We start from the raw sequence: 53101 nt of genomic DNA on the forward strand, positions 1-53101 counted from the left end.
TACGGCCGCGGGTCAGGTCGTAGGGGCTGAGCTCCACGACCACACGGTCCTCGGGGATGATGCGGATGTAGTTCTGTCGCATCTTGCCGGAGATCGTTGCAAGGACCTTGTGTCCGTTGCTGAGCTCAACGCGGAACATCGCGTTGGGCAGAGCCTCGGAGATCACGCCCTCGATCTCGATGACACCGTCTTTCTTAGCCATAGCCTCGCTGACGCTTCTGCAGATCGGTCGATCTGCGGTGGGTGATTGGTTTGTGGTGCTGCGCCGACGGACACGCCGAATCAAGGCACAAAGCACCAAAGATCTATGTTAGACGCTCAGGCGGCATCCGGCAACTTGACCGCCCGCGGCGAGAGAGCCGTCGGATCAACCGATCAGCTTCTCCATCTCGGTGATCTCGCCGGCCTGCAGGTCGAGGCGCTTGCCGTTGACCTCGATGGTCGGCGTGCCCCCGATGTCGTGCGCCTTCGCCTGGGCCGCTCCGAATTTGCGGTACGTCTCGTCCGTGATGCACGAGACCGCGTCGTCGGCGCCGACCTGCGATGCGAACTCGGCGAGCTGGTCGGTGGTGAGACCGGCGGAATTCTCTGCCGGCTGGTTCTCGAAGAGCGTCTTGGAGTAATCGAGGTAGAGGTCCGGGTTCGACTCCGCAACGCAGAATGCCGCGCCGGCGGAGCGAGACGAGTACTCGGTGCCCTGCGAGAAGCGGTCCAGAATCGCGATGGGGTGGTACTCGAGGGTGATACGACCATCGGCGGCAGCCGCTTCCAGCTGCTCCCCGTACTGCTCTTCGAAGCTGGCGCAGATCGGGCACTGGAAGTCGACGAACACCGCGACCGTGTCCTCGCCGTCGCCGAACGAGATCGCACCGGTCTCGGAATTGAACGTGTCGTTGGCCTTGGGTGCCGCACCGGGCGAAGTCGCCTGCTGGTTGAGGAACACCACGAGTCCACCGATCGCCACCAGCACCACGACCACGGCGATGGAGACGCCGATCGCGAACCAGTTGGTGTTGCTCTTCGCCGCTGCCATTACTTTCCGATCTCTCGAGGCTCGACTCCGAAGGGAGCGAGTCCGGCTCTTCCGCCATCGGGCGCAGTCAGCACCCAGATACCCCCATCATGCAGGGCGACGCTATGTTCCCAATGGGAGCCGTCTGTGCCGTCCACCGTCGTGACGGTCCAGTCGTCGTCCTCGATGAACGTCGAATCCCCACCCGCCGTGACCATGGGCTCGATCGCGATCACCAGGCCCGGCTTGACCTCTTCGCCGCGGTCCGGCGTGCGGTAGTTGAAGACGCTCGGGGCTTCGTGCATCTTGCGCCCGATGCCGTGCCCGACGTACTCGCGGAGGATGCCGTACGGCTCCCCCGACACCGCCGACGGCCCCTGGGCCTCGATGTACTCCTGGATGGCCGCGCCGATCTCGTCGATCGACGACACGGATGCCATGGCCGCGATCCCGGCCCACATGGATCCCTCGGTCACACGGGAGAGCTCTTCGCGCTGTGCGACCAGCTCGGGCCGCTCCGGGTCGGGGACGACGACCGTGATCGCGCTGTCGCCGTTCCAACCCTTGAACTGCGCACCGCAGTCGACCGAGACGATGTCCCCGGGCTGCAGCACCCGCTCACCCGGGATCCCGTGCACGACCTGCTCGTTCACCGAGATGCACGTCGTGTGGTGGTAGCCGCGCACCAGCTGGAAGTTCGACTCCGCGCCCCGGGCCAGGATGGTGCGGTTGGCCACCGCGTCCAGTTCGAGCGTCGTGACGCCGGCCTTGATCAGCGGGTGGACGGCTTCCAGGGCCGCGGCGGTGATGCGCCCCGGCTCGACCATGGCGCTCAGCTGAGCGGGGGTCTTGTAGATCGACCGGCGGAACATCTCAGGAGGCGGAGGCCGCGAGGCGGAGTCCGCGAGCGGCCAGAGCCGCCGTGATCCGCTCGGTGACGTCGTCGAGAGCGCCGGTGCCGTCGATGCGGTCGACGATGCCCTTGGCGCCGTACACCTCGATGATCGGCGCGGTCTCGCGCTCGTAGATGTCGAGACGGTGGCCGATGGCCTCAGGCGTGTCGTCCGAACGGCCCTGCTCGGTGGCACGGAGCGTGAGACGCTCGAGGCTCTCCTCGCGCGGGACGTCGAGGAGGATGACCGCGTCGAGCGACTCCCCCCGCTCCGCGAGGAACGACTCCAGATGTGCGACCTGAGCGGTGTTGCGCGGGTACCCGTCGAGCAGGAATCCGTGCGCCGCGTCTTCCTGCGACAGCCGATCGCGCACGATCTCGCTCGTCAGCTCATCCGGGACGAGGTCACCCTTGTCGAGGATCGCCGTGACCTGCTGGCCCAGCGGCGTCCCCTCCTTGATGTTCGCGCGGAAGATGTCACCGGTCGACACGACCGGGATGCCGTAGGACTCGGCGATGCGCACGCCCTGCGTGCCCTTGCCGGAACCCTGCGGGCCGACGATGAGAAGACGTGCGGATGCTGTCATCGGAGGAGCCCTTCATAGTGTCGCTGCTGCAGCTGCGCGTCGATCTGCTTGACCGTCTCGAGACCCACACCGACGATGATGAGGATCGAGGCGCCGCCGAACGGGAAGTTCTGGTTCGCGCCGACCGTGGCCAGTGCGATCAGCGGGATCAGCGCGATCAGACCGAGGTACAGCGAGCCCGGGAGCGTGATGCGGGTGAGCACGTAGTCGAGGTACTCGGCAGTCGGACGCCCCGCACGGATGCCGGGGATGAACCCGCCGTACTTCTTCATGTTGTCCGCGACCTCGACTGGGTTGAACGTGATCGCCACGTAGAAGTAGGTGAAGCCGATGATCAGCAGGAAGTACGCGGCCATGTAGACCGGGCTGTTGCCCGTCGTGAAGTTCGCGGTGATCCAGCTGACCCACTCGGGCGGCGTCGATCCGTCCTGCGGAGTGTTGAACTGCGCGATCAGGGCCGGGATGTACAGCAGCGACGACGCGAAGATCACGGGGATCACACCCGCCATGTTCACCTTGATCGGGATGTACGTGTTGGTGCCGCCGTACGTGCGGCGGCCGACCATGCGCTTGGCGTACTGCACCGGGATCCGCCGCTGGGATTGCTCGACGAAGACGACGAGACCCATGACGACGATTCCGACCAGCAGTACGAGCAGGAAGACCTCGAAGCCCTTGGTCTGCCAGATGAGGCCCATGGCGCCGGGGAACGTCGCGGCGATGGACGTGAAGATGAGCAGCGACATGCCGTTGCCGATGCCGCGCTCGGTGACGAGTTCGGCGAACCACATGATGAGTCCGGTGCCGGCCGTCATCGTCATGATGATGAGCAGCTGTGCCCACCAGACATCGTTCGTCAGGAGCTGTTGGCAGGCGGCGAGTTCGGTCGAGCCGAAGAGCTGCCCGCTGCGCGCCACCGTCACGAGCGTCGTCGACTGGAGCAGCGCGAGAGCGATGGTGAGGTAGCGGGTGTACTGCGTCAGACGGGCCTGACCGGCCTGTCCTTCCTTGTGCAGCGCCTCGAAGTGCGGGATGACCACGCGGAGCAGCTGCGTGATGATCGTCGCCGTGATGTACGGCATGACGCCGAGGGCGAAGATCGACAGCTGCAGCAGTGCGCCGCCGGAGAAGAGGTTGACCAGTCCGAGCAGGCCGTCGGTGCCCGCGTTCTCCGCGAGGCACTCCTCGACGTTCGGGAAGTTCACGAACGGCGCGGGGACGTTGGAGCCGAGACGGTAGATCGCGATGATGGCGAGGGTGAAACCGATCTTCCGACGCAGGTCCGGGGTGCGGAAGATCCGCGCGATGGCGCTAAACAAGGACGTTCCTCCTGAAAAGTTGCCGATTCCCGAAGGACGGCTGAAAGACCAGGGTAACGCAATCCGGGGTTCCCGGAATTCGTCACCGATACCAGGCCCGCCGGATGCGGCCCCAGAGCGAGGTCTCGGAGTGTGAAACGACGAGAGGGGCCGGAGAATCTCCGGCCCCTCTCATTGTGCGGTTACTTGACGGATCCGCCGGCCGCGACGATCTTCTGCTCGGCAGAACCCGAGACCTTGTCGACCGAAACGGTGAGCTTCACGGCGATGTCGCCGTTTCCGAGAACCTTGACCTTCTCGTTCTTGCGAACGGCCCCCTTGGCGACCAGGTCGCCGATGGTGACATCGCCACCCTTGGGGTACAGCTCCGCGAGCTTCTCCAGGTTCACGACCTGGTACTCGACGCGGAACGGGTTCTTGAACCCGCGCAGCTTCGGGGTGCGCATGTGCAGCGGCATCTGCCCACCCTCGAAGCCGACGCGAACAGTGTTGCGCGCCTTGGTGCCCTTGGTGCCACGACCAGCGGTCTTGCCCTTGGAACCCTCACCACGGCCGACGCGAGTCTTGGCGGTGTTGGATCCGGGGACCGGACGCAGGTGGTGGACCTTCAGCACGCCGGGGCGGGATGCCGGAGCATCCTTCGCGGGCGCAGCCTTCTTGGCAGCCGGCTTCTTGGCCGGAGCGTCAGCCTTGGCGGCGGACGCGGCGGTCTTGGCCGGAGCCTTCTTCGCGGCGGGCTTCTTCTCGGCGGCAGCCTTGGGAGCTGCAGCCTTCTTCGGGGCCTTCTCGGCCTCGACGGCCTCGTTCTTCTCAGCCATTAGTCGATCTCCTCAACCTTGACGAGGTGTGCGACGGTCTTGACGTAACCGCGCGTCTGCGCGTCGTCGGGGCGGACGGTGGTGTCACCGATCCGCTTGAGACCGAGGCTGCGCAGCGTGTCACGCTGGTTCTGCTTCTCGCTCACCTTGGACTTGATCTGCGTGACCTTCAGTCGCGCGGCCATCAGGCACCTACCTTCTGTGCGGCGATGGCCTCGGCCTCTGCACGCACGAGGCGGGCAGGGGCGACCTGGTCGAACTCGAGGCCACGACGCGCGGCGACCGCACGGGGCTCCTCGAGCTGCTTCAGGGCGGCGACCGTCGCGTGCACGATGTTGATCGTGTTCGACGAGCCGAGCGACTTCGACAGCACGTCGTGGATACCGGCGCACTCGAGCACGGCGCGGACCGGACCACCGGCGATGACACCGGTACCGGCAGCGGCCGGGCGGAGCAGGACCACACCAGCGGCGGCCTCACCCTGCACGGGGTGCGGGATGGTGCTGCCGACGCGCGGAACGCGGAAGAAGTTGCGCTTGGCCTCTTCGACACCCTTCGAGATCGCCAGAGGGACCTCTCGGGCCTTGCCGTAGCCGACGCCGACCAGACCGTTGCCGTCACCGACGACCACGAGGGCGGTGAAGCTGAAGCGACGACCACCCTTCACGACCTTCGAGACGCGGTTGATGGTGACGACGCGCTCCAGGAACTGGTTGTCGCCACGGTCACGTGAGTTGCGGTCACGACCGCCGCCCTGGTTGCGATCGCGACCGCCACCGCGGCGGCCTTCGCGAGCAGGCTCAGCCTGGGTCGTGCCGGCGGCCGTCTCAGAGACGACGGCAGCCGCCTCGGGAGCGGCAGCAGCCGTTTCGGTCACTTCGTTCTCCTTGTTGTCACTCACAGTGCCAGACCCCCCTCGCGGGCGCCGTCGGCGATGGCGGCGACACGACCGGCGTAGCGGTTGCCGCCACGGTCGAACACTGCCTCGGAAACGCCGGCAGCCTTCGCACGCTCGGCGAGAAGCTCGCCGACCTTGCGGGCCTTGGCGGTCTTGTCACCCTCGAGCGAGCGCAGGTCGGTCTCGAGCGTCGATGCCGACGCGACGGTGTGACCCTTGCTGTCGTCGACCAGCTGCACGAAGACGTGGCGGGCCGAGCGGTTGACGACGAGGCGCGGACGCACCTCGGTGCCGACGACCTTCTTGCGAAGGCGGGCGTGACGACGCGCGCGGGCGTCAGACTTTGACTTGAGAGCCATGGTTACTTACCACTCTTTCCGGCCTTGCGACGCACGTTCTCGCCGGCGTAGCGCACACCCTTGCCCTTATACGGCTCGGGCTTGCGGATCTTGCGGATGTTGGCAGCTGCCTCGCCGACAGCCTGCTTGTCGATCCCGCTGACGGTGAGCTTCGTGGTGCCCTCGACCGTGAGCGTGATGCCGGCGGGCGGGTCGATCAGGACCGGGTGCGAGAAGCCGAGGGCGAACTCGACCGAGCTCCCCTTCTGCTGCACGCGGTAACCGGTGCCGACGACCTCGAGACCCTTGGTGTAGCCCTGGGTCACGCCGATGATGTTGTTGTTGATGAGCGTGCGGGTCAGGCCGTGAAGCGACCGCGACTCGCGCTCGTCGTCGGGACGGGAGACCAGAACCTGGTTCTCCTCGACCGCGACCTCGATGGGGTTGGCGACCGTCAGGGTGAGCTCACCCTTGGGGCCCTTCACCGAGACCACGCGGTTGTCGACCGAAACGGTCACGCCCGCGGGAACGTCGATGGGAAGTCGTCCAATACGCGACATTTCGAATTACCACACGTAGGCGAGAACTTCTCCGCCCACGCCCTTCTGCTCAGCCTGACGGTCGGTGAGAAGACCGGAGGAGGTGGACAGGATGGCCACGCCGAGACCGCCGAGGACCGTGGGGAGCTCGGTGGACTTCGCGTAGACGCGGAGACCGGGCTTCGAGACGCGCTTGATACCAGCGATCGAGCGCTCACGGTTGGGGCCGTACTTCAGCGTCAGCGTGAGGTTCTGTCCGACGCGTGCGTCAGAGGTCTCCCAGCCGGCGATGTAGCCCTCCTGCTGGAGGATCTGAGCGATGTTCGTCTTGAGCTTGCTCGACGGCAGGGTCACGGAATCGTGGTGCGCCGAGTTCGCGTTACGCAGACGGGTCAGCAGATCTGCGACCGGGTCTGTCATTGTCATTGTTGTTTTCCTTTGTTCATGAGGTTCCGGCTGCCGTTACACGACAGACGGCCTGCGATGACACGCAATCTTCAATTGTACGTGCACATCGACGGGCTCAGTGACACGAGACCACTGAGCCCGTCAGAGGCATTACGCCTGTGCGTCTTCCGAGCGGAACGGGAAGCCGAGGTGACGGAGCAGCGCCCGACCCTCGTCATCCGTCTTCGCGGTGGTGACGACGGTGATGTCGAAACCGCGAACCCGGTCGATCTTGTCCTGATCGATCTCGTGGAACACGCTCTGCTCCTGGAGACCGAAGGTGTAGTTGCCGTTGCCGTCGAACTGCTTGCCCGAGAGGCCGCGGAAGTCGCGGATACGGGGCAGTGCCAGCGAGACGAGACGGTCCACGAACTCCCACGCGCGGTCACCGCGGAGGGTGACGTGCGCGCCGATGGCCTGGCCCTCGCGCAGCTTGAACTGCGCGATGGACTTGCGGGCCTTCGTGACGATCGGCTTCTGGCCGGTGATCTTGGTGAGGTCGTCGACCGCACCATCGATCACCTTGCTGTCGCGAGCTGCCTCGCCGACACCGGTGTTCACGACGACCTTGACCAGTCCGGGGATCTGCATGACGTTCGCGTAACCGAACTCGTCCTGCAGAGCCTTCTTGATCTCGCTGTTGTACTTCTGCTTCAGGCGCGGCTGGATCTTGCCAGCCGGCGCGGCAGTGTCGGTGCTCATCAGAGGTCCTTACCGCTCTTCTTCGCGTACCGCACGCGGACGGTGCGCTTGACGCCGTCCTTGGTCTGCTCCTCGACCCGGTGGCCGACCTTGGTCGGCTTCTTGGTCGAAGGGTCGACGAGTGCGACGTTCGAGATGTGGATGGAGGCTTCGACGGTCTCGAGGCCTCCGGTCTTGGTGCCACGCTGCGTCTGTCCGACGCGGGTGTGCTTGGTGACGTAGTTCACGCCTTCGACGATCACGCGGTTCTTGTCGGCGAGGACGTCGAGGACCTTGCCCTGCTTGCCACGGTCGCCGCCACGCTCCTGCGTCGCACCGGTGATGACCTGAACCAGGTCACCCTTCTTGATCTTCGCCATGATTAGATGACCTCCGGCGCCAGCGAGACGATCTTCATGAACTTCTTGTCGCGAAGCTCACGACCGACCGGCCCGAAGATACGGGTGCCGCGGGGCTCCCCGTCGTTCTTCAGGATCACTGCGGCGTTCTCGTCGAACTTGATGTAGGAGCCGTCCGGACGACGGACCTCCTTCTTGGTGCGGACGATGACCGCCTTGACGACGTCGCCCTTCTTCACGTTGCCACCGGGGATCGCGTCCTTGACGGTCGCGACGATGGTGTCGCCGAGACCGGCGTAACGACGCTTCGAGCCACCGAGGACACGAATCGTGAGGAGCTCCTTGGCGCCGGTGTTGTCGGCGACCTTGAGTCGGGATTCCTGCTGAATCACTTGGCCTTCTCCAGAATCTCCACCAGGCGCCAGCGCTTCGTGGCGCTCAGCGGGCGGGTCTCGTTGATCAGGACCAGGTCGCCGATGCCGGCGGAGTTCGCCTCATCGTGCGCCTTGACCTTCGAGGTGCGGCGGATGACCTTGCCGTAAAGCGGGTGCTTCACGCGGTCCTCGACCTCGACCACGATGGTCTTGTCCATCTTGTCGCTGACGACGTAGCCGCGACGTGCCTTGCGGTAACCGCGGGCAGCGGAGTCGCGGACGTCGTGCTCGGACGACTCGTGTCCTGCGGCCTGCGTCTCCACAGTCGCTTCCTTCTTGGTGGCCATCACTCAGCCTCTTCCTTCACGGCGTCGTCGGCGGAGTCCGCCTTCTTCGCCTTCGACTTGGTCGCCTTCTTGGCCGGAGCCTCGACCGGAGCAGGCGTCGCACGGATGCCCAGCTCGCGTTCGCGGATCACGGTGTAGAGGCGCGCGATGTCGCGCTTGACGGCGCGGATGCGGCCGTGGCTCTCCAGCTGGCCGGTGGCCGACTGGAAACGGAGGTTGAACAGCTCCTCCTTGGCCTTGCGCAGCTCCTCGACGAGGCGCTGGTCTTCGAATGTGTCGAGCTCTGCCGGGGCGAGCTCCTTGGTGCCGATCGCCATTACGCGTCGCCCTCCTCGCGCTTGATGATGCGTGCCTTGAGCGGCAGCTTGTGAATTGCACGGGTCAGAGCTTCGCGTGCGAGCTCCTCGTCGACACCCGCGACCTCGAAGAGGACACGGCCCGGCTTGACGTTCGCGACCCACCACTCGGGGGAACCCTTACCGGAACCCATGCGGGTCTCGGCAGGCTTCTTCGTGAGCGGACGGTCGGGGTAGATGTTGATCCACACCTTTCCACCACGCTTGATGTGACGGGTCATCGCGATACGAGCGGACTCGATCTGACGGTTCGTCACGTAAGCGGGGGTCAGAGCCTGGATACCGTACTCGCCGAAGGAGACCTTCGTGCCGCCGGTGGCCTGGCCCGAGCGACCCGGGTGGTGCTGCTTGCGGAACTTGACCTTACGGGGGATGAGCATTATGCCGACGCTCCTTCTGCGACAGGTGCCTCGTTGCGCGGGGCACGGCGGCGGTCGCCACCACGGTCGTCACGACGAGCCTTGGGTGCGTTGGCCTGCTCGCGAGCGAGCTCCTTGGCGGTCAGGTCGCCCTTGTAGATCCAGACCTTCACGCCGATGCGGCCGAAGGTGGTCTTCGCCTCGTAGAAGCCGTAGTCGATGTTCGCGCGCAGCGTGTGCAGCGGCACACGACCCTCGCGGTAGAACTCCGAACGGCTCATCTCGGCGCCGCCGAGGCGGCCGGAGACCTGGATGCGGATGCCCTTGGCGCCGGCGCGCTGAGCGCCCTGCAGACCCTTGCGCATCGCACGACGGAACGCCACGCGAGCAGAGAGCTGCTCGGCGATGCCCTGTGCGACGAGCTGAGCGTCGGCCTCGGGGTTCTTGACCTCGAGGATGTTCAGCTGGATCTGCTTGCCCGAGAGCTTCTCGAGGTCGCCGCGGATGCGCTCGGCCTCGGCGCCACGACGACCGATCACGATGCCCGGACGGGCGGTGTGGATGTCGACGCGGACGCGGTCACGGGTGCGCTCGATCTCGATGTTCGAGACACCGGCGCGGTCGAGCTGCGTCTTGAGCAGGTTGCGGATCTTGATGTCCTCGGCGACGTAGTCGGCGTAACGCTGACCCGGCTTCGTCGAGTCAGAGAACCAACGCGAGACGTGGTCCGTCGTGATGCCGAGACGGAAGCCGTACGGGTTTACCTTCTGTCCCATTACTTGCTCGCCTTCTTGTTGCTGTCGCCCGCGGCGGCCGGAGCCGCCTCAGGCGTCGAGAGCACGACCGTGATGTGGCTCGTGCGCTTCTTGATCTGGAAAGCGCGACCCTGTGCACGGGGCTGGAAACGCTTGAGCGTGGTGCCCTCGTCGACGTACGCGTTGGACACGTACAGGTCCTTCTCGTCGAGGAACTCGCCGTCGCGATCTGCCTTGACCTGCGCGTTGGCCATGGCCGACGCGACAAGCTTGTAGATCGGCTCGCTGGCGCTCTGCTGTGCGAACTTCAGGATCGCCAGAGCCTCCTGGGCCTGCTTGCCCTTGATGAGCGCGACGACACGACGAGCCTTCTGAGGGGTCACGCGGATGTGTCGCACGCGTGCGATCGATTCGACCATTAGCGGCGCCGCCCCTTCTTGTCGTCCTTCTCGTGGCCGCGGAAGGTGCGGGTGGGCGCGAACTCGCCCAGCTTGTGACCGACCATGGTCTCGGACACGAACACAGGGATGTGCTTGCGTCCGTCGTGGACCGCGATCGTGTGACCCAGCATGGCCGGGATGATCATGGACCGACGGGACCAGGTCTTGATGACGTTCTTGGTGCCGGCTTCGTTCTGCACGACCACCTTGCGAAGCAGGTGATCGTCGACGAAGGGGCCCTTCTTAAGACTGCGAGGCATCTTCTCTTACTCCTACTTACGCTTCTTGCCGGCGTTACGACGACGCACGATGTACTTGTCGCTTTCCTTGTTGGCGTGACGGGTGCGACCCTCAGCCTGGCCCCACGGGGAGACGGGGTGACGACCACCAGAGGTCTTACCCTCACCACCACCGTGCGGGTGGTCGACCGGGTTCATCGCGACACCACGCACGGTCGGGCGGACGCCCTTCCAGCGCATGCGGCCGGCCTTACCCCAGTTGATGTTCGACTGCTCGGCGTTGCCGACCTCGCCGATGGTCGCGCGGCAGCGCGCATCGACGTTGCGGATCTCGCCCGAGGGCAGACGCAGCTGGGCGTAGGGGCCGTCCTTGGCGACGAGACGGACGGATGCACCGGCCGAACGTGCCATCTTCGCGCCGCCGCCGGGGCGGAGCTCGATCGCGTGGATGACCGTACCCGTGGGGATGTTCTTCAGCGGGAGGTTGTTGCCCGGCTTGATGTCAGCCCCGGCACCCGACTCGACGATGTCGCCCTGCTTCAGCTTCGCCGGAGCGAGGATGTAGCGCTTCTCACCGTCGAAGTAGTGCAGCAGCGCGATGCGCGCGGTGCGGTTGGGGTCGTACTCGATGTGAGCGACCTTGGCGTTGACGCCGTCCTTGTCGTTACGACGGAAGTCGATGACGCGGTACTGGCGCTTGTGGCCACCACCGATGTGACGGGTCGTGATGCGGCCCTGGTTGTTGCGACCACCGGTCTTCGAGAGCGGGCGCAGCAGCGACTTCTCCGGCGTCGATCGAGTGATCTCGGCGAAGTCAGCCACCGACGAGCCGCGACGGCCCGGGGTCGTGGGCTTGTACTTGCGAATAGCCATTATTGTCCTTATCCCCCGGATCAGCCGATTGCCGTGAAGATGTCGATGGTGCCCGACTTCAGGGTGACGATGGCGCGCTTGGTGTCCTTGCGCTTGCCGGTGCCGAAGCGGGTGCGGCGAGCCTTGCCGACGCGGTTGAGGGTGTTGACCCCTGCGACCTTGACGCCGAAGATCTTCTCGATGGCGAGCTTGATCTCGGTCTTCGAAGCGCGCGGGTCGACGAGGAAGGTGTACTTACCTTCATCGATGAGCCCGTAGCTCTTCTCGGACACGACCGGCTTCAGGATGATGTCGCGCGGGTCCTTGTTCAGGGCCGTCTGGAGAACAGATGCCTGCTCGCTCATGCGGAGACCTCCTGGTTGGCGCCGGACTTGGAGGCGATGAAGCCCTCGAGCGCGGCCTGGGTGAAGACGATGTCGTCGGAGACGAGCACGTCGTATGCGTTGAGCTGGTCGAACGTCAGCACGTGCAGGTTCGACAGGTTGCGGATGCTCTTCAGCGTCACGTCGTCGTTGCGCTCGATCACGACGAGCACGTTCTTCGACGAGACGACGTTGGTGAGGAAGTTCACCGCGGTCTTGGTCGAGGGCGTGCCGTCGATCCCGAAGGACTCGATGGCGTGGATGCGGTCACCGCGGAAGCGGTCGCTGAGCGCGCCCAGCAGGGCGGCGGCGATCATCTTCTTGGGGGTGCGCTGCGAGTAGTCACGCGGCTTCGGGCCGTGGACGATGCCACCACCGGTCATGTGCGGCGCGCGGATGGAACCCTGACGGGCGTTACCCGTGCCCTTCTGCTTGAAGGGCTTGCGGCCGGCACCGGAGACCTCGCCACGACGCTTGGTCGAGTGCGTGCCCTGGCGAGCCGCCGCGAGCTGCGCGACGACGACCTGGTGGATGAGCGGGATGTTCGTCTTGGCGTCGAACAGCGCGGCGGGAAGCTCGATGGAGCCTGCCTTCTTGCCGTCTGCCTTGAGGACGTCGAGCGCGAGAGTGGAGTCAGCCATGTTCAGGCACCCTTCACTGCGTTGCGGACATAGACGATGCGGCCACGAGCACCGGGGACGGCGCCCTTGACGAGCAGCAGACCCTTCTCGATGTCGATGGCGTGCACCGTGAGGTTGAGGACGGTCACACGCTCGCCACCCATACGGCCGGCCATGCGCATGCCCTTGAAGACGCGGCTCGGGGTCGACGATGCGCCGATCGAGCCGGGCTTGCGGTGGTTGCGGTGCGAACCGTGCGAAGCCGAGACGCCCTTGAAGTTGTGACGCTTCATGACACCGGCGAAGCCCTTGCCCTTGCTCGTGCCGACGACGTCGACGAGCTGGCCGGCCTCGAAGGTGCCGTCGACCGTGAGCTCCTGGCCCAGGCTGTAGTCGCCGGCGTCCGCGGTGCGGATCTCGGTGACGTGACGGCGCGGCGTGACGCCGGCTGCCTCGAAGTGGGCCGTGAGGGGCTTGTTCACCTTGCGGGGGTCGATCTGGCCGTAGGCGATCTGCACGGCGTTGTAGCCGTCCTTCTCGGGCGTACGGATCTGCGTGACCACGTTCGAGGCGAGCTCGATGACGGTGACGGGAACGAGCTTGCCGCTCTCGTTCCAGACCTGGGTCATGCCGAGCTTCGTGCCCAGCATGCCCTTGGAAATCTTGGAGTTGATGTCAACCATGTCCGACCTCAGAGCTTGATCTCGATGTTGACATCGGCAGGCAGGTCGAGACGCATCAGCGAGTCGACGGCCTTCGGCGTCGGGTCGACGATGTCGATCAGACGCTTGTGGGTGCGCATCTCGAAGTGCTCGCGGCTGTCCTTGTACTTGTGCGGCGACCGGATGACGCACACGACGTTCTTCTCGGTCGGAAGGGGCACGGGTCCGACGACGGTCGCGCCCGCGCGGGTCACGGTGTCGACGATCTTGCGTGCGGACGTGTCGATGACCTCGTGGTCATACGACTTCAGGCGAATGCGGATCTTCTGTCCCGCCATTGTCTGCTCTCTCTCTTTAGGCGTCATACCGTCCGGGACCGGGTGGCCCTGGGGCATTGGACGCACGTCGGCGCTGTTCGCGCCTCGGCACGAGAACGGCTCTCACGAGTCGATCTGCTGCACCACTGTTCTTCTGTCAGCCGCACACCATGAGGGGAACGGATGCCCGACCTCCGCCGCGCACGGCGAACCCCTCGGTGAGAAGGGTGTCGGGGTGTGTTCTGCTACCCGCGGCCTAGAACCCTGCAGCTTCCCGGAGGAGCCGCCGTCTATGCACTGCCCTGGCAGTGATCCGTCGCACGCACAGCGGCGACGGAATATCGAACCTGTCTATTCTGCCATGCCCGATTTCACTTCTGCAAACCCGGGCGTGTCGCGCCCCTCGAAGCGGCGGCGACGGATGGCGAAATCCGGTCAGAAGGCTGGAGATAGCGGGGCGAGGCATCCCCATGCCTCGCCCCGCTTGGGGAGGGCGTTCAGTGCGAGGGGGCACACCGAACGCGAGTAGCCCGGCGTGAAGGGACGCCGAACTCCTCGATCGAGGGCGCGGCGGAAGAGCCGCCGCGCAGGCAGGGTGACGCTCAGGCGCACAGAGTGCGCGCGTCGCACGATGATCCCCAAAATCGCTTGTCCCCAGTTTCAACGCGGAATGACCGCGTGCTTCGGGAAACCGAACCCCTTCGGCTTCCCCGACCGCAAGATCCCCAGGCAGTCGAGACGATCCTACTCGATACATCTGCGAATCCGCCACATCTGACGACCAGTAGCTCGGTCGCCGACGGTCTCGGTACGCGAAAGCGGCGACCCACCGGTTGGTGGATCGCCGCTCGAAGAATGCGTCGGCTGTTACTCGTTGCCGACGGCCTTGTCCGCGCTCTCCCGGATCTCGTCGATCTTGTCCGCTGCACCCGGTGCGATCTTCTTCGCGAAGTCCGCGACGCCGTCCAGGACCTTGTCGCTGATGTCCTCCGCCTGGTCGCTCTTGACGGCCTCGGCGATCTTGTCCTTGTTCTGCTCGTAGAGGTCCTTGCCCTTGTTGACCGCGTCGTCGATACCCATGTGAATCCCCTTCTCCGGTGCGCCCTGCCGGCCGGCAGGAACGCTCCTCATTGTGCCGTCCCTCCTCCCCGCAGGGAACCCCCCGCGCCCCCTCTCCGCCCCCTCTCCCCTGGAAGAAGGAACACGCCGGGGCGCATCCCTCGCAGCCCGGCGTTTTCCTTCTTTCAACTGCGGGAGGCGAGGGCGCGACGCAGGCGGGCGATGAACGCGGCACGCCCGGCACCCAGGTCATGCTGCGTCAGACGGATCACCAGCCAGCCCGCTTCCTCCAACTCCCGCTGCCGACGGATGTCCTCGCGCCACTGCGCACGATCGGTGCGGTGGTGGTCGCCTTCATACTCGATCGCGATCCGTTCCGCGACGTACGCGAGGTCGACCCTGGCGAGACGGCGCCCTCGGCTTCGGATGACGTGCTGCACAACGGGCTCCGGCATCCCGGCCCTCACGATCATCAGGCGCGTCTCGGTCTCCTTGGGCGACTCCACTCCTTCTCGAGCGAACCCGAGGGCCGCGCGTATCGTCGCCACACCGGGGAACCGTCCCCAGCGGAGGAGAGCCGCCCGGATCCCCTCGATGTCCGCCGCCGGACGACGAACATCCAACGACGGGTAGCTCACAGACGTCGTGATGATGGCGTCGATGAGCACCACCGCCTCGGTGAGCGTCAGGCTCGCTGCCAGGGTGAACAGCGTCGGCACCGGATCCAGCACCGGGAGCCCCTCGATGAGAGAAGCAGTCCGACGCCGCACACCGAGTCTGCGTCCGCGGACCCCCGCCACCGCGGGCGGCGCACCGTCCGAGGGAACGACGACCTCGACAGGCTCATCCGGATGCCAGCGCCACGGGAGAGGCAGCCCCCACAGTCGCGCCGCCGTTCTGCCGGTGAAGCACTGCTCCGCTCGGAGCCGCGGCGCGTAGCAGTCGACCCGGGCCCGGAAAGTCGCGGGGACGGACGTGGAGCGGATGCCGGGGAAGGGGCGCACGAGGGCGCGGTGATCGCGTCTCCAGCGCCGCACGCCCGTGGCGTCGGCTTGAGCGATGTGGAACGAGTCGCCGAGTTCCGGCGGGAGGGGCTTCGGTCGTCGCATCCGCCCAGGCTGCGCTGCAACCGCGCTTCGAATCCTCCGCCGCCGCTTCCTCCCCCGGCATCCGGGCACAACGCCCTCCCCCGCCCTCCTGTGCAGACCCCTCGACGGAAGAAGGGAAACGCCGCGACTCGGGGCTGAGACGCGGCGTTTCCCTTCTCGCGAGGGAACCACAAAGGGGCCGGACCCGAAGGTCCGGCCCCTTTGTGAGGAAGCAGCTGCTTACTTGACGATCTTCGTGACCGTACCGGCGCCGACGGTGCGTCCACCCTCACGGATGGCGAAGCCGAGGCCCTCCTCCATGGCGATCGGCTGGATCAGCTCGACCGTCATGTCGGTGGTGTCGCCGGGCATGACCATCTCGGTGCCCTCGGGCAGCGAGATGACGCCGGTGACGTCGGTGGTGCGGAAGTAGAACTGCGGGCGGTAGTTCGTGTAGAAGGGGTTGTGACGCCCACCCTCGTCCTTGGACAGGATGTACGCGGTGCCCTCGAAGTCGGTGTGCGGCGTGACCGAACCCGGCTTCACGATGACCTGGCCGCGCTCGACGTCCTCACGCTTCGTGCCACGGAGCAGGAGACCACAGTTCTCGCCGGCCCATGCCTCGTCGAGCTGCTTGTGGAACATCTCGATACCCGTGACCGTGGTCTTGACGGTCGGACGGAGTCCGACGATCTCGACCTCGGAGTTGATGGCCAGCGTGCCACGCTCGGCGCGACCCGTGACGACGGTTCCACGACCGGTGATCGTGAAGACGTCCTCGACGGGCATCAGGAACGGCTTGTCACGGTCACGCTCCGGGTCCGGAACGCTGTCGTCGACAGCCTGCATGAGGTCCAGGATCGCCTGGGTCCACTTCTCGTCGCCCTCGAGAGCCTTGAGAGCCGAGACGCGGACGACAGGAGCGTCCTCGTCGAAGCCCTGGGCTGCGAGCAGCTCGCGGACCTCGAGCTCGACGAGCTCCAGGATCTCCTCGTCGTCGACCATGTCCGACTTGTTCAGCGCGACCAGCAGGTACGGAACGCCGACCTGCTTGGCGAGCAGCACGTGCTCACGCGTCTGAGCCATCGGGCCGTCGGTGGCGGCGACCACGAGGATCGCGCCGTCCATCTGAGCAGCACCGGTGATCATGTTCTTGACGTAGTCGGCGTGGCCGGGAGCGTCGACGTGAGCGTAGTGGCGCTTGGGGGTCTCGTACTCGATGTGCGAGATGTTGATGGTGATTCCACGCTGGCGCTCTTCCGGCGCCGAGTCGATGGAAGCGAAGTCACGCTGCACGTTGGTGTCGGACGGGAACTTGTCAGCAAGCACCTTCGAGATCGCTGCGGAGAGCGTGGTCTTGCCGTGGTCGACGTGACCGATCGTTCCGATGTTGACGTGCGGCTTGGTCCGCTCGAACTTGGCCTTAGCCACTGGGTCCTCCTCAGGACGTCGTTGTAAAGGTGACCGGGCACTGGTTTGCGACCGGTTCTCTACGGGTTAGGTTCTCAGTTTAGTAGAGAGGGAATGTGAAGTTGTAGGTGACCTGGGAACCCCGCGGCGCTTCGCGGTGCTCGGCGCCGCGGGGAACCCAGAAGAGCGATTACTCGCCCTTGGTCTTCTGGACGATCTCGTCGGCCACTGCGCGGGGAACCTCAGCGTAGCTGTGGAACTCCATCGAGTAGACGGCGCGGCCCGAGGTCTTCGAGCGCAGGTCGCCGATGTAGCCGAACATCTCGGACAGCGGGACCTGAGCGCGGACGACCTTGACGCCTGCGGCGTCTTCCATCGACTGGATCTGGCCACGACGCGAGTTCAGGTCGCCGATGACGTCGCCCATGTACTCCTCGGGAGTACGGACCTCGACGGCCATCAGCGGCTCGAGCAGCACGGGGTTGGCGCGGCGAGCGGCCTCCTTGAAGCCCATGGAGCCCGCGATCTTGAACGCCATCTCCGAGGAGTCGACGTCGTGCGCTGCACCATCGACGATGGTCGCCTTGACGCCGACCATCGGGTAGCCCGCAAGCACACCGACGTTCATCGCGTCCTGGAAACCGGCGTCGATCGAGCCGATGTACTCACGAGGGATGCGACCACCGGTGACGGCGTTCACGAACTCGTAGGTCTTCTCGGAGTCCAGGTCCATCGGCTCGATGGTGAACTGGATCTTCGCGAACTGGCCGGAGCCACCGGTCTGCTTCTTGTGCGTGTAGTCGTGCTTCTCGACGGCCTTCTTGATCGTCTCGCGGTACGCCACCTGCGGCTTGCCGACGTTGGCCTCGACGTTGAACTCGCGCTTCATGCGGTCCACGAGGATGTCGAGGTGCAGCTCGCCCATGCCCTTGATGGTCGTCTGACCGGTCTCGGGGTTGAGCTCCGTGCGGAAGGTCGGGTCCTCTTCAGCGAGCTTCTGGATGGCGACACCCAGCTTCTCCTGGTCGGCCTTGGTCTTCGGCTCGATGGCGACCTCGATGACGGGCTCGGGGAACGTCATCGACTCGAGGACGACGGGCGCTGCCGGGTCGGTCAGGGTGTCACCGGTGGTGGTGTCCTTCAGGCCGATGACCGCGTAGATGTTGCCGGCGGTGACCGAGGGGACCGGGATCTCCTTGTTGGCGTGCATCTGGAAGATCTTCCCGATGCGCTCCTTCTTGTTCTTGGTCGAGTTGACGACCGCAGAACCGGAGTCGAGGTGACCCGAGTACACGCGAACGTAGGTCAGACGACCGAAGAACGGGTGCACGGCGACCTTGAACGCGAGGGCCGCGAACGGGTCCTTCGAGTCCGGGTGACGCTCGATGATCGTGTCGTAGTCCTTCGGGTCGTGCGCCTCGATCGAGCCCACGTCGAGCGGGTTCGGGAGGTAGTCGACGACCGCGTCGAGCATCGGCTGGACGCCGCGGTTCTTGAACGCGGAGCCGCAGAGCACCGGGTAGATCTCGCTGGCGACGGTCAGCTTGCGGATCGCGCCCTTGATCTCGGCGACCGTGAGCTCCTCGCCACCGAAGAACTTCTCGAGCAGCGCGTCGTCGGTCTCGGCGACGGTCTCGAGGAGCTGCTGACGGTACTCGGCCGCCTTCTCCTTGAGGTCTTCCGGGATCTCCTGGATCTCGTAGGAGGCGCCCATGGTGACGTCACCCTTGGAGTCTCCGGCCCAGACCAGTGCACGCATCTCGACCAGGTCGACGACGCCGATGAAGTCGTTCTCGGCGCCGATCGGCAGCTGAATCACGAGGGGCTTGGCGCCCAGGCGGTTGATGATGGTGTCGACGGTGAAGTAGAAGTCCGCGCCGAGCTTGTCCATCTTGTTGACGAAGCAGATGCGGGGGACGTTGTACTTGTCGGCCTGACGCCACACGGTCTCGGACTGGGGCTCGACGCCCTCCTTGCCGTCGAAGACGGCGACAGCACCATCGAGCACGCGGAGCGAACGCTCCACCTCGACCGTGAAGTCCACGTGTCCGGGGGTGTCGATGATGTTGATCTGGTTCTTGTTCCAGTAGCAGGTCACGGCGGCAGACGTGATCGTGATGCCGCGCTCCTTCTCCTGCTCCATCCAGTCGGTGGTCGAGGCGCCATCGTGCGTCTCGCCGAGCTTGTGGTTGACGCCCGTGTAGAACAGGATGCGCTCGGTCGTCGTGGTCTTGCCGGCATCGATGTGCGCCATGATGCCGATGTTGCGGACCTTGCTCAGGTCCGTGAGCACGTCTTGTGCCACAGGAGTGTCCTTATCTTTTGGAGCAGGTGTACTGCGAAGAGGGGGTGCCCGCCCCTCGGCGAGTGGCCGGGGGGCGGGCGAAGCTGTTTACCAGCGGTAGTGAGCGAACGCGCGGTTCGACTCGGCCATCTTGTGCGTGTCCTCGCGGCGCTTGACCGCGGCACCCAGGCCGTTCGACGCGTCGAGGATCTCGTTCTGCAGACGCTCGGTCATCGTCTTCTCACGACGACCCTTCGCGTAGCTGACGAGCCAGCGCAGAGCGAGCGTGTTGGCGCGGTGAGGCTTGACCTCGACCGGCACCTGGTAGGTCGAACCACCGACGCGGCGGCTGCGGACCTCGAGAGTCGGGCGCACGTTGTCGAGCGCCTTCTTCAGCGTGGCGACGGCATCCTGACCGTTCTTCGCCTCGACACCGCGGAGGGCGCCGTAGACGATCGACTCGGCCAGCGACTTCTTGCCGTCGACGAGGATCTTGTTCACCAGCGAGGTGACGATCGGTGCGCCGTATACCGGGTCGTTGACGACGGGGCGCTTGGGGGCTGGTCCCTTACGAGGCATCTAACTCAACCCTTCTTCGCGCCGTAGCGGGAACGAGCCTGCTTACGGTTCTTGACTGCCTGGGTGTCCAGGGCGCCACGGACGATCTTGTAACGCACACCGGGGAGGTCCTTGACACGACCGCCACGGACGAGCACCAGCGAGTGCTCCTGGAGGTTGTGACCCTCACCGGGGATGTACGCGGTGACCTCGGTGCCGTTGCGGAGCTTCACACGAGCGACCTTGCGCATCGCCGAGTTCGGCTTCTTGGGCGTGGTGGTGTAGACGCGGGTGCAGACCCCGGCCTGCTGCGGGTTCGACTTGAGCGCCGGCGCCTTGGTCTTGGTGACCTTGGGCGAGCGACCCTTGCGAACCAACTGCTGAATGGTTGGCACGTTCTCTCCTCATAGTGCTGCACGGTGACAGCGTGATGGGTTTCACATCATGACCCACCGGCACGCCGGAATCGACGAGCTTTTGGTGTGGTGGGTATGCCGTGGGGGCAGACCGGCATGGTGCCGACGCCCAGTGCGCACGTCGAGACGTGCACACACCTGGTCAAGTGTAATGCCGCGTAACGTGGCGGTCAAATGAGCGCGGGCCCGTCCGGATGGCGGCGCGGCCCACGGAGGGTCACGGCAGGTCCGGGTCGAACGGGGAGTCCAGTGATTCCGTCAGCTCGGCGAGCAGGGCCTCGATCTGCGGCTCGACGTGCTGCGAGATGGCCGCCTGGATGTAGATACGGTGGCGCAGCAGGATGCCGCAGATCTCCCGCCCGACCATGTTGGCGTACTCGTCGGCGAGGGCGACCTCCTGCCGGAGGGCGATCTTGGCCTCCTCGGTCAGAGGTGGCAGCGCCGGAAGCTCCGCGGCGGAGTCGTCGGCGAGTCCGGCGATGGTGAACAGGAACGGCGCTCCGGGAACCGGCTCGGGGTCGAGCGGGAGACCGTCGAACTCCGGATCGAGGTCTTCGGCGGGGCGGTAGCTGCGGGCCCGGTTGCGGGCGGCCTGCTGATCGAGCTCGCGCTGCAGCATCGGGAGATTCCGTGCCGTGTAGTCCGCGACGGCGTGGTCGACGATGGTCTTGATTCGCGTCGACAGTCCGTGCTGCACGCCGTGCGGGGTGTTCGCGCCGATTCCCGCCGCCGAGAGGATCGGCGAGCCGAGACAGCGGCGGCACGGCGCGACGCGACCGCGGTGGGTTGCCGGCTCCCAGCGCGGCACCCAGCGCAACCAGGCCTCGACGGCCTGGTCCACCTGCGTCTCCAATGAGCGCTCCACCCCACCAGCGTACGGCGCGCCGCGCGTCGTCGCCGCGATTTCGCTCGTCACGGCGGGGCGTACGCAGCCGACCGGACGATCCGCCGAGGAGAGGACGTTCGACCGTCACTTCGCCGCAGGATGGTCGGCGAATCGTCGCCGGGTCGGCGAATCGTCGGCCCGAGGAGCCCGGTCACTCCTCCTCGTCGCGCTCCCAGGGCCAGCGCGGATGCTCGGCACGAGTGCGACGAAGGGCGATGCCGCCCCACGCCGCGATCAGCCCTGCGGCCACGAGCACCGCACTCGCACCGCCGCGGACCAGATCACCCGCGACGGCTGTGGCGATCACGAAGTCGGACGAGTTGATGACCACCGTGATCCACACCGCCACGAGATGAGCGAGGGCGGTCAACAGGGCGATGGCGACCGTCGCCACGTAGGACGGAGCGCCTCGTCGGAGCGTCGACCACAGCACGAGCGCGAACGCGATGACCGCAACGACCATCCCTGCCGCACCGGGCGCCTGCCCCAACCCGGGCACCGCGATGATGTCGGTGTCGGTGGCCACGCTCAGCGCCCCCAGCCCGAACACCGCGAGCGCGAAGAAGCCGATCGTCGCGAGGACCACCGCCAGGACAGCCGAAACCCCCGCGGACTCGGGCCCGCGGGGGTTCGGCATGGTGGAGTGCGTGACTACCTCGACAGCGTCGGACCGGCTTCGAGGGTGCGCTCGTACTCGCGCTGCGCCTCGGCGTTCAACTCGGTCTTGCGCGCACCGCTGCGGGAGACCCATGCGCCGAACCAGATGGTCAGCTCCCGGGCGAACACGAATGCGGCGATGGCGAGCGGGGCGAGCAGCTGCTCACCGACGAGCTCGAGCCCCTGCGACGACGTGAGCTCCCAGAACGGGGCCTCGAACAGCTGCCCGAGGATGTGTCCGGCGTAGGCGATGACGCCGACGATGATGCCGAAGACGACCCAGAGCCCCCAGCGACCGCGGTTGATGATCGCGCCGAGCAGCCAGAAGCCGAGGAAGAAGACGACGACCGGAGTCCAGTAACCCCAGGTCATCAGCGGGGCGAGCGCGGCCTCACCGATGTTCTCGCCGTTGACGTCGCCGGCGATCGCGGCGAGGCCCAGCGCTGTGCCGAGGTAGAGCACGGCGAAGACGAGGGTCGCGAGCAGGCCGATCAGACCGGCGGTGCCGCGGTTGCCGCGGTCACGGGGCGGCTCGGGAGCCTGCACGAAGATCGGCTGGGGCTGCGCCGCGGCGGCCGCAGCGGACGCGGCGATCAGCGGCTCCGACGGCACGATCCGCGTCTCGGCCTCGTCGCCGTACTGGGCGTACGCTGCACCGGCCATGCCGGACTGTTCGTGGCCGAACGGGATGGGCTCGCCCACGATCGGCTCGGGGTAGAACGACTCGCTCTCGGCATCGGCTTCTGCCCTGACGTCGCGCGCGCTCTCACGCGACTCGACGACCGGAGCGGGAACGACGGCAGGAGGCGGGGACGCGAACGTTCCCGGGTGATCACGCTCGGCGGCTTCGAACGCGGCGAGGTCGGGGTCGGCGACCCTTTCGTCGACCGGGGCGGCCTGCGTGTGCTCCGGCGCATCGGTGGAACCGGGGACATCCGCGCCCGCCGCGGCGGCGGCGTCGAGACCGGCGTTCGCGCTGCCGACGACGTCGTCGACGTCAGTCGGCTTCTCGGGCTGGGGAGCGTCGGGGTCACTCATGGTGTGCGCCTCTCATCGGATATGTGCATTGTGAGGGTACCGCCGGGCCGACGGCCGCTGACGCAGGCGTGCCGACGTGTCGGGATACACGCGTGCGCACTCCGACGCGAACCGTCAGGGAAGGGCGTTGCGAAGGGCGGTCCCCGCGAACTCGGCGAGGGCGGGGAGGATCGGGAGGGACAGCCAGACGAGCGCGCCGATGACCCCGGCGCACACGATGCCTGCGAACCAGCTCATCGCCAGATTGCGCCCCGCCACCCGTGCCATGCCTCCACGGTACGGGTCGACCAGGATACTGGCCGGGAGCAACGCCGAGCATGTGGCGCGACTCAGCGTGCGACCCGACCCCGCAATCGCCAGAGCAGCCACAAACCGGATGCCGGGATGAGCAGGAACCCGAGGAGGAGGAGCGCGTGCCACATGCCGAAACTCGGCAGCAGCGGGTTGTTCACGACCTCGTCGGGCGGGGTGCCGGTGCCGGATGAGCTCCCGGTCGAGCTGAACTCCACGAAGCTCATGAACTGCACGAGGATCAGCGACAGCGCACCGAACGCGAACGGCACGACGATGGCCACGACCTTCTCCCACGTCTTCCAGAGTGTGCTGATGCTGACGAGCACAGCCCCCACGAACCAGCCGAGGACGGGGAGCACGAAGCCGCCGAAGCTCAGCGTCAGCGCTGCCGTGATCGCGAACCCGCGCGTCGATGTCGTCGGCAGGCGAGGAGCCGGCGGCGCGACGACCGGAGGCGCGACCACGATGGTCGGGCTCGCCGGCACCTCGTCCTGCGCCTCCCTCGCGATGGCCACCGGATCGCCGAGTCGAGCGATCCGCGCGGCCGTCTCTACGGCGTCGAGGCCCTGGAGCTCTTCGACGATTCCGCCGCGGATGTCGGTCGCGACACCGTGCGGGAGCCCGCGCATCGCCTCGTCGAGCCGCACGAGGTAGTCCTCGCGCAGGGCGTCTGCGGTGGTCTCTGTCATGGTCGTCCCTCTCCGACGAGGCCCGTGACGACACGGGCGAACGGTGTCCACTGCACTCGGAAACGCTCGAGCTGCTCCGTACCCGACTCGGTGAGCCGGTAGTACTTGCGCACCGGCCCGCTCTCCGACGGCAGGTCGAACGTGCTGACCCAGCCGTTGTCCCGCAGCCGTCCCAGCAGCGGGTAGAGCGTGCCGATGCTGGCGATCAGCCCGGCGCCGGTGAGCGCGTCGGCCAGCTGCCAGCCGTACATGGGCTCGCGCGCGAGAAGCCCGAGCACGCAGTACTCGACCACCCCTTTGCGCATCTGCGATCCCACGTCAGCTGTCATGCATGACAAGCTACCATGCGATGCACGTTACCGCTGCTGCCCCCACGGGGCGGGCATCGGGCGATCAGCCCTTCGTCGCACCAGCGGTGAGACCGCCGACGATGTACTTCTGCAGGAAGAGGAACAGGATCATCACCGGGATGGCGGCCATCACGGCGCCCGCGGAGAAGGCGGACCAGTCCGCGTAGCGCGGGTTCGCGACGAGCTTGGTGAGTCCGACGACGAGCGTCTGCTGCTCCACGTCGACCAGCATGACGCTCGCGATCACGTACTCGTTGACCGTGCCGATGAAGGAGAGGAGCCCGACGACCGCGAGGATCGGCGCGACCAGACGCAGGATGATCGTGAAGAAGATGCGCGCGTGACCGGCGCCGTCGATGCGGGCGGCCTCGTCGATCTCCTTCGGGATCGTGTTGAAGAAGCCGTACATCAGGTAGGTGTTCACACCCAGCGCTCCACCGAGGTAGACCAGGATCAGGCCGGTGTGGGTGTTCAGCCCGATGGCGGGGAACCAGTCCCCCAGCGTCGACATGAGCAGGAAGATCGCGACGACGGCCAGCAGCTGCGGGAACATCTGCACGACCACGATCGTGACGAGGCCGACCCGGCGTCCGGCGAACCGCATGCGCGAGAACGCATAGGCCGCGCAGGCGCCGATGAAGACGGTGACCGCGCCGGTGACCACGGCGATCAGGAGCGTGTTGAGGAACCACGTGGCGTACGGATTCTGCGGGTCGCTCAGGATGCGGACGTAGCTGTCGATCCCGATCGCGGAGAACAGCTGGTTCGAGCCGGTCAGCGTCCCCTTCGGATTCAGCGACGCCGAGACGACGTACAGCAACGGGAACAGGGCGAAGGCGCTCACGACGATCGCGACGAGGTGACGCCATCCGGTGTCGGCGAACCAGGCGCCGAAACTGCGGCGACGGGGGGCGAGGCTCTGCGCCTCGGTGGTGGCGCGAGTGGTGGCGGGGCCGGCGGTGCTCATGTCAGTTCAGCTCCTCGAGGGCCTTGGTCTTGCGGAAGCTGATGATCGAGATCGTCGCGACGACGATGAAGATCAGGATCGTGAATGCCGAGGCGAGCCCGTAGTCACGGGTCTGCCCGGTGAAGGCCACCTTGTAGACCATCGAGATCAGGATGTCGGTGTGCCCGACGGGGATGGACACGTCGCTGAAGCGGGGTCCGCCCTTGGTGAGCATGTAGATCAGGTTGAAGTTGTTGAAGTTGAACGCGAACGACGAGATCAGCAACGGCGCGACGGTGACGAGCAGCAGCGGCAGCTTGATTCTGCGGAAGACCTGCCAGGGATTCGCGCCGTCCATGACGGCCGCCTCGTTCACGTCTTCCGGGATGCCCTGAAGGGCGCCCATGCAGACGAGGAACATGTAGGGGAAGCCGAGCCACAGGTTCACCAGCAGCACCGACACCTTGGCCAGCGTCGGATCCGTGAGCCAGGGGATCTCCGCCCCCCCGAAGATGACCTGGTTGATGAAGCCGAAGCTCTCGTTCATCATGCCGGCCCAGACGAGCGCCGACAGGAAGGCGGGGAACGCGTACGGAAGGATCAGGATGATCCGGTATCCGTTGCGGAACCGCATCCGGGTGTTGTTGAAGACCAGGGCGAGCAGAAGCCCGAGGAAGAACGTCGTGGCGACCGAGATCAACGCGAACGCGAAGGTCCACAGCGTCACGGAGATGAGCGGTCCGCGGATCGACGAGTCGGTGACTGCGCGCACGAAGTTGTCGAAGCCGACCGTGGTCTGCCAACCCGGGAGCAGCTGCTCGCCGTCGTCGGCGGTGAAGGCTCCTTCGCCGGTGTCGGAGTACACCGTGCCCGTGGTCGTGTCGGTGATGGTGTCGGCGGCCTCGTCGTAGGCGAGCGTCGAGACGTACAGGTATCCCTTCTGCCCGTCGGGCGCGCGCAGGCTGCCGTCGTTGGGGTCGTCGCTGAAGGGCACCGACAGCTTCTCGAGCTCTTCGGAGAGGGTGAACACCGTGGCCAGCGGGAGCGTCGTCCAGCCCTCGACCGCGACGGCCTGCCCGCCCTCGAACTCGGCATCCACCTCTTCGAGCGGCTGCTCCGCCGTGCCGAGGAGCGCGTCGCCGGACTCCGGGTCGGTCACGAGGAGACCGTAGGTGCCGAACTGTTCGACGACCGTGACCGGATAGGTGGGAGAGTCTTCGACCCGCTCCTGCGCGGAGGCGAGAAGCGAGGAGATCGCCTGATCCTTGGTGCCGTTGTGCCCGGTGCCGTAGTTCGTGAATCCGATGTAGCCGGTGTAGAGCAGCGTGAACACCTGGAACAGGATCAGGAAGATGATCCCCGGCGTGAGGTACTTCGCGGCGATGCGCTTGCGGGAGAAGTAGATGTAGTTGACGAGGACGGCCACCGCGACGACGATGCCGAGGATCAGCCACTCCTCGTTGGCGAAGAGCACGAACGCCGCGTACAGCGCGATCGCGTCGACGACCGCCAGCAGCAGGATCTTCAGCAGCATCCAGCCGATCGGGCCGGATGCCGCCTCGGCGATCTTCGCGGCCTGGCGCTGGCGTCTGGTCGGAGGGGCAGTGCGCTCGTCGATGTCTGTCATCTCGTCCTCGTCATGATCCTGCCGGGGCGGACGAAGAGGTCCGCCCCGGCAGGGCCAGTGGGTGCTGTTACTTGATGGCGGCGGTCACGTCGTCGACGAGCTTCTGCCACGTCGCCGTCGGGTCTGCACCGTTGATGATCGCGGCCTCGGCGACGCCCCAGAATTCCCACACCGCACCCATGGCCGGGATGGCGGGCATCGGGACGGCGTCTTCACCGACAGCCTGGAAGCCGGCGATGATCGGGTCGGACGCGGCGGTGTCCGCAGCGGCGGTGAGCGCGGGCAGGATGTTGCCGGCCTTGAAGAGCTCGAGCTGCACGTCTTCGGTGCCGATGTAGTTGACGAGGAAGTCGTTCGCGGCGACCTTGTTCTTCGACTCGGAGCTGACGAAGAAGCCCTTGACGCCGGCGAACGGCGAAGCGGTCTCGCCGGTCGGGCTCGGGATCGGGTCGATCGCGACGTTGATGCCGGCCTCGGTCGCGGCACCGACGTTCCACGGACCGGTCAGCCAGAAGGCGGCGGTGCCGTCGAGGAACTGCTGCTTGGCGATCTCGCCATCGACGTCGGTGTTCAGCACGCCGGCAGCGCCCTGCACGCCCAGCCAATCGGCGAACGCGAAGCCACCCTCGCTGCCGAGCTGCAGGTCGGCAGGGTCATAGCTGCCGGAGTCATCGGTGCCGAAGACCGGCGCACCGAAGGCCGTCTGGAACGGATACAGGTGGTACGGGTTGCCCTCGGTGCCCTGCTCGACGACGAACGTGCCCTTGGAGACCATGTCGTCGAAGCTGGTGGCCGCGGCCGGGACGAGGTCGGCGTTGCGCAGCACCGCGATGTTCTCGACCGCGTACGGCAGCATGTACACGGTGCCCTCGTAGGTTGCGGCCTGCAGCGCGACCGGCAGGTAGTCCTCGGAGCTGTCACCGAGCTCGATCGGCGCGACGACGCCGTTCGTGGAGAGCTCGCCCAGCCAGTCGTGTGCGCCCATGACGACGTCGGGGCCCTTGCCGGTCGGGACCTGCTGGATGAAGTCGTCCTTCATGTCGTCGACCGACTTGCCGACGAGGTCGACCTTGACGCCGGTCTTGTCCTCGTAGGAGTCGGCTGCGTCCTGCAGCGCATCCACGCGCTCGGCGTCGACCCAGACGACCAGCTTGCCGCCGTCCTTGGAGTCGGAGGTGTCGTCGCCGCTGGTCCCCGTGGAGCAGCCGGCAAGCGTCAGAGTCGAAACGATGGCGATCGCGCCTGCGGCGGCGATGCCCCTCTTGTTCACCTTCATTGGTGTGTGCCTCTCTCGGTGCTGGTGGCCTGCACAGACTGCAAGCGCTTACAGTATGCATCGGATTCGGGGATTTTCGCAATGAAGGGAGGCGTCGATATCAAGCCGTGACCGGGAGGACTGGAGGTGCACGGCCTGGAAACGCTTCCACGGAGCGACCAGGATCTCCGACGATGTGTACGCGCTCAGCCCCTGAGTAGGATGAAACCATGGCTGACAGCTCATTTGACATCGTCTCGAAGGTCGATCATCAGGAGGCCGAGAACGCCCTGAACCAGGCCCGCAAGGAGATCGAGCAGCGCTACGACTTCAAGGGCACCGGCGCGTCGATCGCCTGGAGCGGCGAGAGCATCCTCATCATCGCGAACACCGAGGAGCGGGCGAAGGCCGTGCTCGACGTGTTCCAGTCCAAGCTCATCAAGCGCGGCATCTCGCTGAAGAGCCTCGAGTCGGGCGACCCGTTCGCCAGCGGCAAGGAGTTCCGCATCGTCTCGACGCTCAAGGACGGCATCTCGTCTGAGAACGCGAAGAAGATCAACAAGATCATCCGCGACGAGGGCCCCAAGGGCGTCAAGAGCCAAATCCAGGGCGACGAACTGCGCGTGCAGTCCAAGAGCCGCGATGACCTGCAGTCGGTCATCGCCCTTCTGAAGGGCGCCGACCTCGATCTCGATCTGCAGTTCATCAACTACCGCTAGGCGGGCCTCCCACCTGCACGACGAAAGGCCCCACTCGGCGCACGACCGAGTGGGGCCTTTCGTCTGCCCACGGGCGCGACTTCGGTCTTCCAGGGCGGAGCAGTAGGATCGCATACCGGAATATGGGCCCGAGTGGCCAAGACTGGAAAGGTCGCCGACAGCCGTGTGCCCCCACACGCGACGACAGGCGTAGATCGTGTTGGGAACCGACGCGACTCATGATGTGGTGGCCCACCCGGGGCGAATCATGGGGATGCTCGGGAAATGAAGGGCAACTGGGGGCAGGTCCATGAGCATTATCGGATCGACGAGTGTCGGCGAGAGCAAGCAGCTTCTGGCCGAAGAGGTGTTCCACCACCTGGGCAGACAGATCATCGAGGGCACGCTCGAGGCCGGCGAACGCATCCGCGACGTCGACGTGGCCGAGGAGCTCCACGTGTCGCGAACACCCGTCCGCGAGGCGCTTCAGCGTCTGGAGCGGCTGGGGATGGTGACGATGTATCCGAGCCGGTACACCGAGGTGACCGAGGTGACCTCGGAGACGATCGCGCAGTCCCTCGAGTTCGCCGGGTACCAGGCGGGGATCGCCGCGCGCCTGGCCGTGCCGCGGATCAGCGACGCGCAACGCGATCACGTCGTCCGTCTCGTCGCCGGGATGCACGCATCCCTCGAGAAGGCGGAGACGACTTCAGACGCCCGATGGGCCGTGTTCTCGTATCTCGGGGATCGGAGCGGCAACGCGCAGCATCGCACGCTGATGGAAGACGCGAGCATGGTCCTGTTCCGCAACCTCCGCGACTGGGTGGTCCCCCGGGCCGACCACGCCCGCATGCGCGATGTGTACGTCGCCTTCGCGGCAGCTGTCCGCAGTGGGGACGGCGACGAAGCGGAGCGCCTCGTCCGGACGATGTACTACCTGTGACGCGAGCTCAGGTCGCCGCTCGCCAGCCCGTGACCCAGCGCTCGAGGCGTCGATAGGCATCTTCGCGCGCGTCATGGCGCGAGAGGAAGACGTCGTGGAGCGCACCGTCGATGCGCTCCACCGTGACGCTCGTCCCGAGACGCAGCGCCGCGCGCGCGATGTCGTCGACGACGAGCACGGAATCAGCGGCGGTGAGCTCTTCCGACCACCGCGTCGGGGGCACGAACCGCGAAGAGAGCAGCACGCACACCGGAGAGGTGATCGCCAACCCTGCCGCCACGGTCTTGTGTCCGGAGAGGATCGCGTGCAGCCAGCCCGCGTACACGGCCATGGTCTGTGCCGGGCGCCAGAGTGGATTCACCTCCATCGGATCATCCGGGTCGGCGACCTCCTGCTGTGCACGGGTGTAGAAACCGAGATCGACCTGCGGCGCCGCCTCCATCGGTCGGATCCGCGCCTGCAGCTCCACCATGGGGGCGATCGCCGCGCGCGCCGGCGCGAACTGGAACTCCAGCCAGGGGCTGTTCAGGATCACGGCATCCGCCGCACCGGCGTGGCGTGAAGCCCAGAGACTGAGGATGAGCCCGCCGGTCGAATGCCCGAGCAGCACCAGGCGCCGTGAAGACTCGGCGCCGCCCTCGCCTCGCCCCATGGCGTCCAATGCCGCACCGATGTCTTCGTCGTAGGTGGCGAGGTCGGCGACGTAGCCCGGCGTCTGCCCGTCGCGAAGGCTGCGGCCGTACTTGCGGAGATCGAGAGCGAAGAAGCGGGCTCCGCGCGAGGTCCAGAAACGCGCGAGCCGCTTCTGGAAGAAGTAGTCGGACCAGCCGTGCACGTAGAGCACGTCGACGCCGTCGAGCAGCGGCCATCGACCGCGGATGCGTTTCCAGAGGTCCGGCTCGGCAGGAAGCGCGCGGACGAGGGTCGCCACCACCGGACCCTGCTCGTCTGTGCCGAGTTCGAGGGTCAGCTGCTGAAACTCATCCCCGAGAACATCCGGGACCCATCCGGTCATGCCTGCCTCCCCCGTCGTCGCCAGGCTAGCCGACGATTCCCCGGGCAGCGGAGGCGAACCGCCTACTCGCCGCGGGAGACGCGCACCATCTCGTCGCGCGGGACCACCTTGACGCGGGCGCGCTCCTCGGGCGCCCCGAGGGAGATCTCATGCTCGTCGAGACGGTGCCATCCGTCCAGGTCGGTCCAGCGGACGCCGCGCTCCTGCAGCAGTTCGACGATGGACTCCTCGGAGGGATCCTCCGGGTGCCACCAGGAGCCCTGGTCGTTGATGATGTGCCGCACGGTCTCCATCGCGTCGGACTTGGTGTGTCCGATCAGACCCACCGGGCCGCGCTTGATCCATCCGGTGGCATAGATACCGGGGACGCGCTCGTTCGAGTCCTTCGCGAGCACCTGGCCCTCGCGGTTCGGGATCACACCGTGCTTCTTGTCGAAGGGCACGCCGGGCAATGGCGAGCCGAAGTACCCGATCGCGCGGTACAGCGCCTGGATCGGCACTTCGCGCAGCTCGCCGGTTCCCACCGCACCGCCCTGACCGTCGGGCTGCGTGCGCTCGTAGACCAGTGCCGCGACGCGACCGTTCTCGTCCTTGCGCACCTCGACCGGTCGCGCCCAGAAGTGCAGGTGCAGACGACGCGAGGCCGTGCCCCCGGCGTTGTTGACCGAGTCGCGCTTGCGCCAGGACTGCAGGATGCGGTCGATGACCATGACCTGCTTGTTGCTGGCGACGGCATCCTTCGCAGCCTCGTCGTAGTCGAAGTCCTCGTCGTAGACGACCATGTCGACATCGCGCAGCTCGCCGAGCTCGCGGAGCTCCAGCGGCGTGAACTTCACCTGCGCGGGACCGCGGCGGCCGAAGACGTGCACGTCGGTGATCTCGCTGGCCTTGAGACCCTCGTAGACATTGGCCGGCACCTCGGTGACGAGCAGGTCCTCTGCGTGCTTGGCGAGCATGCGCGCGACGTCGAGTGCCACGTTGCCGTTGCCGAGCACCCCGACGGATGCGGCATCCAGCGGCCACTCGCGCGGCACGTCGGGGTGTCCGTCGAACCAGCTGACGTAGTCCGCGGCGCCGTAGGAGGCGACGGCATCGATCCCGGGGATGTCCAGCGACGTGTCGCGGATGGCTCCCGTCGCGAAGATGACGGCGTTGTAGTGCTTCTTCAGGTCGTCGAGGGTGATGTCCTCACCGAAGCGCACGTTGCCGAACAGGCGGATGTCGCCGCGGTCGAGCACGTCGCGCAGCGCGTTGACGATGCCCTTGATGCGGGGGTGGTCGGGGGCGACGCCGTAGCGGACGAGTCCGTACGGAGCAGGGAGCTGCTCGAAGAGGTCGATCGAGACGTCGAACTTGCGCTCGGCCTTCAGCAGGATGTCCGCCGCGTAGATCCCGGCGGGGCCCGCACCGACGATGGCCAGTCTGAGCTTGGTCATGGGAGGTCCTTTCATATGCCGAGACAGCCGGCGCGCGACCCGAAGGCCGCGAGCAGTCAGCTGGAGCGTTCGGCGAGGGTCTCTGCGAATCGGGTCAGTGCCTCGCGCACGGTGCCACGCGGCAGCGGTGCGAGCGCATCGACGGCATCCCGCGTCCACGCGTGCGCGAGCTCGAGGGTCTTCTGCGTCACCAGGTGATCGCGCAGCTCGTCGAGGGGGCCGTCGAGGATCGAGGGGTCTGCGCCATCGGCGATGAGGGCCACCCCGTCGTCGATGCGCGCGGCGAGGTCGACGGCGGCGTCATCGTGCTCGGCCTTCAGCAGCAGGTAGGGCATGGTCGGGACGCCCGCCCGCAGATCCGTGCCGGGCACCTTCCCGGTCTCTTCGGGCTTGGCCGACAGGTCGATCACATCGTCGAGCAGCTGGAACGCGACGCCGATCTTCTCGCCGTACACGCGCAGCGGCTCCTCGTACTCGCTCGGCGCGTTGGAGAAGATCACACCGCCCTGCGTGGCGGCGGCGATGAGCGAGCCGGTCTTGTCGGCGAGCACCTGGATGTAGAACGCGATCGGGTCGTCATCCTGCTGCGGACCGAGGGTCTCGTGCATCTGACCGAGGACCAGGCGCTCGAACGTGTCGGCCTGGAGCCGGATCGCGCGTTCGCCCAGCCGGGACATCAGCTGGCTGGCGCGGGAGAAGAGGATGTCGCCCGTGAGGATGGCGATGTTGTTGCCCCACACCGCATGCGCCGCCGGCACGCCACGCCGGCGGTCGGCGCCGTCCATGACGTCATCGTGATAGAGCGAGCCCAGGTGGGTGATCTCCAGCGCCTTGGCGACATCGATCACCTCGGAGGCGTTGCCGTCACCGAGTTGAGCGGCGAGGAGCGTGAGCACCGGGCGGATGCGCTTGCCACCCGCCTCGTAGAGATAGCGGCTGGCGGCATCCGCCAACGGGTCTGCGACGCGGACGTCTTCCGCGAGGCCGGTCTCGACGAGCTCGAGGCCGTCTTCGATCGCGCGGGCGACCTTGCGTGCGGCAGGGCCGATGAAGACGCGGTCGCTGAACCCCAGACGGCTCGCCAGCCGCGAACCCGGGGCGATGGGGCTCGAAGTCACGGTCCCAGCCTACCTGCGCCGGGATGCCGCAGTTGCGTGCGAGGCGCTCACGCGGGCTTGCGCGCTCGGTGCAGCGCCACGATGCCGAACGTGAGGTTGCGGTAGGCCACATCGCTCCAGCCCGCTTCACGGATCCAGGCCGACAGCTTCTTCTGGTCGGGCCACTCGCGGATCGACTCGTTCAGGTAGTCGTACGCGTCGCCGTTGGTCCCCGCCACCCGGGCGACGCGGGGCAGCACCTGCGCGTTATAGAAGCGGTACGCACCGCGGAACAGCTTGCCGGGGGGTGTGGAGAACTCGTTGATCACGAGCCGGCCACCGGGTTTGGTCACCCGATACAACTCGCTCAGTGCCTTCTTCGGGTCGTTGACGTTGCGCAGCGCATACGACATCGTGACCGCGTCGAACTCGCCGTCCGCGAACGGCAGCGCCGTGGCATCCGCCTGCACGAAGGAAAGATTGCGCATCGCGCCGTGGCGGCGCTCCCCCTCGGCCAGCATCCCGGGCGAGAAGTCGGCCGCGACCACCTCGGCGCCGCTCCGCGCGAGAGACGCCGACGACGACGCGGTGCCGGCGCCGAGATCGAGGATCCGCTCCCCCGGCTTCGGGGCGACGGCACGGGTGGTCGCCGCGCGCCACAGCACGTCGTTGCCGAAGGTCATGGCCGTGTTCGTGCGGTCGTACCCGGCGGCGACCTGGTCGAACATGCCGCTGACGCGGGCGGGGTCCTTGCCGAGATCGGCGCGGTTCTTCTCGTTCGAAGTCACGCCTTCAGTCTAGGCGCGAGCCCCAGGGCTTCGAGGCGGTCGAGCCACGGATCGGCGGTGGCATCGTCGAACGGGGCGACCTGCGCGCGGACCCGTTCCTCGAGGTCGAGCGCGAGCGTCTCGAGGTGCTCCATGACGTCGGCCGGATAGCCGTAGCGGGCGCTGTGCTCCGCCCACTCGTCACGGTCGTCGACCCAGGTGCCGCGAGCCCCGGCGACGCGCACGACATCGAGATCCATGTCGATGCCGGTCGCGAGGAGCGGGTCGTCGGACCAGTGGATGTCCCAACCGAGGTCGATGTAGATACGCATGCCGCGGCGGTGGCGACGGTTCACCGTCACGGCGTGATCGCCGCTCGCCGGAACGAGCGTGATGTTGGGCCCTCCGGCATGGAACTCGGCGCCCGGTCGGAAGCTGTGCCAGCCCACCGGCTGCCCGATCCAGTCGCCCCACTCGTCGGCGCCGAGGTACACGCACTCGTGCCGCCAATGCGGCGACCCGTCCCACTTGCGCCACTGGAAGACCATCTCGGTGCCGGGTGCGGGGCGTGCGTCGCTCATCCGTTCACCCTACGACGGCGCGGATCCGTGGCTCCTGTGCGGCATAGGCTGGATGCGTGCACACCACCCACCTGGTCGTGGAGACCCGAGAGATCGAGCCGGTCGAAGACCTCCTCGCCTACGCGGATCCCGCCCGCCCGCTCGCCTGGCTGCGGCGCGGAGACGGCATCGTCGCTGTGGGGGAACCGGTGGCCGAGGTCCGCCCTACTGCGGGCGCCGGAGAATCACGCACCGCCGTGCTCGCGGCCCTCTGGCGCGAGATGACCGCCCAGGCCGAGATCTCCGACCCCGTGGGCCTGCCCGGCAGCGGGCTGGTGGCGTTCGGCGCGTTCGCCTTCGACGAGGAATCGGCAGCGGACAGTGTGCTCGTCGTGCCGAGTCAGGTGCTCGGGCGTCACGGCGATCGCTTCTGGGAGACCCGCATCCGTCTCGCCGGATCGCCCGCCGCCGACGAGGCTTTTGCCACGCAGCCGTACGGCCCGCACTGGGCCGGCACCGTGGGACCGGGAGCTCAGAGCCCGCAGGGATACCAGGATTCGGTGCGTCGAGCCCTCGCCCGCATCGCCGACGGGGAGCTGAGCAAGGTCGTGCTGGCGCGCGACCTCACCGGCAGCATCCCTTCGGGGTCGGACCTGCGCCGACTCGTGCGCGCCCTGTCGACCGGCTACCCCGACACCTGGGCCTTCGCAGTGGACGGGCTGATCGGCGCGAGCCCGGAGACCCTCGTCACGGTGCACGACGGCACGGTGACCGCTCGTGTGCTCGCCGGCACCATCGGCCGCGGGGCGGACGCGGATGCCGACACCGCGGCATCCTCCCACCTCGCCTCGAGCACGAAAGATCTCGACGAGCACCAGTACGCCGTGCAGAGCGTGCTCGCCTCGCTGCGCTCCCACACCCGGGCGCTGGCCGCCAGCGAGCAGCCGTTCCTGTTGAAGCTGCCGAACCTCTTCCACCTCGCGACCGACGTCGAGGGCGAGCTCGCAGACGGCGAGTCGGCGCTCGACCTGGTGCAGGTGCTGCATCCGACCGCCGCTGTCGCCGGCACTCCGACCCCTGCGGCCATCGCCGCCATCCGGGACCTCGAGCCCTTCGACCGCGGACGCTACGCCGGCCCGGTCGGCTGGGTGGACGCCGCGGGCAACGGCGAGTGGGCGATCGCGCTGCGCTGCGCCCAGTTCACCGCAGGCTCGGATTCGATCGGGGTGACCGCGTACGCCGGCGCCGGGATCGTCGCGGGCTCCGACCCCGAGAGCGAGCTGCTCGAGACGCGGGTCAAGTTCCGGCCGCTGGTCGACGCGCTGGCCTGAGCCTGCTCAGCTCGCGGCGAGACGCTTCTTCTCGGCCTCGACGTCGAAGTCGGCGAGCGGCCACTGCGGGTCGATGTCCTCGAGCGCCGCGAGCAGCAGCTCCTGCACCGCGAGGCGCGCGTACCACTTGGCGTTCGCCGGGATGACGTGCCACGGGGCGATCTCGGTGGAGGTCCGGTCGAACACCGTCTGGTACGCCTGCATGTACTGCGGCCACAGCATCCGCTCGTCGACATCGCCGGGGTTGTACTTCCAGTGCTTGTCGGGGCGGTCGAGCCGCTCCATGAGCCGCTCCTTCTGCTCCTCCGGCGAGATGTGCAGCATGACCTTGATGATGCGGGTGCCGGATGCCGCGACACGGGCCTCGAACTCGTTGATGGCGTCGTAGCGGCGTTCGATCTCCGGGCCGTCCGCCAGCTCGCGGACCTTCCCGATCAGGACGTCTTCATAGTGGGAGCGGTCGAAGACGCCGATGAAGCCCGGCTCGGGCAGACGCTTCTCGACGCGCCAGAGGAAGTCGTGGCTGCGCTCCTCGGGCGTCGGCGCCTTGAACGCGGCGAGCGCGACGCCCTGTGGGTCGACGCCGCCGACGACGTGCCGCACGATGCCGCCCTTGCCCGCCGAGTCCATCGCCTGCAGCACCAGCAGGACGGCGTCGTTCGCCTCTCCGACCCGGCTCTCGGCGAACAACCGCTCCTGCAGGTCGTTCAGCTTCTCGAGCCCTGCCGCGAGGTCGCGGGCGCCGTGCGACTTGCCGCCGACGTATCCGGGCTTGGTGTCGGGGTCGAGGTCGGCGAGGCGGAATCCCTCGCCCACTCGCAGCGTCTGCGTCCAGGTGTGCGCGTCCATACGCACATACTGCCAGTCAACGCGGCAGCGGGACCTCGATGATCTGGCGGCCACCGCGCGGGGAGGTCAGCGCCTGGTCGAGTGCAGTGCGGGTCGTGACCCTCTGGTACTCCCACCCGTAGGCGAGGGCGAGCTGCTCCAGGCGCACGGTGTGCGGGGTGTAGAACGCCCGATCGAGATCGGCAGGATGCGCGGACCCTGCGACCTCCAAGGAATCGAAGATGGTGCCGCCGCCGTCGTTGCCGACGATGACCTGGAGCCGGGGCTCGGTCTCATCCGGAGGCAGCAGCAGCGCACCGACGTCGTGCAGGAAGGCGAGGTCGCCCAGCAGCACCCTCGTCACCCCGGGGGCTCCGGCCGCCTGGCTGGCGAGCGCGATACCGGTCGCCGTCGCGATCGTGCCGTCGATCCCGGCGAGCCCGCGGTTGGCGTGCACGGGCACCTTCTTGCCGCCGAGCACCTGGTCGGCGACGCGCACCAGCCGGGACGAACCGAACACGAGCCGGTCGTGGGGCCAGGTCGCCCGCCACACGGCATCGACCAGGAGCGCGCGGTCGAGCGGACGACGGACGGCATCGAGCTCGGCCCTGACGGCTTCTCTGCGGGCGGCGAAGTCCGTGGAGGCCAGCCCGTCAGGGTCGGGGGCGTTCTCGCTCAGGTCGACGACCTCGGCGGCCGAGGCCTGGAGCCATTCACCGAGCCAGGCACGATCGCCGGGTCCGGGCGCGACGGACACGGCGCTGACGGCACGGGTGCGGTGGTTGAGGTTCAGCTCCTCCCCTCCGCGGCGCACCGCGATCACGTCGACATCCGCGCGCGAGAGGAGGGCTGCCGCCTCACGGCTGAGAGTCGGGTGGCCGAGCACGACGACACGCTCGATCCGCCCGCCGAGGTCTTCGCGCGACAGCAGCCGACGGTATCCGTGCACGAGCTGTCGCCCGAACCGCGCACCGCTGACGATCTCCGCGATCAAGGGCCAGCCGCCCGCATAGGCGATCTCCTCGGCGTCGGCGCCCGCATCGGCGCCGGCGATCACGATCGTCCGCGGACCACGCTCGAGTTCGAACGACTCCGCCGCTGGTTGAGCCGGCACCTCGCCGGGAGTGACGGTGACCGCGGAGAGCGTGCCCGAGAGCGGCTCTCTGGCGGGGAGGTTCAGGTGCACGGGTCCTGCGACGCCGGGCAGTGCACCGTCGACCTGGCGCACACCCGTCGCGGCCGTCACGGCGCGCTCGGCGAGCCCTGCCCAGTCGCCCTCTCCCGGCACGGGGGCATCGACCTGCTCTCGCACCCAGGGATGGAAGAGGCCGTCCTGGAGCGTCGCCTGATTCGCGCCGACCCCCCGCAGCTCGGGTGGGCGATCAGCGGTCAGCAGCAGCAGCGGCACACCGGAGTGGAACGCCTCCAGCACCGCGGGAAGGAGGTTGGCGACGGCCGTGCCCGAAGTGCAGATCACCGCGGCGGGCGCACCCGTCTCCCGGGCGATCCCGAGCGCGGTGAACCCGGCGACCCGTTCATCGATGCGCACGTGCAACCGCACGTGCCCGTCGTCGGCGAAGCGCGCGGCAGCGAGCGCGAGCGCCTGCGACCGCGACCCCGGGGACAGCACGATGTCACGCACACCGTGCGCGACCAGGTCGGCGAGCAGGGACGCCGCGGCATCCATCGCCGGCGACGACGTCACGGGCGCGGGTCCGAGGCGGGAGGCTCGTCGGTCTCCTCGTCCAGACGGGCGAGCTCCTCTTCGAGGCGGCGGATGCGCGCATCCTGCTCGGTCTTGCTGATGCTGCGCAGGAACGCCGGGTCGTCGTCCGGCGCGATGACGGGGCGCACCCCGCTGTCGTTCGCACGGCGCCGGCCGATCACGAACCACAGGATCCCACCGATCACGGGGAGCAGCACCACGATCGCGATCCAGGCGGCCTTGGACACACCCCGGTGCCGCGTCGCCGGCTGCACTGCGCAATCGACGATGCTGTACACCCAGAACACGGCGGCGAGGAAGCCGCCGACGATCAGTAGTCTCGCCACCCCTCCAGTGTAGGCGGGTCAGCGACGCACGGGCCCCGGAGAGGCAGAGGCGCCGTTGCTAGACTGCGCGGGAAATGCTGCCCTCATCGCTGGATCGGATGCCGCGAGCGCGGGCTGACCGGATGCTGATCGCCCGTGTGATCACCGCCGTCGGCCTCGCGCTCCTGCTCGTGATCGGCGCCTGGTCCAGCTCCCACGGACCGGCCGATGTGCACGCCACCCTCTGCCTCGCGTCCGGCGTCTCCCCCTCGGCCGGCACCGCAGCCGCCGACGACGGCGCCGACAGTGCAACGGCCCTCGACGTGCTCTCCTCCGACTTCGGCGTCTGCGTGCTCGCCGTGCTGTGCGGCGTCGCGCTGGTGCTGCTGTTCCTCCGGCTCCGCGGCCGCGACTCCCGGCCCCTCGGCACCCGCATTCCCCGTCTGACGTCGCCGAGCCGGGCCGGCCCGCGCATCGTCGTCCCCGCCCTCTCCCTCACACAGCTCTCGATCTCCCGCACCTGATCCCCGACGCCCGCATCGAGCCGCCTCACGCGGCATCCACCCCCGTCGTACCCCTGCGTCTGGAGACCCCATGAAGAACTCTGTCAAAGCGACCCTGGTCGCCATCGCCGTCGTCATCGTGCTGCTGATCGTCGGCATCGTGTTCGCCCTCAACCAGAAGGCGGCGACCGCGCCACCCGAAGGCGAGGAGCGACCGACCGTCCGCACCGATTCGCATGTACTCGACGACGGCGGCGAGGGCGCCGTCACCGTGGTCGAGTTCCTCGACTTCGAGTGCGAGGCGTGCGGGGCGTTCTACCCGATCGTCGAAGAGCTGCGCGGGAAGTTCGACGGCGAGATCACCTACGTCGTCCGCTACTTCCCGCTGCCGGGGCACATCAACTCCACCCAGGCTGCGCTCGCCGCCGAAGCCGCGGCGCAGCAGGACCGATTCGAGGACATGTACCACCGGCTGTTCGAGACCCAGGCGCAGTGGGGCGGTCAGACCGAGGAGACCCCCGAGGTGTTCCGCGCGTTCGCCGAGGACCTGGGGCTCGACATGGACGCGTACGACGCCGCGATCGCCGACCCCGCGACCGAGGAACGCGTGCAGGCCGACAAGAGCGACGGCGAGAAGCTCGAGGTGAGCAGCACCCCGTCGTTCTTCGTCGACGGCCGGAAGGTCGAGCTGCAGGAGTGGGACGACCTCGAGCAGGCGATCGATCAGGCCGTCAACGGCTGAGTCCGCGCGCCTCTGACGCTGTCGAGACCCCGGCCTCTCGCCGACACCCCGCGGTGCGCACCGCAACACGAGGGGGTCTCGGCGAGAAGCCGGGGTCTCGGCGGTACTCCCGATACGCTGAGACCAAAATCAGGGAGAGGGCCCGGACGACCATGGAACTGACGTCGATTCTGCAGGGGACGCACAACGCTCGAGAGCTCACCGGGCTCCCGCTCACCGGCGGAGGGACGCTCGCCTCCGGACTCCTCTTTCGCTCCGACGCCCTCGCAGGGCTCACCGACGAGGGGCTGCAGGAGCTCGTCGACCTCCGCATCGGGACCGTGATCGACCTGCGCACCGACGGCGAGCGCTCCCGCGCGGCGGACCGGCTTCCCGAAGACGGCAGCGTCACCCTGCTGCCCCTTCCGATGCAGGGCGGCGCCATGGACGAGATGGTCAAGCAGCTGCTTCCCGCCGCCGGTGGTGCGAGCCTGTCGGTGACCCAGGTCGCCGACGTGCTGAAGCAGGTGCCGACGCTGGAGGGGCTGTACGTGGCGATCCTCGAGGCCAGCGCCGTGCAGTTCGCGACGGTGGCGCGCACCGTGCTCGACGCCTCTCGCACCGACCACCCCGGAGTGCTGTTCCACTGCACCGCGGGAAAGGATCGCACCGGACTCGCCGCGGCGATCCTGCTGTCGGTGGCCGGCGTGCCGCGCGAGGCGATCGTCGAGGACTACACGCAGACGGAGAAGAACCTCGCTCTCGGTTTCGCGGAAGCGCTCACCGGGCTCATCACCTCCCTCGGCGTCCCCCTCACTCCCGCACTCAAGACGCTCGCGACCGAGTCTCCTGCGTCGGCGATCGAGGCGGCCCTGGACTGGATCGACGCGAACCACGGCGACGCCTCGGGTTACCTGCGCAGCGGCGGCATGACGAACGACGAGGTCGCGGACCTCCGCCGGGTGCTGCGCGGCGAATAGCCGTGATCGATCTGCACCGCTCGCTACGCTGAGCGCATGACAGCGGAGCGCTCCCCCTCGCGGCATCCGGCACTCGCCTTCGCACGCCGCATCCCGGCGACGCTCACGATGGTGGCGCTGATCCTCGTGGTCGGGCTCGTCTGGGGCGGACTGTGGGCGCCCTTCGAAGACACGAAGCTGTTCCCGGAAGTCGCCTACGGGCTCCCCAACTTCGCCGACGGCAGGTGGTGGACGCCCCTGACCGGCACCTTCTTCGTCAACCGGCCGTGGGTGTACGTGTTCACCATCGCCGGATTCTGGGGGATGGCGTACCTGGAGTTCCGGCGCGGATCGCGCGTGGCACTCGCCTACTACTGGATCGGTCAGCTGTTCGCGATCTTCGCCACCGCGCTGCTGCTCCTCGTGCTCTCGCAGTTCCCCTGGGAGTGGGCCACGACCCAGGCGCAGGCGCTCGACGTCGGAGCATCCGGTGGGACCATGGCCTGCATCGCCGCCGCCGTCGGCCTCTTCCGTCCACCCTGGCGGGTGCGCGGCTGGCTGATCCTGCTCGGCTTCGTATTCATCGCGATGCTTTTCTGGGGCCAGCTGGCCGACCTCGAGCACCTGCTGGCGGTGCTGCTGATCCTCGCTGTCGACCGCTCACTGCGGGTGCAGCGCACGACCGTCCGCGAGCAGAGACTGATCGCCGTCGTCGCGATCCTCGTCCTCGGCGCGGTCGAGATCATCACGACCCTCCTGCCCACCGATGGTCCGTTCGGTCCCACCGAGCCCGCGTCCGGGGGATTCATCGACCTCGCGATCGACCTCGTCGTGATCCTCGTGCTCGTCAACGGCCTGCGCCGCGGCCGCCGCTGGACGTGGGTGATCGCGCTGCTGCTCGGACTCTTCAACATCCTGGTCGCGGCCCTCGTGCTCGCCCTCATCACGGTCTTCAGCCAGGCGCAAGTCGACTTCCGCTGGGACGGCGAGACCGAGCTCGCCTTGGCGAACGGATTCCTCTGGTTGATCATGCTCGTCTACCTCATCCGGGTGCGCCGGGCGTTCGGGGCCCGACGCCAGACGAAGCTCGGCATCCAGCCCTCCCCCACGGCCGAGGACATGAAGAAGGAGCTGCGCACGCATGGCGGAGGGACGCTGTCGTGGATGACGACCTGGGACGGCAACAGCTACGCGCGCGTGGCCCGGGGCATCGTCGCGTACCAGCGCCGCAACGGCGTCGCCCTGGCGCTGGCGGATCCGATCGGACCGGCGGATGCTCGCACCGAGGCGGTGACGGAGTTCATCCGCACCGCCGAGCAGGCGGGTCTCGTGCCGTGCTTCTTCAGCGCCGACGAGGCCACCCGCGCTGCGGTGCCCTCGACCTGGCGCAGCATCGTCGTGGCCGACGATACGATCGTCGACCTGCCGGGGCTCGAGTTCACGGGCAAGCGGTGGAACTCGGTGCGGACCTCGCTCAACAAGGCCGGCCGCGAGGACATGACCTTCCGGATGACGCACCTGAAATCCGAGTCATGGGGCGTGCAGCAGCAGTTGCGTGCGATCTCCGAGGCCTGGGTCGGCGACAAGGATCTGCCCGAGATGCGCTTCACCCTCGGCACGCTGGATGAGGCCGAGGACCCGGAGGTGCGGCTCGCGCTGGCGATGGCCCCCAACGGCGACGTCGACGGCTTCCTCTCGTGGCTCCCGGTCTACGGCGGCGACGGCGCGGTGCGCGGGTGGACCCTCGATCTGATGCGACGCCGCGACGGCGGGTTCGGCCCGGTGATGGAGTACCTGATCGGCTCCTCAGCGAAGCAGTTCTCCGAGGAGGGGGCCGAGATCATGTCGCTCTCCGGCGCTCCCCTCGCCCACGACTATCCGCCGGACGCCGGCGTGATCGCCGCGCTGAGTGACCGCCTCGCGGATGCTCTGGAACCGGTCTACGGCTTCGGTTCGCTGCACCGCTTCAAGCAGAAGTTCCATCCGCGCTACGAGACCATGTATCTCCTTTTCCGCGACGAGAGCGACCTCACCCGCATCGGCGGCGCGCTCACGCGGGCGTTCCTTCCGGATGCCACGCTGCGGCAGTTCGCCGGCGCCGGGCTCGAACTCGTGCGCGGCGGCGGGAAAGACTGACGACCGGTAGATGTCAACGAGAGATTGACGCGCATGTGTGTCAACTGTAAGTTGACACACATGGTCGACTCTCCGCAAACCGCACCACTCTCCATCCGACTCGCCCAACGAATCGGGCTCGCGCTCCTCGCGGCAGGGGCGCTGACGCTCATCTTGTCCATCGGGTTCGATCTGGATGGATTCGGCGGCGGGTTCATGCAAGGCGCCGCAGTCGGCGGAATGCTCGTCGGGGCCTATTTCTGGGGATTCGGCAACGGCTTCCGCCGTCGGGATCGCCCCCAGTGGCTTCCGAGTCGAGGAACCATCGAGTGAGCACTCTCGGCGATGCCATCGGGCATGCCGTTCTCGACGACGCCGGCGCCGCCGACAAACCGCTCCTCGCCCTCGAGGACCACGTCGCGCTGATCGCCGCCAGCGCCCGCGCAGATGAAGAGGTGCGCGCAATCCTGCAGCGAGCCGTCCACGCCGCACGTGCCGCCGGCGCGAGCTGGGCGACCATCGGCGCCGAACTGAACATGTCCCGCCAGGCCGCGCAACAGCGATTCGGCCACCCGAGCACCGCAGCGGACCTGGATGAGGACGAGCGCTGGCTCGGCCCGGTGAGCGTATTCGACGAGATGGCCGAACTGGACCTCGCGGGCCTGGAAGGGTGGCACACGATCGGCGCTGAATCCTCTGCGCATCGCATGCGCCGCAGCGACACTCGCTGGGAACATCGCAGGAGCGTGTGGCGTCCGCTGCGAGCATCCGAGCGCGCCGAAGGATGGGAGATCGGGTGCAGGGCTTTCCCCTGGGTCTATCTCGTTCGCGATACCGGGGTCCCGGTCACCTTGCCTGCGGAGCCCGTGGCCGACTGACACACACCGGAGGCGGGTCGGCCTATTACGTTTTCCGGATAACGCCCGAGCGCGGATAAAACCGGACCACCGCGTGAGTACGATCGGTGTCGTGCTCGATGAAGACCGCCTCCGCTCCATGGCCGACGAACTCACCACCGTGCACGGGGTGCGGGCAGTCGCGCTGGGAGGTAGCCGAGCCCGAGGCACGCATCGCCCGGACTCCGACATCGATCTGGGTCTCTACGTGGACGCTGACGTCGATCGCGCCGGCGTCGCACGCGTCGCGAGCAGCTGGACGGGTGCGCCCGTCGAGGTCGCCGAACGCGGCGGATGGGGGCCATGGGTCGACGGCGGCGCCTGGCTGATCGTCGACGGCGTGCCGGTCGACCTCATCCTCCGCGACGTGGACCGAGTGGCGGCGCAGTGCGCCCGCGCGGCGAGGGGCGAGTTCGCCTTCCACGCCCAGCCGGGGCATCCGCTCGGCTTCCTCGACGTCGCCTACGCCGGTGAGGTCGCGACGAGCGTGCCGCTGCGTGATCCGGAGGGGCTCCTGGTCGGGCTGGCTCGCAGCGTGACCCCCTACCCGGAGGCTCTGCGGGACGCTTTCCTCGCGAACCTCTGGCAGGTCGACTTCCTGCTGAACGCCGCCGTGAAGGGCGCGAAGTCCGGTGACGTCGCCTACGTTTCGCTGTGCGGGACCACGACGACCATGCTCACCGCGCACGCGTGGCACGCCTCCGCCGGCAACTGGGTCACGAACGAGAAGGGGCTCGTCACGAACGTCGCGCGCCTGCGGATCGATACCGGCGGGTTCAGTGCGGCGGCCGCCGAGGCACTCGGCGACCTCGGGGTTTCCCCCGAAGAGCTGCTCGCATCGATCGACAGACTGCGAGAACTCCCGCGACCGGTCCCCCACACGGCGGATGCCCGCTGACGAAACCAGGCGACGCCCGAATGCCCCGGATCTGCTCAGGGCGACGCGGGCGTCTGGGAGTGCAGTGCGAGCCAGGCGGTCCGGACGGCGCCGAGGGCCTGGTCGAGATCGAGATCGAGGTCGCCGAGGCTGCTCACATAGCGCTTCGCCGCACGCTGAACCTCTGGAGGGTGTGCTTTCCCCGGCGCGACTCTGGTTCCTCGAGTTCTGCTGGTCTCGATGAGACCTTCGGATTCGAGGGTCGTGTAGGCCTTCGCCACCGTGCCGGCCGCGACGCGCAGATCCGCGGCGAGTTGGCGTATGGAGGGCAGTCTCTGGCCGTCGGCGAGGTCCCCGGAGCGGATCAGGTCGGTGATCTGTTCGCGGATCTGCTCGAAGGGGACGACGCTGCTCTGCGGATCGAAGGTGATCATCGAGGCAGTCCCGCGGGCGCGGTCTCGGCGTTGCGGGGACCGGCCGGTGCTCCGGCCGCGAGCGCCCTTTCCGGGAGCGTGAAGGCCCAGAGCGTGGCCAGTGTGAGGACGACGATGCTGCCGACCATCAGAACGAGCCCCGCTCCCGCAAGGGTCTGACCGAGCACGTCCCAGATCGGGGGAACGCCCTCGAAGTACGTGTTGTGCATCGCCGATCCGGACTGGAGGGCGGTACCGCCGAATTGGAGGAGGAGCATCGCGCCGCTGACGGCGAGGATGATCCGATTCGTCGCCCGCCGCCAGCCGGCATCCACGTCAGCGCGCTCGCGCTGCGGCAGTGCGGGCGTGGAGCTGACGCGCCAGAGTGCGAGGAACGTGGCTGCCACGAGGACCACGGTCGCCACGAGAAGAGGAACACCATAGAACCAGCCGGGGTAGGGGCTGCTGGCGCTGACGGTGTCCGCGGTCTGGAAGGCGATCGTCCGGTAGCGGCCCGATCCGTCCGGGCTCGACGTCACCCCCGTGAAGATGAGGAACGCGACCTGGAGGATCAGGGCTGACGCGAGCAGGCCCGCCCCCAGCCGGGGCACGAACGATAAAGGCGTCCGAGGCGTCAGGGACGCTTCGCGTGCGACGCTGGAGGCGACCACGACCGCACGAGGCGGGGTGGCGGAGTAGAGAAGCAAGCCCGCTGAACCGCCCAGGGCTGGGGCGAGAGCGATCGGAAGGCCCGCCAACGACTGCTGGAAGGACCCGGCCACGAAGAGGGCGACGATCACGACACCGGAGAAGACGACGGCGATCACCGCCCGCCGCCTGGCCGCGTCGAGAAGCGACTGGACGGATGCCGCCAGCGGCTCCGTGCGCCGTGGACGGCCACGGACGATCAACCATACGACGGCGACCACCGCCGCGACGCAGACGATGTATCCGACAAGTGCGATCCCCGCCATGGTCCTACCTCCGTGTATCACTCAGGTGATACAGAGTCTGCACGGCGTGTATCAATCTGTCAATACACCGGTCGACGGTTCACGCTGCATGGCGGACTTCCCCGGGGCATCCGTTTCCGCGCCCACCGGCGGCTTGGCGGTGTTCGTGATGTGGGCGCGGCTGACCACGACCACGGCGACGATCATGAGCCCGACACCCAACCAGTACGGCGCGGCGGGGCTGACCAGCGCATAGAGTCCGCCCGCGATGAGCGGAGCGACCGTCCCCATGGCCGCATTCAGCGACTGGGTCGCGCCGCCGAGCCAGCCCTGTTCGTCGTCGCCGACGGCGTTCGACATGGCGCCATCCATCGCGGCCTGCGAAGCACCCTGGCCGGCCGCGAGCATGAGGGCACCGACGATGAACACCCACGGCTGGGCGAAGATCGAGGCCACGATCGCGAGGGCCGCGAGACCGATCATCTGCGCGACGATGCCGCTGACGATCACACCGCGCTCGCCGATCCGCGGGAGCAGGACGCCGAGCAGCACGCCCTGGATGAGGATGTCGATGATGCCGACGGCCGCGGTCAACAGGCCGATCTGCGTCGGGCCCCACTGGATCGAGTCGAGGGCCAGCACGCTGAAGTTGTTCACGAAGAATCCGAACGGCAGGGCGAGCAGCCCGAAGCCGATCATCAGCCCGCGCAGCTCCTTGCGACCGAACGCCTCCTTGAAGACGGCGAGCGGCTGCACGTCGCGCAGCCTGATCGTGGTGATGCGGTTGCCGGGCTTGAGGCTCTCGGGGAGCAGGAAGATGCTGAGGATCGCGATCGTGAGGGCGACGGCGGCCGTAAGGAAGACGGGGAGTTGGAGATTCACGGCGGCGAGCAGACCGCCGACCCCCGGGCCGATCATGGTGCCGATGCCGGAGAGCGCGCCGAGGACGCCGAAGCGCTTGGCGCGCTGCTCGGGCGGGGTGATGTCGGCGAGGTAGGCGAAGAGGGCGGGGAGGTCGCCGGCCGTCAGACCCTGGATGACCCGCGCGAGGACGAGGACCCAGCTCGCACCGCCGATGCCGAACAAGGCCATCGAGAACGCCGCTCCGAATGCCGCCACGATGATGACGGGTCGACGGCCGAAGCGGTCGGAGAGACGCCCGAGGAACGGAGCCGCCAGGAAGGCGCAGAGCCCGTTGATCGCCTCGAGCACTCCCACCCAGATGGCGAGGTCGCTCTCGTGCGAGACGTACTGCAGCACGACGAAGGGCAGGACGGGGAGGACGACCGTCATCCCGATGACGGTCAGCATCGTCAGCACGATGAGCATGATCCAGGCGCGGTTCTGTTCCCGACGCGTGAGGGTGTTGGGTGAAGTCATACCGAAAGTGTAGCGATACCAGTTTTGGTGTCAAGCCAGTTTTGTGGTCGGTCCACGATAGGGTGAGGGGCATGACGACCCCAGAGCCCCTCGGGCGCCGCGAACGGAAGAAGGCCGCGACCCGCAAGGCGATCTCCGACGTCGCGACGATGATGTTCCTGGAGCGCGGCTTCGACAACGTGAGCATCCGCGAGGTCGCGGACGCCGCCGACGTCTCCCCCACCACCGTCTTCGCGCACTTTCCGCAGAAGGAAGCCCTCGTCTTCGACGAGGACGACGAGCAGCGCGACCGGCTGGTGGCCGCCGTGCGCGACCGGCCGGCCGGCAGCACGATCAACCGCGCGATCCACGACTTCTACGCCGCCGAGCTCCGCGCGAACGTCGATGAGCACGGCAACGACGTCACTCGCATCTTCATGCGCTTCCTCAACGAGACCCCGGCGCTGCGCGACTACGCGGCGAAGATGTGGCTCCGGCACGAGGACGCCCTCGCCGATGCCATCGCCGAGGAGCTCGGTCTCGCCCAGCCGATGGCCGAGATCCGCGTCTACGCCCGCTTCGTGCTGCAGATGCAGCTGCTCGTCAATGACAGCGACGACCCTCTCGCCACCGTCGACGCGGGCTTCCGACTGCTCGACAGCGGGTGGGGCCCGATCGAGGCAGCCATCACCGAGCCCGAGGCGTGATCACATCGGCTCGAGAAATTGATCTAGCCCTCCGCGGGAACGGACGCGGCTAGCGTCGCGGATCCGTTCCGTCAACCCGATCGCCCGGCACGAACACTGCGCCTACCGTCGAGCGGACAGACGACGAGGAGGCGGAGATGTTCGAAGCTCACCACGACAGGAAGCCCCGGCATGCGATCGTGACGGCGGCGGACTCCGGGATCGGTCGCGCCACCGCCGTGGCGCTCGGCGCCGCGGGAATCGACGTCGGCGTCACCTGGCACTCCGACCGCCTGGGTGCGGAGGCGACCGCGGAAGAGGTGCGCACGCATGGCGCCCGCGCCGTCGTCGCACAGCTCGATGTCACCGACATCCCGCGCTCGGGCGATGTGATCGACGGGCTGATCGCGGAGCTGGGCGGCATCGACGTCTTCGTGAACAACGCCGGAGCCGGCGTGAGCACGCCGTTCCTCGATCTCACCCTCGAGGACTGGAACCGGGTGCTGCTCACCGACCTCACGGGCGCGTTCTTCTGCCTCCAGCGAGCGGCTCGGGCGATGGTGGCCGGCGAGCGCGGCGGTCGGCTGATCTCGGTGACGAGCGTGCACGCGCACCAGCCGATGGTCGGCTCCAGCGCCTACGACGCGGCGAAGCACGGACTGAACGGACTCATGAAGAATCTCGCACTCGAACTCGGCGCCCACGGCATCAGCGCCGTGAGCGTGGCACCGGGCGAGATCGCGACGCCGATGACCGGCCAGACCGACACCGACCCGCACACGGAGCATCGACCGGGCATCCCCCTGGGGCGGCCCGGCGACGCCCGAGAGGTCGCCGCCCTCATCGCGTTCCTCGCGTCACCGGAGGCGGCCTACATCTCCGGAACATCGCTCGTCGTCGACGGCGGCATGCTGCAGATGGGCCCGCAGGCCGGTGCGAGCATCTCGAGCGACGACTGGCGCACGGTCTGACGGCTCGACGATCCAGCGAGCGGCGGCACCTCAGTCCTCGCGGGGCCGACGGCGCAGACTCTTGACGTCGGTGCGGCGCTGCTTGGCCTTCAGTCGGCGTTCCTTCGAGCCCCGACTGGGCTTGGTCGGCCGCCGCGGAGGTGACGGTGGCCGCAGCGCCTCGGCCACCAGGGCGACGAGCCGATCTCGCGCCGCGTCCCGGTTGCGAATCTGCGCACGATGCTCGGACGCGGCGATCGTCAGGACCCCGTCGACCAGGCGCCCGCTCAGCCGCTCGAGGAGCCGCTCGCGCTGATACGGGGTGAGTGCCGCGGAGGTCGCCGCGTCCCAGACGAGTTCCGCGCGCGAATCGGCGGTGTTCACCCCCTGCCCTCCCGGGCCCGACGACCGCGAGAAGCGCCATGACAGCTCGGCCTCGGGGATCGTGAGACCCGACGAGACCCGCAGACCGGGTCGATGGGCGGAAGGCATACCTCCATCATCGGGGCTAACGGGGGCCAGGGCATCGCCCCCTTGTCCGGGAAGGGCGGTGCTATATACCGCTGGGGGCGCGGGCGTGTTCGCGCCCCCAGCTCCGAGGCGGAAATACGGTGAGCACATGCCGACGTTCAGCGACTACGTGATCTACGTCGACGAGAGCGGAGACCACAGCCTCACGAACATCAATCCGCAGTTCCCGCTGTTCGTGCTCTCTTTCTGCATCTTCCCGGTGGACGACTACATCTCGACCGTCGTTCCGCAGGTTCAGGGGATGAAGTTCGAGTTCTTCGGGCACGACATGGTGATCTTCCACGAGCGGGAGATCCGCAAGTCGACCCCGCCGTTCGACGTCCTCTTGAATGCGAGTGTCCGTGCTCGGTTCATGGCGCGGATGAACGGCATCATCTCGGGTTCCCGGTTCGGAATCGTGGCGTGTGTCATAGACAAGGAGGAGTTCCGGGCGCGACGTGGGCACGACGTGAATCCGTACCATGTCGCACTCGAGTTCGGTCTGGAACGAATCTTCCTCCAGCTTCAGCAGCGCGGACAAGCACGACGGACCGCACGGGTCGTTTTCGAGAGCCGGGGAGCCAAGGAGGATCAGGATCTGGAACTCGAATTCCGGAGAATCATGGATACGACCCGGATGCGGGGCATGCCCGAAACGCTGGCCTTCCATTGCGCTCCGAAGAGCGCCAACAGCTCGGGCCTTCAGATCGCAGACATGACTGCACGACCGATCGGACTCCACGTGATGCGTCCCGAGCAGTCGAATCGCGCCTGGGATCTGATCAGCACCAAGCTGGTGCGCTCCAGCGACGGGCGCATCGAGGGATACGGACTCAAGGTCTACCCGTAAAAGCGAAAGGCCTCCGAGATTCCCGGAGGCCGAACGCCGATCGAGCATTCCCGATCCACTTGCTACAACCCTATTCGACTCTGGGTTGTTCCACTACACCGCTCACGGAGAGCAGAGCGCCGCGCGTGTCGAGCGTAGGAGCCGCCGCAGCGGGCGCTGTTCACCGCACGGTCAACTCGGTCCCCTGCCCCACATCGACGACCACCCCGACGTACGAGGGAATGGTCTTCGCCATCTCCTCTTGCAGCTCGTCGAGCGGCGGCGTCGACCCGTCGGGGGTCGTGAGGGAGATCGTGGCGGTCAGTCCACTCCACTGCACGGCACCGTGGATGTGTGCATCCGTATCCCCTGCAAGCCAGTCGGTCGTCGTGTTCTGGATCTCGACCGACCACCGGGCGACGGCGACGGAGGCGATCGAGTTCGCGGCGAGCGGGATGGCGATGATGAGGCTCAGAGTCGCGACGATCGCGTAGGCGCGGCGTCGATTGGCGGTGGGTGAGGATCCGGGGTCGCGGGCGTAACCGGCCATCGTGAACACGATGCTTCCGGCGATCACCAGGGCGAAGACGTTCGAGAGGAACGGTACGAGCGCGCCGAGGGCCTGTGGCCACTGCCCCTGCCCCGCGCAGACTCCGACCACCCCGAGCGGCGGTACGAGCGAGATCGCGATCGCGACACCCGGCAGCACCGCGCTGAGGTCTTTCCGGCACATCGCGAAGCCGCCGGCGAGCCCGGTCGCGAGCGCGGCCATCAGATCCATCAGGCTCGGCGACGTGCGCCCGATCACCTGCGAGTTGGTCGACAGACTCTCCGGTGTCGCGACGAAGACGGCGAGCGCCAGCCCGAGCGCGACGACGATGCCGACCCCACTGAGGACCCACAGGATCGAGGACACCACCAGGCGTAGATGCCCCGTGACGATCCCCCAGGCGATGCCGAGGATCGGCGTACCCAGCGGCGCGATGATCATCGCCCCGATCACCGTCGCCGTCGAGTCCGTCAGCACCCCCGCGATCGCGATGACCCCCGACAGCGTGAGCATGATGAGGAATCCGGAACGTTTGCTGAGGGTGTCTCCCGCGCTCAGATTGACTGCGTCGTCCAGCGCCTCGGCCGACAGCCGCTGCGACCGCGGGATCAGCGTCTGCGTCAATCGCGACATGTTCGGGTCCCTCGCCCTGCCTCGCATGCGTTCGTCATAGCCGAAAGCTAGGGGCGCGCGAGGCGGCGCGCAAGCATCCCGTCGCCCACACCGAACGAGGCCACGTCAGGTCGACATCGACGTGCCGGGCTGGCAGGGTGAAGGGATGCGACGCAACGAGAGCAGCACCGGCATCCAGTGGGGATTGCTCCTCTTCGGCGCCCTCTTCGGGCTGGTCTGCGCGGTGCTGATCCTCACCGAAGTGCTGAGCCCGACCCTGTGGTTCACCGTCGCCGCGATGGGCTGCCTGGTGCTCTCGCAGGCGCTCCTGATCCGTTCGAAGGGGCGGAACCGCTGACGGTTCCGCCCGACGACTGCCGGCCGGTCTGAATTGGACGCGACGGCGGGAGTCGAACCCGCAACGCCATCAGATATGAGCTGAGGCCCGGGACCGCCCGGATCGCCGCGATGGGGATGACGTTACCCGGCCGTGATCTGACCCGCCAGGACCGTTGCCTGGGATAACCCTATGAGTCTGAGGATGACGGATGCCGGTCACCCGGCGTCATCCGGATCCGGAGCGTCGAGGGCGCGCAGCAGCCGCGCGACGGCCTCGCGGAGCTCTGACCGGTGGGGCTCCGCGAGCGCCACCGCGTACTCGACGCCCTCGGGGATCCACAGCAGCGCGTACATCGCCTCGCGCCAGTCCGAACCGCCGAAGGGCCACCGCGTGCGGTCGTCGCCGACGGCCGTCGCGCCCTGCGACCAGGGGCCGAAGCGGTCCTGCATCTCGGCGAGAGGCAGCTCCATCACCGCAGCCGCCTCGACCTTCTGCGGCGACCACGACGAGGCGATGAGCACGCGCTCCTCGATCTCCTCCTCGGTGATGTCACGCCGGGTGAAAAGCACGCGCGTATGCTCCACCGCGGCGATGCGGTCGACACGGAACGTGCGCCAGTCCGCACGGTCGAGGTCCCAGCAGAGCAGGAACCACTTGCGGCCGGCCGGCGCCAGCGCGTGCGGCTCGACCCGGCGCACGCTCTCCCGCCCCTCGCCGTCGACGTATCGCAGGCGCAGCCTCTCGGTGTCACGAGTCGCGAGTGCGATCTCGCCCAGCACCTCCGGCGAGACCACCGGACCGTCGCCGATGCGCGGCGCCTGCACCGACGCGGCGAGCGCGTTCACCCGCTGGCGCAGCGCCGAGGGCAGCACCTGCTCGAGCTTGGCCAGGGCCGTGAGCGTGACCTCGGGACCGCCGACGAGCTGCTGGGTGGCGGCGACGCGCAGGCCGATCGCCATCGTGACCGCCTC

Annotated in this window: 68 protein-coding genes and 1 tRNA gene (2 of these 69 cut by a window edge); 14 read left to right on the plus strand and 55 right to left on the minus strand. The window is 67.5% G+C overall.

Annotated elements, in window-relative coordinates; all coding sequences use genetic code 11:
• The 40 genes from infA to AC6CHX_RS14410 all read right to left on the minus strand — a co-directional run.
• On the minus strand, positions 1 to 202 hold the 5' portion of the coding sequence (gene infA, locus AC6CHX_RS14215; protein WP_017201569.1) for a translation initiation factor IF-1. 20 nt of this gene lie to the left of the window's left edge; only the first 202 of its 222 coding nucleotides appear in the window; it begins with the start codon at positions 200 to 202; its stop codon lies beyond the left edge, outside the window.
• Between the two features lie 165 nt (positions 203 to 367).
• Positions 368 to 1033 carry a DsbA family protein gene (locus AC6CHX_RS14220; protein ID WP_498273340.1) on the minus strand — a complete coding sequence of 222 codons (666 nt, stop codon included), beginning with the start codon at positions 1031 to 1033 and terminating at the stop codon, positions 368 to 370.
• Complete coding sequence (gene map, locus AC6CHX_RS14225; protein WP_498273341.1) at positions 1033 to 1884, minus strand: type I methionyl aminopeptidase; 852 nt, start codon at positions 1882 to 1884, stop codon at positions 1033 to 1035. The genes AC6CHX_RS14220 and map overlap by 1 nt, the downstream gene beginning before the upstream one ends.
• Position 1885: 1 nt before the next feature.
• Complete coding sequence (locus AC6CHX_RS14230) at positions 1886 to 2491, minus strand: adenylate kinase (protein WP_136041046.1); 606 nt, start codon at positions 2489 to 2491, stop codon at positions 1886 to 1888.
• Complete coding sequence (secY, locus tag AC6CHX_RS14235; protein WP_498273342.1) at positions 2488 to 3810, minus strand: preprotein translocase subunit SecY; 1323 nt, start codon at positions 3808 to 3810, stop codon at positions 2488 to 2490. Before secY ends, AC6CHX_RS14230 begins: the two co-directional genes overlap by 4 nt.
• 182 nt (positions 3811 to 3992) lie before the next feature.
• Positions 3993 to 4628, minus strand: coding sequence for a 50S ribosomal protein L15 (rplO, locus tag AC6CHX_RS14240; protein WP_036302867.1), 636 nt, complete (start codon positions 4626 to 4628; stop codon positions 3993 to 3995).
• The gene (gene rpmD, locus AC6CHX_RS14245) at positions 4628 to 4813 is read right to left on the minus strand and encodes a 50S ribosomal protein L30 (RefSeq protein WP_017201575.1); all 186 of its coding nucleotides are present in this window, start codon (positions 4811 to 4813) and stop codon (positions 4628 to 4630) included. Before rpmD ends, rplO begins: the two co-directional genes overlap by 1 nt.
• Entirely contained in the window at positions 4813 to 5505 is a 693-nt protein-coding gene (rpsE, locus tag AC6CHX_RS14250) for a 30S ribosomal protein S5 (RefSeq protein WP_372491805.1), read from the minus strand. The genes rpmD and rpsE overlap by 1 nt, the downstream gene beginning before the upstream one ends.
• Before the next feature lie 20 nt (positions 5506 to 5525).
• Positions 5526 to 5885, minus strand: a complete 360-nt coding sequence (gene rplR, locus AC6CHX_RS14255; protein ID WP_029260926.1) for a 50S ribosomal protein L18 — start codon at positions 5883 to 5885, stop codon at positions 5526 to 5528.
• Positions 5886 to 5887: 2 nt separating this feature from the next.
• The gene (rplF, locus tag AC6CHX_RS14260) at positions 5888 to 6424 is read right to left on the minus strand and encodes a 50S ribosomal protein L6 (RefSeq protein ID WP_183150772.1); all 537 of its coding nucleotides are present in this window, start codon (positions 6422 to 6424) and stop codon (positions 5888 to 5890) included.
• Positions 6425 to 6430: 6 nt separating this feature from the next.
• Positions 6431 to 6829, minus strand: coding sequence for a 30S ribosomal protein S8 (gene rpsH / locus AC6CHX_RS14265; RefSeq protein ID WP_029260924.1), 399 nt, complete (start codon positions 6827 to 6829; stop codon positions 6431 to 6433).
• A 132-nt stretch (positions 6830 to 6961) separates the two neighbouring features.
• The gene (gene rplE / locus AC6CHX_RS14270) at positions 6962 to 7552 is read right to left on the minus strand and encodes a 50S ribosomal protein L5 (RefSeq protein WP_029260923.1); all 591 of its coding nucleotides are present in this window, start codon (positions 7550 to 7552) and stop codon (positions 6962 to 6964) included.
• The gene (gene rplX / locus AC6CHX_RS14275) at positions 7552 to 7911 is read right to left on the minus strand and encodes a 50S ribosomal protein L24 (RefSeq protein ID WP_017201582.1); all 360 of its coding nucleotides are present in this window, start codon (positions 7909 to 7911) and stop codon (positions 7552 to 7554) included. Before rplX ends, rplE begins: the two co-directional genes overlap by 1 nt.
• 2 nt (positions 7912 to 7913) lie before the next feature.
• Entirely contained in the window at positions 7914 to 8282 is a 369-nt protein-coding gene (gene rplN, locus AC6CHX_RS14280; protein ID WP_017201583.1) for a 50S ribosomal protein L14, read from the minus strand.
• Positions 8279 to 8611 (minus strand): 30S ribosomal protein S17, encoded by a 333-nt coding sequence (gene rpsQ / locus AC6CHX_RS14285; protein WP_021201120.1) that lies wholly within the window; start codon positions 8609 to 8611, stop codon positions 8279 to 8281. Before rpsQ ends, rplN begins: the two co-directional genes overlap by 4 nt.
• On the minus strand, positions 8611 to 8928 hold the full coding sequence (gene rpmC / locus AC6CHX_RS14290) for a 50S ribosomal protein L29 (RefSeq protein ID WP_017829202.1): 318 nt from the start codon (positions 8926 to 8928) through the stop codon (positions 8611 to 8613). The genes rpsQ and rpmC overlap by 1 nt, the downstream gene beginning before the upstream one ends.
• The gene (gene rplP, locus AC6CHX_RS14295) at positions 8928 to 9347 is read right to left on the minus strand and encodes a 50S ribosomal protein L16 (RefSeq protein WP_017829203.1); all 420 of its coding nucleotides are present in this window, start codon (positions 9345 to 9347) and stop codon (positions 8928 to 8930) included. The genes rpmC and rplP overlap by 1 nt, the downstream gene beginning before the upstream one ends.
• On the minus strand, positions 9347 to 10102 hold the full coding sequence (gene rpsC, locus AC6CHX_RS14300) for a 30S ribosomal protein S3 (protein WP_017201587.1): 756 nt from the start codon (positions 10100 to 10102) through the stop codon (positions 9347 to 9349). Before rpsC ends, rplP begins: the two co-directional genes overlap by 1 nt.
• Entirely contained in the window at positions 10102 to 10500 is a 399-nt protein-coding gene (rplV, locus tag AC6CHX_RS14305) for a 50S ribosomal protein L22 (protein ID WP_498273343.1), read from the minus strand. Before rplV ends, rpsC begins: the two co-directional genes overlap by 1 nt.
• Positions 10500 to 10781 carry a 30S ribosomal protein S19 gene (gene rpsS / locus AC6CHX_RS14310; protein ID WP_017829205.1) on the minus strand — a complete coding sequence of 94 codons (282 nt, stop codon included), beginning with the start codon at positions 10779 to 10781 and terminating at the stop codon, positions 10500 to 10502. Before rpsS ends, rplV begins: the two co-directional genes overlap by 1 nt.
• A 12-nt stretch (positions 10782 to 10793) precedes the next feature.
• A complete protein-coding gene (rplB, locus tag AC6CHX_RS14315; RefSeq protein WP_017201590.1) occupies positions 10794 to 11633 on the minus strand; it encodes a 50S ribosomal protein L2 in 840 nt (279 codons plus the stop codon).
• A gap of 20 nt (positions 11634 to 11653) precedes the next feature.
• Positions 11654 to 11977, minus strand: coding sequence for a 50S ribosomal protein L23 (gene rplW / locus AC6CHX_RS14320; protein ID WP_017829206.1), 324 nt, complete (start codon positions 11975 to 11977; stop codon positions 11654 to 11656).
• Entirely contained in the window at positions 11974 to 12636 is a 663-nt protein-coding gene (rplD, locus tag AC6CHX_RS14325; RefSeq protein WP_021201122.1) for a 50S ribosomal protein L4, read from the minus strand. The genes rplW and rplD overlap by 4 nt, the downstream gene beginning before the upstream one ends.
• Positions 12637 to 12638: 2 nt before the next feature.
• A complete protein-coding gene (rplC, locus tag AC6CHX_RS14330; protein WP_029260921.1) occupies positions 12639 to 13298 on the minus strand; it encodes a 50S ribosomal protein L3 in 660 nt (219 codons plus the stop codon).
• Positions 13299 to 13306: 8 nt separating this feature from the next.
• Positions 13307 to 13615: a 30S ribosomal protein S10 gene (gene rpsJ / locus AC6CHX_RS14335; protein ID WP_017201594.1), complete on the minus strand. Its 309-nt coding sequence runs from the start codon at positions 13613 to 13615 to the stop codon at positions 13307 to 13309.
• Positions 13616 to 14461: 846 nt separating this feature from the next.
• Positions 14462 to 14674 (minus strand): hypothetical protein, encoded by a 213-nt coding sequence (locus AC6CHX_RS14340; RefSeq protein ID WP_136041315.1) that lies wholly within the window; start codon positions 14672 to 14674, stop codon positions 14462 to 14464.
• Between the two features lie 164 nt (positions 14675 to 14838).
• Complete coding sequence (locus AC6CHX_RS14345) at positions 14839 to 15762, minus strand: endonuclease domain-containing protein (RefSeq protein ID WP_498273344.1); 924 nt, start codon at positions 15760 to 15762, stop codon at positions 14839 to 14841.
• A 219-nt stretch (positions 15763 to 15981) separates the two neighbouring features.
• A complete protein-coding gene (tuf, locus tag AC6CHX_RS14350; protein ID WP_028502475.1) occupies positions 15982 to 17172 on the minus strand; it encodes an elongation factor Tu in 1191 nt (396 codons plus the stop codon).
• A 169-nt stretch (positions 17173 to 17341) separates the two neighbouring features.
• Positions 17342 to 19456, minus strand: a complete 2115-nt coding sequence (gene fusA / locus AC6CHX_RS14355; RefSeq protein ID WP_136041317.1) for an elongation factor G — start codon at positions 19454 to 19456, stop codon at positions 17342 to 17344.
• An 87-nt stretch (positions 19457 to 19543) separates the two neighbouring features.
• Positions 19544 to 20014 (minus strand): 30S ribosomal protein S7, encoded by a 471-nt coding sequence (rpsG, locus tag AC6CHX_RS14360; RefSeq protein WP_017201608.1) that lies wholly within the window; start codon positions 20012 to 20014, stop codon positions 19544 to 19546.
• 5 nt (positions 20015 to 20019) lie between these two features.
• Positions 20020 to 20388 carry a 30S ribosomal protein S12 gene (rpsL, locus tag AC6CHX_RS14365; RefSeq protein WP_017201609.1) on the minus strand — a complete coding sequence of 123 codons (369 nt, stop codon included), beginning with the start codon at positions 20386 to 20388 and terminating at the stop codon, positions 20020 to 20022.
• Between the two features lie 238 nt (positions 20389 to 20626).
• On the minus strand, positions 20627 to 21274 hold the full coding sequence (locus tag AC6CHX_RS14370) for a hypothetical protein (protein WP_029260917.1): 648 nt from the start codon (positions 21272 to 21274) through the stop codon (positions 20627 to 20629).
• Between the two features lie 172 nt (positions 21275 to 21446).
• Complete coding sequence (locus AC6CHX_RS14375; protein WP_498273345.1) at positions 21447 to 21932, minus strand: hypothetical protein; 486 nt, start codon at positions 21930 to 21932, stop codon at positions 21447 to 21449.
• A 14-nt stretch (positions 21933 to 21946) separates the two neighbouring features.
• A complete protein-coding gene (locus AC6CHX_RS14380; RefSeq protein WP_498273346.1) occupies positions 21947 to 22990 on the minus strand; it encodes an ABC transporter in 1044 nt (347 codons plus the stop codon).
• A gap of 114 nt (positions 22991 to 23104) precedes the next feature.
• Entirely contained in the window at positions 23105 to 23257 is a 153-nt protein-coding gene (locus AC6CHX_RS14385) for a hypothetical protein (protein ID WP_168429576.1), read from the minus strand.
• A 62-nt stretch (positions 23258 to 23319) separates the two neighbouring features.
• A complete protein-coding gene (locus tag AC6CHX_RS14390) occupies positions 23320 to 23973 on the minus strand; it encodes an HAAS signaling domain-containing protein (RefSeq protein WP_498273347.1) in 654 nt (217 codons plus the stop codon).
• On the minus strand, positions 23970 to 24302 hold the full coding sequence (locus tag AC6CHX_RS14395; RefSeq protein ID WP_168429575.1) for a PadR family transcriptional regulator: 333 nt from the start codon (positions 24300 to 24302) through the stop codon (positions 23970 to 23972). The genes AC6CHX_RS14390 and AC6CHX_RS14395 overlap by 4 nt, the downstream gene beginning before the upstream one ends.
• Positions 24303 to 24366: 64 nt before the next feature.
• A complete protein-coding gene (locus AC6CHX_RS14400) occupies positions 24367 to 25290 on the minus strand; it encodes a sugar ABC transporter permease (RefSeq protein WP_136041321.1) in 924 nt (307 codons plus the stop codon).
• Between the two features lies 1 nt (position 25291).
• The gene (locus AC6CHX_RS14405; RefSeq protein ID WP_498273348.1) at positions 25292 to 26896 is read right to left on the minus strand and encodes an ABC transporter permease subunit; all 1605 of its coding nucleotides are present in this window, start codon (positions 26894 to 26896) and stop codon (positions 25292 to 25294) included.
• A 67-nt stretch (positions 26897 to 26963) separates the two neighbouring features.
• Complete coding sequence (locus tag AC6CHX_RS14410; protein ID WP_498273349.1) at positions 26964 to 28172, minus strand: sugar ABC transporter substrate-binding protein; 1209 nt, start codon at positions 28170 to 28172, stop codon at positions 26964 to 26966.
• Between the two features lie 209 nt (positions 28173 to 28381).
• Here AC6CHX_RS14410 and AC6CHX_RS14415 point away from each other — a divergent pair, with 209 nt between their 5' ends.
• Entirely contained in the window at positions 28382 to 28870 is a 489-nt protein-coding gene (locus AC6CHX_RS14415) for a YajQ family cyclic di-GMP-binding protein (protein WP_017829222.1), read from the plus strand.
• A gap of 289 nt (positions 28871 to 29159) precedes the next feature.
• Positions 29160 to 29792 carry a GntR family transcriptional regulator gene (locus AC6CHX_RS14420; RefSeq protein WP_452326660.1) on the plus strand — a complete coding sequence of 211 codons (633 nt, stop codon included), beginning with the start codon at positions 29160 to 29162 and terminating at the stop codon, positions 29790 to 29792.
• Between the two features lie 7 nt (positions 29793 to 29799).
• On the opposite strand, the gene AC6CHX_RS14425 is transcribed toward AC6CHX_RS14420, so the two are convergent.
• The 5 genes from AC6CHX_RS14425 to AC6CHX_RS14445 form a co-directional block, all read right to left on the minus strand.
• Complete coding sequence (locus AC6CHX_RS14425; RefSeq protein ID WP_498273350.1) at positions 29800 to 30807, minus strand: alpha/beta hydrolase; 1008 nt, start codon at positions 30805 to 30807, stop codon at positions 29800 to 29802.
• 62 nt (positions 30808 to 30869) lie between these two features.
• A complete protein-coding gene (locus tag AC6CHX_RS14430) occupies positions 30870 to 32243 on the minus strand; it encodes an FAD-dependent oxidoreductase (protein WP_452326662.1) in 1374 nt (457 codons plus the stop codon).
• 56 nt (positions 32244 to 32299) lie between these two features.
• The gene (locus tag AC6CHX_RS14435) at positions 32300 to 33361 is read right to left on the minus strand and encodes a polyprenyl synthetase family protein (RefSeq protein ID WP_498273351.1); all 1062 of its coding nucleotides are present in this window, start codon (positions 33359 to 33361) and stop codon (positions 32300 to 32302) included.
• A gap of 47 nt (positions 33362 to 33408) precedes the next feature.
• On the minus strand, positions 33409 to 34128 hold the full coding sequence (locus AC6CHX_RS14440; protein ID WP_136041329.1) for a class I SAM-dependent methyltransferase: 720 nt from the start codon (positions 34126 to 34128) through the stop codon (positions 33409 to 33411).
• Positions 34125 to 34688: a DUF402 domain-containing protein gene (locus AC6CHX_RS14445; RefSeq protein WP_498273352.1), complete on the minus strand. Its 564-nt coding sequence runs from the start codon at positions 34686 to 34688 to the stop codon at positions 34125 to 34127. Before AC6CHX_RS14445 ends, AC6CHX_RS14440 begins: the two co-directional genes overlap by 4 nt.
• A gap of 56 nt (positions 34689 to 34744) precedes the next feature.
• Here AC6CHX_RS14445 and AC6CHX_RS14450 point away from each other — a divergent pair, with 56 nt between their 5' ends.
• A complete protein-coding gene (locus AC6CHX_RS14450; RefSeq protein WP_498273353.1) occupies positions 34745 to 35998 on the plus strand; it encodes an isochorismate synthase in 1254 nt (417 codons plus the stop codon).
• 6 nt (positions 35999 to 36004) lie between these two features.
• Here the strand turns inward: AC6CHX_RS14450 and AC6CHX_RS14455 are convergent, their stop codons facing one another.
• Genes AC6CHX_RS14455 through AC6CHX_RS14465 form a run of 3 tightly spaced genes read right to left on the minus strand, consistent with a single transcriptional unit; the run spans position 36005 to position 38878 of the window.
• Positions 36005 to 36847 carry a polyphosphate kinase 2 family protein gene (locus AC6CHX_RS14455; RefSeq protein WP_498273354.1) on the minus strand — a complete coding sequence of 281 codons (843 nt, stop codon included), beginning with the start codon at positions 36845 to 36847 and terminating at the stop codon, positions 36005 to 36007.
• A 16-nt stretch (positions 36848 to 36863) separates the two neighbouring features.
• The gene (menD, locus tag AC6CHX_RS14460) at positions 36864 to 38513 is read right to left on the minus strand and encodes a 2-succinyl-5-enolpyruvyl-6-hydroxy-3-cyclohexene-1-carboxylic-acid synthase (protein ID WP_498273595.1); all 1650 of its coding nucleotides are present in this window, start codon (positions 38511 to 38513) and stop codon (positions 36864 to 36866) included.
• Positions 38514 to 38527: 14 nt separating this feature from the next.
• Entirely contained in the window at positions 38528 to 38878 is a 351-nt protein-coding gene (locus tag AC6CHX_RS14465) for a PLD nuclease N-terminal domain-containing protein (RefSeq protein WP_136041333.1), read from the minus strand.
• 74 nt (positions 38879 to 38952) lie between these two features.
• On the opposite strand from AC6CHX_RS14465, the gene AC6CHX_RS14470 reads away from it, so the two are divergent.
• The 7 genes from AC6CHX_RS14470 to AC6CHX_RS14500 all read left to right on the plus strand — a co-directional run bounded on the left by AC6CHX_RS14470 (position 38953) and on the right by AC6CHX_RS14500 (position 44949).
• Positions 38953 to 39381: a hypothetical protein gene (locus AC6CHX_RS14470; protein WP_498273355.1), complete on the plus strand. Its 429-nt coding sequence runs from the start codon at positions 38953 to 38955 to the stop codon at positions 39379 to 39381.
• 70 nt (positions 39382 to 39451) lie between these two features.
• Positions 39452 to 40102, plus strand: a complete 651-nt coding sequence (locus tag AC6CHX_RS14475) for a DsbA family protein (protein ID WP_498273356.1) — start codon at positions 39452 to 39454, stop codon at positions 40100 to 40102.
• Between the two features lie 152 nt (positions 40103 to 40254).
• Positions 40255 to 41061 carry a tyrosine-protein phosphatase gene (locus tag AC6CHX_RS14480; RefSeq protein WP_498273357.1) on the plus strand — a complete coding sequence of 269 codons (807 nt, stop codon included), beginning with the start codon at positions 40255 to 40257 and terminating at the stop codon, positions 41059 to 41061.
• A gap of 36 nt (positions 41062 to 41097) precedes the next feature.
• Positions 41098 to 43176 (plus strand): bifunctional lysylphosphatidylglycerol flippase/synthetase MprF, encoded by a 2079-nt coding sequence (locus AC6CHX_RS14485; RefSeq protein WP_498273358.1) that lies wholly within the window; start codon positions 41098 to 41100, stop codon positions 43174 to 43176.
• 60 nt (positions 43177 to 43236) lie between these two features.
• Positions 43237 to 43488, plus strand: a complete 252-nt coding sequence (locus AC6CHX_RS14490; RefSeq protein ID WP_498273359.1) for a hypothetical protein — start codon at positions 43237 to 43239, stop codon at positions 43486 to 43488.
• Positions 43485 to 44033 carry a hypothetical protein gene (locus tag AC6CHX_RS14495; protein WP_498273360.1) on the plus strand — a complete coding sequence of 183 codons (549 nt, stop codon included), beginning with the start codon at positions 43485 to 43487 and terminating at the stop codon, positions 44031 to 44033. Before AC6CHX_RS14490 ends, AC6CHX_RS14495 begins: the two co-directional genes overlap by 4 nt.
• A 91-nt stretch (positions 44034 to 44124) precedes the next feature.
• The gene (locus AC6CHX_RS14500) at positions 44125 to 44949 is read left to right on the plus strand and encodes a nucleotidyltransferase domain-containing protein (RefSeq protein WP_498273361.1); all 825 of its coding nucleotides are present in this window, start codon (positions 44125 to 44127) and stop codon (positions 44947 to 44949) included.
• Between the two features lie 35 nt (positions 44950 to 44984).
• Here the strand turns inward: AC6CHX_RS14500 and AC6CHX_RS14505 are convergent, their stop codons facing one another.
• From AC6CHX_RS14505 to AC6CHX_RS14515, 3 genes are read right to left on the minus strand one after another with little or no spacing between them, the layout of a single operon-like run.
• Positions 44985 to 45362: a GntR family transcriptional regulator gene (locus tag AC6CHX_RS14505; protein ID WP_498273362.1), complete on the minus strand. Its 378-nt coding sequence runs from the start codon at positions 45360 to 45362 to the stop codon at positions 44985 to 44987.
• Positions 45359 to 46315: a hypothetical protein gene (locus tag AC6CHX_RS14510; protein ID WP_498273363.1), complete on the minus strand. Its 957-nt coding sequence runs from the start codon at positions 46313 to 46315 to the stop codon at positions 45359 to 45361. Before AC6CHX_RS14510 ends, AC6CHX_RS14505 begins: the two co-directional genes overlap by 4 nt.
• Before the next feature lie 51 nt (positions 46316 to 46366).
• Entirely contained in the window at positions 46367 to 47674 is a 1308-nt protein-coding gene (locus AC6CHX_RS14515; RefSeq protein WP_498273364.1) for an MFS transporter, read from the minus strand.
• 71 nt (positions 47675 to 47745) lie between these two features.
• Here AC6CHX_RS14515 and AC6CHX_RS14520 point away from each other — a divergent pair, with 71 nt between their 5' ends.
• Both AC6CHX_RS14520 and AC6CHX_RS14525 read left to right on the plus strand, forming a co-directional pair.
• A complete protein-coding gene (locus AC6CHX_RS14520; protein ID WP_498273365.1) occupies positions 47746 to 48360 on the plus strand; it encodes a TetR/AcrR family transcriptional regulator in 615 nt (204 codons plus the stop codon).
• A gap of 137 nt (positions 48361 to 48497) precedes the next feature.
• Complete coding sequence (locus AC6CHX_RS14525; protein ID WP_498273366.1) at positions 48498 to 49310, plus strand: SDR family oxidoreductase; 813 nt, start codon at positions 48498 to 48500, stop codon at positions 49308 to 49310.
• Between the two features lie 30 nt (positions 49311 to 49340).
• Here AC6CHX_RS14525 and arfB read toward each other — a convergent pair whose 3' ends face one another.
• The gene (gene arfB / locus AC6CHX_RS14530) at positions 49341 to 49781 is read right to left on the minus strand and encodes an alternative ribosome rescue aminoacyl-tRNA hydrolase ArfB (RefSeq protein WP_498273367.1); all 441 of its coding nucleotides are present in this window, start codon (positions 49779 to 49781) and stop codon (positions 49341 to 49343) included.
• Positions 49782 to 49908: 127 nt separating this feature from the next.
• Here arfB and AC6CHX_RS14535 point away from each other — a divergent pair, with 127 nt between their 5' ends.
• Positions 49909 to 50649 carry a DUF3800 domain-containing protein gene (locus AC6CHX_RS14535; protein ID WP_498273368.1) on the plus strand — a complete coding sequence of 247 codons (741 nt, stop codon included), beginning with the start codon at positions 49909 to 49911 and terminating at the stop codon, positions 50647 to 50649.
• A 160-nt stretch (positions 50650 to 50809) separates the two neighbouring features.
• Here the strand turns inward: AC6CHX_RS14535 and AC6CHX_RS14540 are convergent, their stop codons facing one another.
• Positions 50810 to 51811, minus strand: a complete 1002-nt coding sequence (locus AC6CHX_RS14540; protein WP_498273369.1) for a TIGR00341 family protein — start codon at positions 51809 to 51811, stop codon at positions 50810 to 50812.
• Between the two features lie 145 nt (positions 51812 to 51956).
• On the opposite strand from AC6CHX_RS14540, the gene AC6CHX_RS14545 reads away from it, so the two are divergent.
• Positions 51957 to 52148, plus strand: a complete 192-nt coding sequence (locus AC6CHX_RS14545) for a hypothetical protein (protein ID WP_498273370.1) — start codon at positions 51957 to 51959, stop codon at positions 52146 to 52148.
• A 34-nt stretch (positions 52149 to 52182) separates the two neighbouring features.
• On the opposite strand, the gene AC6CHX_RS14550 is transcribed toward AC6CHX_RS14545, so the two are convergent.
• Positions 52183 to 52258, minus strand: a tRNA-Met gene (locus AC6CHX_RS14550).
• Between the two features lie 87 nt (positions 52259 to 52345).
• Positions 52346 to 53101, minus strand: partial view of a helix-turn-helix transcriptional regulator gene (locus AC6CHX_RS14555; RefSeq protein WP_498273371.1) — the 3' portion only. The gene runs 231 nt beyond the window's last position; 756 of the gene's 987 nt are visible here — the last part of the coding sequence; its start codon lies beyond the right edge, outside the window; its stop codon occupies positions 52346 to 52348.

The organism is Microbacterium sp. GQ128 (genome assembly GCF_059758615.1).

Coding starts and splice junctions, on each gene's coding strand:
- AC6CHX_RS14220 (WP_498273340.1), bottom strand. CDS start 1,033: ATGGCAGCGGCGAAGAGCAACACCAACTGGTTCGCGATCGGCGTCTCC.
- map (WP_498273341.1), bottom strand. CDS start 1,884: ATGTTCCGCCGGTCGATCTACAAGACCCCCGCTCAGCTGAGCGCCATG.
- AC6CHX_RS14230 (WP_136041046.1), bottom strand. CDS start 2,491: ATGACAGCATCCGCACGTCTTCTCATCGTCGGCCCGCAGGGTTCCGGC.
- rplO (WP_036302867.1), bottom strand. CDS start 4,628: ATGGCTGAGAAGAACGAGGCCGTCGAGGCCGAGAAGGCCCCGAAGAAG.
- rpmD (WP_017201575.1), bottom strand. CDS start 4,813: ATGGCCGCGCGACTGAAGGTCACGCAGATCAAGTCCAAGGTGAGCGAG.
- rplR (WP_029260926.1), bottom strand. CDS start 5,885: ATGGCTCTCAAGTCAAAGTCTGACGCCCGCGCGCGTCGTCACGCCCGC.
- rplF (WP_183150772.1), bottom strand. CDS start 6,424: ATGTCGCGTATTGGACGACTTCCCATCGACGTTCCCGCGGGCGTGACC.
- rpsH (WP_029260924.1), bottom strand. CDS start 6,829: ATGACAATGACAGACCCGGTCGCAGATCTGCTGACCCGTCTGCGTAAC.
- rplE (WP_029260923.1), bottom strand. CDS start 7,552: ATGAGCACCGACACTGCCGCGCCGGCTGGCAAGATCCAGCCGCGCCTG.
- rplX (WP_017201582.1), bottom strand. CDS start 7,911: ATGGCGAAGATCAAGAAGGGTGACCTGGTTCAGGTCATCACCGGTGCG.
- rpsQ (WP_021201120.1), bottom strand. CDS start 8,611: ATGGCCACCAAGAAGGAAGCGACTGTGGAGACGCAGGCCGCAGGACAC.
- rpmC (WP_017829202.1), bottom strand. CDS start 8,928: ATGGCGATCGGCACCAAGGAGCTCGCCCCGGCAGAGCTCGACACATTC.
- rplP (WP_017829203.1), bottom strand. CDS start 9,347: ATGCTCATCCCCCGTAAGGTCAAGTTCCGCAAGCAGCACCACCCGGGT.
- rpsC (WP_017201587.1), bottom strand. CDS start 10,102: ATGGGACAGAAGGTAAACCCGTACGGCTTCCGTCTCGGCATCACGACG.
- rplV (WP_498273343.1), bottom strand. CDS start 10,500: ATGGTCGAATCGATCGCACGCGTGCGACACATCCGCGTGACCCCTCAG.
- rpsS (WP_017829205.1), bottom strand. CDS start 10,781: ATGCCTCGCAGTCTTAAGAAGGGCCCCTTCGTCGACGATCACCTGCTT.
- rplB (WP_017201590.1), bottom strand. CDS start 11,633: ATGGCTATTCGCAAGTACAAGCCCACGACCCCGGGCCGTCGCGGCTCG.
- rplW (WP_017829206.1), bottom strand. CDS start 11,977: ATGAGCGAGCAGGCATCTGTTCTCCAGACGGCCCTGAACAAGGACCCG.
- rplD (WP_021201122.1), bottom strand. CDS start 12,636: ATGGCTGACTCCACTCTCGCGCTCGACGTCCTCAAGGCAGACGGCAAG.
- rplC (WP_029260921.1), bottom strand. CDS start 13,298: ATGGTTGACATCAACTCCAAGATTTCCAAGGGCATGCTGGGCACGAAG.
- rpsJ (WP_017201594.1), bottom strand. CDS start 13,615: ATGGCGGGACAGAAGATCCGCATTCGCCTGAAGTCGTATGACCACGAG.
- AC6CHX_RS14340 (WP_136041315.1), bottom strand. CDS start 14,674: ATGGGTATCGACGACGCGGTCAACAAGGGCAAGGACCTCTACGAGCAG.
- AC6CHX_RS14345 (WP_498273344.1), bottom strand. CDS start 15,762: ATGCGACGACCGAAGCCCCTCCCGCCGGAACTCGGCGACTCGTTCCAC.
- rpsG (WP_017201608.1), bottom strand. CDS start 20,014: ATGCCTCGTAAGGGACCAGCCCCCAAGCGCCCCGTCGTCAACGACCCG.
- AC6CHX_RS14375 (WP_498273345.1), bottom strand. CDS start 21,932: ATGCCGAACCCCCGCGGGCCCGAGTCCGCGGGGGTTTCGGCTGTCCTG.
- AC6CHX_RS14380 (WP_498273346.1), bottom strand. CDS start 22,990: ATGAGTGACCCCGACGCTCCCCAGCCCGAGAAGCCGACTGACGTCGAC.
- AC6CHX_RS14385 (WP_168429576.1), bottom strand. CDS start 23,257: ATGGCACGGGTGGCGGGGCGCAATCTGGCGATGAGCTGGTTCGCAGGC.
- AC6CHX_RS14390 (WP_498273347.1), bottom strand. CDS start 23,973: ATGACAGAGACCACCGCAGACGCCCTGCGCGAGGACTACCTCGTGCGG.
- AC6CHX_RS14395 (WP_168429575.1), bottom strand. CDS start 24,302: ATGACAGCTGACGTGGGATCGCAGATGCGCAAAGGGGTGGTCGAGTAC.
- AC6CHX_RS14400 (WP_136041321.1), bottom strand. CDS start 25,290: ATGAGCACCGCCGGCCCCGCCACCACTCGCGCCACCACCGAGGCGCAG.
- AC6CHX_RS14405 (WP_498273348.1), bottom strand. CDS start 26,896: ATGACAGACATCGACGAGCGCACTGCCCCTCCGACCAGACGCCAGCGC.
- AC6CHX_RS14410 (WP_498273349.1), bottom strand. CDS start 28,172: ATGAAGGTGAACAAGAGGGGCATCGCCGCCGCAGGCGCGATCGCCATC.
- AC6CHX_RS14415 (WP_017829222.1), top strand. CDS start 28,382: ATGGCTGACAGCTCATTTGACATCGTCTCGAAGGTCGATCATCAGGAG.
- AC6CHX_RS14420 (WP_452326660.1), top strand. CDS start 29,160: ATGAGCATTATCGGATCGACGAGTGTCGGCGAGAGCAAGCAGCTTCTG.
- AC6CHX_RS14425 (WP_498273350.1), bottom strand. CDS start 30,807: ATGACCGGATGGGTCCCGGATGTTCTCGGGGATGAGTTTCAGCAGCTG.
- AC6CHX_RS14430 (WP_452326662.1), bottom strand. CDS start 32,243: ATGACCAAGCTCAGACTGGCCATCGTCGGTGCGGGCCCCGCCGGGATC.
- AC6CHX_RS14445 (WP_498273352.1), bottom strand. CDS start 34,688: ATGAGCGACGCACGCCCCGCACCCGGCACCGAGATGGTCTTCCAGTGG.
- AC6CHX_RS14455 (WP_498273354.1), bottom strand. CDS start 36,847: ATGGACGCGCACACCTGGACGCAGACGCTGCGAGTGGGCGAGGGATTC.
- menD (WP_498273595.1), bottom strand. CDS start 38,513: ATGGATGCCGCGGCGTCCCTGCTCGCCGACCTGGTCGCGCACGGTGTG.
- AC6CHX_RS14470 (WP_498273355.1), top strand. CDS start 38,953: ATGCTGCCCTCATCGCTGGATCGGATGCCGCGAGCGCGGGCTGACCGG.
- AC6CHX_RS14475 (WP_498273356.1), top strand. CDS start 39,452: ATGAAGAACTCTGTCAAAGCGACCCTGGTCGCCATCGCCGTCGTCATC.
- AC6CHX_RS14480 (WP_498273357.1), top strand. CDS start 40,255: ATGGAACTGACGTCGATTCTGCAGGGGACGCACAACGCTCGAGAGCTC.
- AC6CHX_RS14485 (WP_498273358.1), top strand. CDS start 41,098: ATGACAGCGGAGCGCTCCCCCTCGCGGCATCCGGCACTCGCCTTCGCA.
- AC6CHX_RS14490 (WP_498273359.1), top strand. CDS start 43,237: ATGGTCGACTCTCCGCAAACCGCACCACTCTCCATCCGACTCGCCCAA.
- AC6CHX_RS14505 (WP_498273362.1), bottom strand. CDS start 45,362: ATGATCACCTTCGATCCGCAGAGCAGCGTCGTCCCCTTCGAGCAGATC.
- AC6CHX_RS14510 (WP_498273363.1), bottom strand. CDS start 46,315: ATGGCGGGGATCGCACTTGTCGGATACATCGTCTGCGTCGCGGCGGTG.
- AC6CHX_RS14515 (WP_498273364.1), bottom strand. CDS start 47,674: ATGACTTCACCCAACACCCTCACGCGTCGGGAACAGAACCGCGCCTGG.
- AC6CHX_RS14520 (WP_498273365.1), top strand. CDS start 47,746: ATGACGACCCCAGAGCCCCTCGGGCGCCGCGAACGGAAGAAGGCCGCG.
- AC6CHX_RS14525 (WP_498273366.1), top strand. CDS start 48,498: ATGTTCGAAGCTCACCACGACAGGAAGCCCCGGCATGCGATCGTGACG.
- arfB (WP_498273367.1), bottom strand. CDS start 49,781: ATGCCTTCCGCCCATCGACCCGGTCTGCGGGTCTCGTCGGGTCTCACG.
- AC6CHX_RS14535 (WP_498273368.1), top strand. CDS start 49,909: ATGCCGACGTTCAGCGACTACGTGATCTACGTCGACGAGAGCGGAGAC.
- AC6CHX_RS14540 (WP_498273369.1), bottom strand. CDS start 51,811: ATGTCGCGATTGACGCAGACGCTGATCCCGCGGTCGCAGCGGCTGTCG.
- AC6CHX_RS14545 (WP_498273370.1), top strand. CDS start 51,957: ATGCGACGCAACGAGAGCAGCACCGGCATCCAGTGGGGATTGCTCCTC.